The 57,671-nt window shown below is 48.6% G+C and carries 42 protein-coding genes (2 of these 42 only partly in view); 13 read left to right on the top strand and 29 right to left on the bottom strand.

Features of this window, described 5'->3' with window-relative positions; translation table 11 throughout:
- From MKY73_RS01195 to MKY73_RS01170, 6 genes are all read right to left on the bottom strand, one after another.
- Positions 1-1,144, bottom strand: the 5' portion of a protein-coding gene (locus MKY73_RS01195) for a M20 family metallo-hydrolase (RefSeq protein ID WP_339305273.1). Its footprint begins 146 nt before the window's first position; the window shows 1,144 of its 1,290 coding nt (coding positions 1-1,144); the start codon lies at positions 1,142-1,144; its stop codon lies off the left edge, out of view.
- A 125-nt stretch (positions 1,145-1,269) separates the two neighbouring features.
- Positions 1,270-2,643, bottom strand: a complete 1,374-nt coding sequence (locus MKY73_RS01190) for an aspartate aminotransferase family protein (protein ID WP_339305272.1) — start codon at positions 2,641-2,643, stop codon at positions 1,270-1,272.
- Positions 2,644-2,664: 21 nt separating this feature from the next.
- The gene (locus tag MKY73_RS01185; RefSeq protein ID WP_339305271.1) at positions 2,665-3,729 is read right to left on the bottom strand and encodes an ABC transporter substrate-binding protein; all 1,065 of its coding nucleotides are present in this window, start codon (positions 3,727-3,729) and stop codon (positions 2,665-2,667) included.
- A 100-nt stretch (positions 3,730-3,829) separates the two neighbouring features.
- Positions 3,830-4,768 (bottom strand): ABC transporter permease, encoded by a 939-nt coding sequence (locus tag MKY73_RS01180; protein ID WP_339305269.1) that lies wholly within the window; start codon positions 4,766-4,768, stop codon positions 3,830-3,832.
- Entirely contained in the window at positions 4,765-5,577 is an 813-nt protein-coding gene (locus MKY73_RS01175) for an ABC transporter permease subunit (RefSeq protein WP_339305268.1), read from the bottom strand. The genes MKY73_RS01180 and MKY73_RS01175 overlap by 4 nt, the downstream gene beginning before the upstream one ends.
- Complete coding sequence (locus tag MKY73_RS01170; RefSeq protein ID WP_339305267.1) at positions 5,558-6,382, bottom strand: ABC transporter ATP-binding protein; 825 nt, start codon at positions 6,380-6,382, stop codon at positions 5,558-5,560. Before MKY73_RS01170 ends, MKY73_RS01175 begins: the two co-directional genes overlap by 20 nt.
- Positions 6,383-6,904: 522 nt before the next feature.
- Here MKY73_RS01170 and MKY73_RS01165 point away from each other — a divergent pair.
- The 3 genes from MKY73_RS01165 to MKY73_RS01155 all read left to right on the top strand — a co-directional run bounded on the left by MKY73_RS01165 (position 6,905) and on the right by MKY73_RS01155 (position 11,484).
- Positions 6,905-9,130 (top strand): methyl-accepting chemotaxis protein, encoded by a 2,226-nt coding sequence (locus tag MKY73_RS01165; protein ID WP_339305266.1) that lies wholly within the window; start codon positions 6,905-6,907, stop codon positions 9,128-9,130.
- A gap of 303 nt (positions 9,131-9,433) precedes the next feature.
- Positions 9,434-10,435 (top strand): GTP 3',8-cyclase MoaA, encoded by a 1,002-nt coding sequence (moaA, locus tag MKY73_RS01160; protein ID WP_192134940.1) that lies wholly within the window; start codon positions 9,434-9,436, stop codon positions 10,433-10,435.
- A gap of 212 nt (positions 10,436-10,647) precedes the next feature.
- Positions 10,648-11,484, top strand: a complete 837-nt coding sequence (locus tag MKY73_RS01155) for a methyl-accepting chemotaxis protein (RefSeq protein WP_301290204.1) — start codon at positions 10,648-10,650, stop codon at positions 11,482-11,484.
- Between the two features lie 207 nt (positions 11,485-11,691).
- Here the strand turns inward: MKY73_RS01155 and MKY73_RS01150 are convergent, their stop codons facing one another.
- Positions 11,692-12,300 carry a LysE/ArgO family amino acid transporter gene (locus MKY73_RS01150; RefSeq protein WP_339305265.1) on the bottom strand — a complete coding sequence of 203 codons (609 nt, stop codon included), beginning with the start codon at positions 12,298-12,300 and terminating at the stop codon, positions 11,692-11,694.
- Positions 12,301-12,435: 135 nt separating this feature from the next.
- On the opposite strand from MKY73_RS01150, the gene MKY73_RS01145 reads away from it, so the two are divergent.
- The gene (locus tag MKY73_RS01145; protein WP_339305263.1) at positions 12,436-13,929 is read left to right on the top strand and encodes a PLP-dependent aminotransferase family protein; all 1,494 of its coding nucleotides are present in this window, start codon (positions 12,436-12,438) and stop codon (positions 13,927-13,929) included.
- A gap of 168 nt (positions 13,930-14,097) precedes the next feature.
- Here the strand turns inward: MKY73_RS01145 and MKY73_RS01140 are convergent, their stop codons facing one another.
- The 6 genes from MKY73_RS01140 to MKY73_RS01115 form a co-directional block, all read right to left on the bottom strand.
- Positions 14,098-14,925 (bottom strand): carbohydrate ABC transporter permease, encoded by an 828-nt coding sequence (locus MKY73_RS01140; protein WP_062836914.1) that lies wholly within the window; start codon positions 14,923-14,925, stop codon positions 14,098-14,100.
- A complete protein-coding gene (locus tag MKY73_RS01135) occupies positions 14,922-15,806 on the bottom strand; it encodes a sugar ABC transporter permease (RefSeq protein ID WP_124116573.1) in 885 nt (294 codons plus the stop codon). The genes MKY73_RS01140 and MKY73_RS01135 overlap by 4 nt, the downstream gene beginning before the upstream one ends.
- A 98-nt stretch (positions 15,807-15,904) precedes the next feature.
- Positions 15,905-17,185, bottom strand: coding sequence for an extracellular solute-binding protein (locus MKY73_RS01130; RefSeq protein WP_339305261.1), 1,281 nt, complete (start codon positions 17,183-17,185; stop codon positions 15,905-15,907).
- A gap of 147 nt (positions 17,186-17,332) precedes the next feature.
- On the bottom strand, positions 17,333-18,442 hold the full coding sequence (locus tag MKY73_RS01125; RefSeq protein ID WP_339305260.1) for a response regulator: 1,110 nt from the start codon (positions 18,440-18,442) through the stop codon (positions 17,333-17,335).
- Positions 18,439-20,229, bottom strand: a complete 1,791-nt coding sequence (locus MKY73_RS01120) for a sensor histidine kinase (RefSeq protein ID WP_339305259.1) — start codon at positions 20,227-20,229, stop codon at positions 18,439-18,441. The genes MKY73_RS01125 and MKY73_RS01120 overlap by 4 nt, the downstream gene beginning before the upstream one ends.
- Positions 20,230-20,519: 290 nt before the next feature.
- Positions 20,520-22,523 carry a beta-galactosidase gene (locus MKY73_RS01115; RefSeq protein WP_339305257.1) on the bottom strand — a complete coding sequence of 668 codons (2,004 nt, stop codon included), beginning with the start codon at positions 22,521-22,523 and terminating at the stop codon, positions 20,520-20,522.
- A 248-nt stretch (positions 22,524-22,771) separates the two neighbouring features.
- Here MKY73_RS01115 and MKY73_RS01110 point away from each other — a divergent pair, with 248 nt between their 5' ends.
- Complete coding sequence (locus tag MKY73_RS01110; protein WP_339305256.1) at positions 22,772-23,743, top strand: AraC family transcriptional regulator; 972 nt, start codon at positions 22,772-22,774, stop codon at positions 23,741-23,743.
- On the opposite strand, the gene MKY73_RS01105 is transcribed toward MKY73_RS01110, so the two are convergent.
- Positions 23,713-24,342, bottom strand: coding sequence for a molybdenum cofactor guanylyltransferase (locus MKY73_RS01105; RefSeq protein ID WP_339305254.1), 630 nt, complete (start codon positions 24,340-24,342; stop codon positions 23,713-23,715). The two genes, MKY73_RS01110 and MKY73_RS01105, sit on opposite strands and share 31 nt — an antisense overlap.
- A 125-nt stretch (positions 24,343-24,467) precedes the next feature.
- Here MKY73_RS01105 and MKY73_RS01100 point away from each other — a divergent pair, with 125 nt between their 5' ends.
- Positions 24,468-25,697 (top strand): MFS transporter, encoded by a 1,230-nt coding sequence (locus tag MKY73_RS01100; protein ID WP_339305252.1) that lies wholly within the window; start codon positions 24,468-24,470, stop codon positions 25,695-25,697.
- Positions 25,698-26,357: 660 nt separating this feature from the next.
- Here MKY73_RS01100 and MKY73_RS01095 read toward each other — a convergent pair.
- Entirely contained in the window at positions 26,358-28,091 is a 1,734-nt protein-coding gene (locus tag MKY73_RS01095; RefSeq protein ID WP_339308455.1) for a glutamine--tRNA ligase/YqeY domain fusion protein, read from the bottom strand.
- Between the two features lie 413 nt (positions 28,092-28,504).
- Between MKY73_RS01095 and MKY73_RS01090 the strand changes: the two genes are divergently transcribed.
- The 3 genes from MKY73_RS01090 (at position 28,505) to MKY73_RS01080 (ending at position 30,468) form a co-directional block, all read left to right on the top strand.
- Complete coding sequence (locus tag MKY73_RS01090; protein WP_339305250.1) at positions 28,505-28,762, top strand: DUF2164 domain-containing protein; 258 nt, start codon at positions 28,505-28,507, stop codon at positions 28,760-28,762.
- A 33-nt stretch (positions 28,763-28,795) separates the two neighbouring features.
- Positions 28,796-29,344, top strand: a complete 549-nt coding sequence (locus MKY73_RS01085) for a GNAT family protein (protein ID WP_253441402.1) — start codon at positions 28,796-28,798, stop codon at positions 29,342-29,344.
- Between the two features lie 215 nt (positions 29,345-29,559).
- A complete protein-coding gene (locus MKY73_RS01080) occupies positions 29,560-30,468 on the top strand; it encodes a hypothetical protein (RefSeq protein ID WP_339305248.1) in 909 nt (302 codons plus the stop codon).
- A 177-nt stretch (positions 30,469-30,645) separates the two neighbouring features.
- On the opposite strand, the gene MKY73_RS01075 is transcribed toward MKY73_RS01080, so the two are convergent.
- On the bottom strand, positions 30,646-31,434 hold the full coding sequence (locus MKY73_RS01075; RefSeq protein ID WP_339305246.1) for an SDR family oxidoreductase: 789 nt from the start codon (positions 31,432-31,434) through the stop codon (positions 30,646-30,648).
- A 27-nt stretch (positions 31,435-31,461) separates the two neighbouring features.
- Entirely contained in the window at positions 31,462-31,962 is a 501-nt protein-coding gene (locus tag MKY73_RS01070; RefSeq protein ID WP_339305244.1) for a GNAT family N-acetyltransferase, read from the bottom strand.
- 267 nt (positions 31,963-32,229) lie between these two features.
- Between MKY73_RS01070 and MKY73_RS01065 the strand changes: the two genes are divergently transcribed.
- Entirely contained in the window at positions 32,230-33,435 is a 1,206-nt protein-coding gene (locus MKY73_RS01065) for a methyltransferase domain-containing protein (protein WP_339305243.1), read from the top strand.
- A 79-nt stretch (positions 33,436-33,514) separates the two neighbouring features.
- Here MKY73_RS01065 and MKY73_RS01060 read toward each other — a convergent pair whose 3' ends face one another.
- Positions 33,515-36,907, bottom strand: coding sequence for a cellobiose phosphorylase (locus tag MKY73_RS01060; protein WP_339305241.1), 3,393 nt, complete (start codon positions 36,905-36,907; stop codon positions 33,515-33,517).
- Between the two features lie 162 nt (positions 36,908-37,069).
- On the bottom strand, positions 37,070-38,059 hold the full coding sequence (locus MKY73_RS01055; protein ID WP_339305238.1) for a LacI family DNA-binding transcriptional regulator: 990 nt from the start codon (positions 38,057-38,059) through the stop codon (positions 37,070-37,072).
- Positions 38,060-38,588: 529 nt separating this feature from the next.
- Between MKY73_RS01055 and MKY73_RS01050 the strand changes: the two genes are divergently transcribed.
- The 3 genes from MKY73_RS01050 to MKY73_RS01040 all read left to right on the top strand — a co-directional run bounded on the left by MKY73_RS01050 (position 38,589) and on the right by MKY73_RS01040 (position 43,333).
- Positions 38,589-40,235, top strand: a complete 1,647-nt coding sequence (locus MKY73_RS01050; protein ID WP_339305236.1) for an AraC family transcriptional regulator — start codon at positions 38,589-38,591, stop codon at positions 40,233-40,235.
- A 110-nt stretch (positions 40,236-40,345) separates the two neighbouring features.
- A complete protein-coding gene (locus tag MKY73_RS01045; RefSeq protein ID WP_339305235.1) occupies positions 40,346-41,374 on the top strand; it encodes an ABC transporter substrate-binding protein in 1,029 nt (342 codons plus the stop codon).
- A 246-nt stretch (positions 41,375-41,620) separates the two neighbouring features.
- Positions 41,621-43,333, top strand: coding sequence for an ABC transporter ATP-binding protein (locus MKY73_RS01040; protein ID WP_339305233.1), 1,713 nt, complete (start codon positions 41,621-41,623; stop codon positions 43,331-43,333).
- A 52-nt stretch (positions 43,334-43,385) separates the two neighbouring features.
- On the opposite strand, the gene MKY73_RS01035 is transcribed toward MKY73_RS01040, so the two are convergent.
- The 10 genes from MKY73_RS01035 to MKY73_RS00990 form a co-directional block, all read right to left on the bottom strand.
- The gene (locus MKY73_RS01035; RefSeq protein WP_339305232.1) at positions 43,386-44,966 is read right to left on the bottom strand and encodes a hypothetical protein; all 1,581 of its coding nucleotides are present in this window, start codon (positions 44,964-44,966) and stop codon (positions 43,386-43,388) included.
- Between the two features lie 199 nt (positions 44,967-45,165).
- Positions 45,166-46,455: an ABC transporter substrate-binding protein gene (locus MKY73_RS01030; RefSeq protein ID WP_339305230.1), complete on the bottom strand. Its 1,290-nt coding sequence runs from the start codon at positions 46,453-46,455 to the stop codon at positions 45,166-45,168.
- The gene (locus tag MKY73_RS01025) at positions 46,452-48,209 is read right to left on the bottom strand and encodes a sensor histidine kinase (RefSeq protein WP_339305228.1); all 1,758 of its coding nucleotides are present in this window, start codon (positions 48,207-48,209) and stop codon (positions 46,452-46,454) included. The genes MKY73_RS01030 and MKY73_RS01025 overlap by 4 nt, the downstream gene beginning before the upstream one ends.
- Positions 48,210-48,301: 92 nt before the next feature.
- Positions 48,302-49,951 (bottom strand): ABC transporter substrate-binding protein, encoded by a 1,650-nt coding sequence (locus tag MKY73_RS01020; protein WP_339305226.1) that lies wholly within the window; start codon positions 49,949-49,951, stop codon positions 48,302-48,304.
- A gap of 27 nt (positions 49,952-49,978) precedes the next feature.
- Positions 49,979-50,848: a carbohydrate ABC transporter permease gene (locus MKY73_RS01015; protein WP_105600198.1), complete on the bottom strand. Its 870-nt coding sequence runs from the start codon at positions 50,846-50,848 to the stop codon at positions 49,979-49,981.
- A gap of 15 nt (positions 50,849-50,863) precedes the next feature.
- A complete protein-coding gene (locus tag MKY73_RS01010; protein WP_339238325.1) occupies positions 50,864-51,829 on the bottom strand; it encodes an ABC transporter permease subunit in 966 nt (321 codons plus the stop codon).
- Positions 51,830-52,066: 237 nt separating this feature from the next.
- Positions 52,067-53,614 (bottom strand): response regulator, encoded by a 1,548-nt coding sequence (locus MKY73_RS01005; protein WP_339305225.1) that lies wholly within the window; start codon positions 53,612-53,614, stop codon positions 52,067-52,069.
- 272 nt (positions 53,615-53,886) lie between these two features.
- A complete protein-coding gene (locus MKY73_RS01000) occupies positions 53,887-54,801 on the bottom strand; it encodes a class I SAM-dependent methyltransferase (protein WP_339305224.1) in 915 nt (304 codons plus the stop codon).
- A gap of 202 nt (positions 54,802-55,003) precedes the next feature.
- Positions 55,004-56,227, bottom strand: coding sequence for an MFS transporter (locus MKY73_RS00995; protein ID WP_339308453.1), 1,224 nt, complete (start codon positions 56,225-56,227; stop codon positions 55,004-55,006).
- Positions 56,228-56,411: 184 nt separating this feature from the next.
- Positions 56,412-57,671, bottom strand: the 3' portion of a protein-coding gene (locus tag MKY73_RS00990) for a molybdopterin oxidoreductase family protein (RefSeq protein ID WP_339305223.1). The gene runs 804 nt beyond the window's last position; only the last 1,260 of its 2,064 coding nucleotides appear in the window; its start codon lies beyond the right edge, outside the window; it ends in the stop codon at positions 56,412-56,414.

Below are 57,671 nucleotides of genomic sequence, written 5' to 3'. Positions count from 1 at the left end.
GGACAAAGATCATGCCATAATCACACACACGCGAAAGGGCCAACGCATCATGGAACGGACCACTCATCAGTTCTGGCAAAGTAACCCCGACCTCTTCCGCAGATGAACGAATCACCGATTGGATTGACTCTGCACAATACCTTGGCTCACTGTTCGTATCCTCGGTCAGCGAGTACGTTAGACCATATCGGGAACTCACGTCATCCAAAATGTTCATCAATCGGGCTTCAAGCCGGTTCCTGCGCTCCATCTCCATGTCTCGCAAATCCACTGTGAAGCTGACTTCCTCCGGGATGATATTCCGCGAATCTGGAAAAACCCTCAGACTTCCCACCGTACCTACAGTTGGAGCTTCCGGGTCTTCTCTCACCATATCGTCAAAAGCAGAAATGACTTTGGCGCTGCCTGCCAAAGCATCATGCCGCATTGCCATCGGAACGGAGCCGGCATGACCCGCCATCCCTTTCATCGTAACCGTAAGCCACAGCGGACCCGAGATGCCGGTCACCAGACCTATCGGAGCATTCAGCGATGCCAGCACTGGCCCCTGCTCAATGTGCAGCTCCAGATAACTGCCAATGGAACCTGGCGGATAGATCGCTTCTTCAAAATCCGAAGGAGAACAGCCGAAGGCTTCTAGCGCCTCCCGGCGGGTCACACCGTTTTTATCCTGCCTCTCCAGTTCGCCTTCTTCCAACTGACCGGTTATACCTCGTGAGCCGAACAGGCCTTTGTTAAAACGGGAACCCTCTTCATCGCAAAAAGCAATCATCTCAATCGGCATACGGGGCTGAATGCCATTTTCGATCAGGCATTGCACCGCTTCGAGTGCACCGAGCACACCAATCGCTCCATCATATCGACCACCATATGGCTGTGAGTCGATGTGGGAACCAATCATGAGAATCGGCAGTGCCTGATCCACACCTTCCAGACGACCAATCAGATTGCCGAAGGGGTCAAGTCGCGTCGTCAGACCGGCCTTTTCCATCCACAGGCGAACCTGTATGATGCCGTCCATATCTTCCGGGGTTAGGGCAAGTCGACAGACGCCCGTGTCCGCTATTCGGCCAATACGTGACAACTGCTCAATTCGCTCATTCAACCGAAGCTGATTGATGAGTTTGCCTGTTGTGGTCTGCATCGTCCCTCACCTCCTTGCGCATTGTTATCACGTCATGTGTTGAAACACTTTATTTTGCTTAATTTTGCTTGCCAACACTTCTGTCGTACTTGTCGTCCATGTGTGTTCTCATCCATATCCAGTTACTAACTCGCATCCAGACTTCGCAACGCAGCGAGCAAACTTCCTGCAATCAGGTCCAGTTCTTCCTCCGTGGTGACAAACGGCGGGGAGATCGTCAAAATATTCGCAAACCCTGGCACGGTATCTCCGTTCTTGCCGATCAGAATGCCATCCCGCTTACAACTGGCGAGCACCTTCATTACTTTATCCGCTTCCGCAGGAGACCCGTCTGCTTCAATCAATTCCACCCCACAGGCGAATCCGAATGAACGGATATCCCCCACAATGGACAGCTCCAGCAATGGTTCCAGTTTCTCACGAAGCAGGTATCCCATTTCCTCCGCCCGGCTGACCAGATTCTCTCGTTCCAGAATTTCCAGATTCGCCAGCGCTACCCGACAGGACACCGGATTCCCACCAAATGTATTTACATGACGAAAATGCGCATCTGTTCCGGTTTCCCGGAACGTGTCATACAGATCGGCTCGCACCGCCGTTGCGGATAGCGGTGAATACGCACTGGTCATGCCTTTGGCCATTGTCACCATATCTGGCTGTATACCATAGTTCTGATGACCAAACTTCTGCCCCGAGCGGCCAAAACCACAGATGACCTCATCGACAATGAGTAGCACGCCATAGCGCTGACAGATCTCTTGCACGGTGCGCATATAATCCGGCGGAGGAACAATCATGCCACCTCCAGTGATCACCGGCTCCATAATCACTGCGGCAACCGTCTCAGGACCTTCCCAACGAATCACCTCTTCATAGATGGATGCACACTCGAGTCCGCATCCATCCTTGTTTCGCCCAAACGGGCAGCGGTAACAATACGGTGGTGGAACATGAGAGAAACCTACGCCGAGCGGTTCATATTTGATCTTGCGGGCGGCTTGCCCGGTCGCACCCAGTGCGCCCATGGAGTTGCCGTGATAGGCACGGTGACGGGAGATGAATTTGTGCCGAGTAGGCTCACCATTCTGATGGTGGTACTGGCGGGCTATTTTGAAAGCCACCTCATTCGCATCTGAACCCGAGTTGGAGAAGAAGATTCGATACTCCCCCTCCAACCAGTCATTCAGCTTCTCTGCCAGTAAAATCGCCGGTTCGTGACTCTGCGTCATCGGTACATAAGCGAGGGCTTTCATCTGTTCGTAGGCACTCCTCGCAATCTCCTCACGGCCATGCCCCACATTCACACACCAAAGTCCAGACATCGCATCCAGATAACGTGTACCATCCTGATCGGTGATCCAGCTGCCCTCCCCACTTACCGCAATCATCGGATGATCGTTATGAGGTGAGATGTGATGCCATACGTATTTGCGATCCTTCTCCAGCCATTCTTCCTTCGTACCGCCAAGCGGCTGAGGCTGCTGATCCACAGAACTCATTCGTCATCCTCCTCCACACGTTTATTTCACCGCTTCTTCATAGATGCTCTTCTCCAGTGCTTCATCCAGGTTGGCGGCTTTTTTGATTAAGCCATAATTCAGCGCAATATCCGCAGTTCGGGTAAATGATTCATCTACAAAACTGCCGACTTGCTGCTCCGTAAATCCTTCTGGCCGAATCAGCTTTGCAATCTCTTCAAGCATCGTGACCTGATGTTCACGGGTGGTGCTGCCCTCCGTCACATTACTCATCACGATATCCACCGTCTCCTCCTGATTGTCGATGGCATAATTCCAGCCTTTCAGAATGGCACGAGTCACTTTAACCGCCAGCTCACGATTACTGTCTACCCAATCTTTCTTGGCAATCAGCGTATCCTCCAGCATGCCAACACCGGCATCTTCAATGTTGAACACATCCAGATCCGACTCTTTCGTTCCACTTTCCAGCACCACGTGGTATTCGTTATAGATCGTTGCCGTCGCCACATCTACCTGATCGTTGAAAAACTGATCCATCGTGAACCCCTGCTTCACCAGTTCAATGTCTTTCTTTGGATCCAGGCCGTTCTTCTCCATAAACGCGAGAACCTGAAACTGCTGACTGCCGAACCAGGTACTGACCTTCTTGCCTTTCATCTGAGCGGGATCGGTGATACCCAGGGACTTCTTGGCAATCAAGCGATAACTGCTCTTCTGTGAGATCTGGGCGAGCGAGACGAGCGGCAGACCGTTATCCCGGCTGACCAGCAGACTGTCTACCCCCGTGATCCCCACATCGGCCGCGCCATTGACCACCTGCTGCTCAATCACGATATCCGGCCCACCTGGAATAATCTCGGCATCAATGCCTTCATCTGCGAAAAAACCTTTTTCCTTCGCTGCATAGATCCCGGCAAATTGTGCCTGCGGTACCCACTTCAGTTGAATTTTCACTTTGGTTAAGGGTTGGTCTGCTTCGCCCGCCCCTCCTGAACTTGCAGCAACAGGCTCAGTAGCCGGCTCGGACTTCGTAGAACATGCGCTCAGCAACGTAACCACCAACATAACCATGACCAACAGACCCAACTTCAACGTTTTGTACATGGACAGAACAACCCCCTGTTTATATACGATTTTTCAATTAGGTAGTGTGAAGCTCTACTTCACCAGCTCTATCAATCTATGGTTGCTATCCTGATGTACGTTATGGATCTGTGCGTGCACGATTCCACGGAATGAGTCGCTTTTCTGCCAGGACAACCGCTTCATACAACACAATACCGAGCGCGGCAGCGATGACAATGCAGGACCAGGCCAAGGGCATGTTCGCCAATCGAATCTGATCCGAGAGCAAGTACCCCAGCCCCTGGGAGGCGATGAAAAATTCACCCACAATGGCCCCGATAATACTCGTCGACATGTTAATCTTCAGACCCGCAAAGAGGGAAGGTATGGCATGAGGCAGTCTCAGCTTCCAAAAAAACTGCATCCTGCTTGCGGCGAGGCCACTCAGCAGATCACTATACTGCGGCTGAATGGAGGTCAGTCCCTTAAACAGGCTGACCGCCATAGCCGCCATCGTAATGACGGTGATGACTGCAATACGCGACCAGATCCCGTCACCGAACCAATTGTTCATAATCGGGGCAAGAGCCACGATCGGAACAGCGTTCAGTGCCGACAGAACCGTAACCGCCGCCTTGCCGCTTGTTGGAAAGAACGATGCACCTGCTGCTGCCAGAGCGCCGAGCAGTGAGCCGAGCAAGAAACCTCCCAGCATTTCGGTTCCGCTGTACATCGCATAACGAAAGAGCATATTGGCATTTTCCTGAATGGATGTCGCAATCGCGGAAGGTACAGGAAGTTGGTAGCTTTCCAGCGAGAATATCCAGTGAAACAACCTGAGCTGCCAGAGAGCGAGAAACATCACACCTGCACCCCAAGGAAGCATGCTCAGTACAATCGAGTGCCCGCGAACGCCAGTGCCCGAGCTGGCCTTTTCGGCTTGTCCCTGTTGTCCATGAATTTCCGATCCCGGAGCAGATGTCATCTGTGAACCTGCGAGGGGCGTAGCAGTTCCGGTTGCAGCAGCAATTGCCACACCTTCATCACGTTTCCGCTGCATTACCCTACCTTCACTCATGTGGCATCGCCTCCTTTGGTCCTGAATTCAGGCTGCCAGGGGGTTAGCCAACGTTCGGCCAGACTGATGACCAGATACGAGATCAACCCAATGCCAATGCTAAGCATGATGGTGGCCCAGAACATGCCCACTTGGGCATGGCCGTAATATAACGAACTAACCATCAGGACACCGAGTCCGTCAGGGGCACCCATCAATTCCACAACGATAGAGGAGGTCACCGCCAGCGGAGCGGCTATTTTCATACCTGAAAATAATCCCGGCAGTGCTGAGGGCAGCAGACATTTGATATATCGTGCAGTCAATGAAGCTCCACAGGAACGCATCAGTTCCAGATGCTCTGGCGCTGCACTTTTTAATCCTTTCAACGTATGGATGATGATCGGGAAGAAAGTTACGTACGCCGCCATAACCATTCGGGCCCATTCCGCGTTGTGAATGATGCCGTACACAATTGGTGCGAGACCAATAACCGGAACCATCTGTGAGGAGACTACATATGGCGATAACGTGCGCTCCAGCCATACAGCCCCGCTCATGAGTAGAGCCAGACCCAGGCCCAGCAGCGTTCCCCCTGCAAAACCAATGGCCGCATTGCCAAACGTGACCGCCCCCTGCTCTGCCAGCGTACCTGAGTAACGAAACAAGGCTGCAAGCACATCATGCAGATAAGGAAGGCGAGACGCCGCCTGCTGGGGTGACAGTAATAGTTGGAGCATCCAGGCGATTCCCTCCCACAGCACCAATACGGCCATAATCCAGATGACGACCCAGGATCGATATCCTGGTTTAAAGAACCGCAGGGACATGAGATTCATCACGCTCCTCGTAGAAGCAATTGCGAATGGTTGTGATCATGTGGTAGAAAGCATCCGTTTCTCTCAGTTCGCTATGGCGTTCAGAAGGCAGATTAACCGAATGAATGGAATGCACTTGCCCTGGATGTGCCGAGAGTACAATGATTCGGTCGGACAGAAATACGGCTTCAGGGATGCTGTGTGTGACAAAGAGGAAGGTCTTGCCTGTTGAGCGCTTGATCTCAAGCAGCTCCAATTGAAGCTTTTCTTTCGTGAATTCATCCAAGGCGGAGAATGGTTCATCCATCAGCAGCAGTGGCGGATCAAGCGCAAGGGCACGTGCAATGGATACACGTTGCTGCATGCCTCCACTGAGCTGCCACGGATAATGGTCGGCGAAGCGGGTTAGTCCTACCATTTCAAGCAGTTCACTGCTAATGCGGCGACACTCCTTCCGGCGGGTGCCGAGCAGTTCCAAAGGCAATTCCACATTGTGACGAACGGTGCGCCAATCGAACAAGGCGGGTGTCTGGAAGACGATACCGAACTGTCTCTGTAGTCGAGCCCGCTCAGGCTCCTGACCTGCAATGCGAACGGTGCCTGAGGTGGGCTGAAGCAGATCACCCACTAACCGGAGCAAGGTAGACTTGCCACAGCCGGAAGGGCCAAGCAGCGAGACAAACTCATTGGACTGGATCCGGAATGTAACATCCGACAAAGCAGTGACTTGTTGTGTACCTGTGCCAAAAACAACGGACACATGATCTACATCAATATGGCAGGCTTCAGGGACTGTAGCTGAGGGTGCGGAGGACATGGGCATTCTCCTTTGTGGAAGTTATTTTCATTGCACACAAGGCTGAATGGGAGGTTTATATACACGAACGTAACAGGTTTGCTTGTTAGATAATACTATATCGCTTCGGGCGGGGATTACATTATACAGTGTGTATTGAGTATGGGCCTGTTCATGTTACACAATGTAAAATGAGATGTATTCTCAGATATATCCATGTGAGTTTTCTTTGTATACTGCTAACATACATTTCACTTAACAACAAACGCACGATCATTTGTATTTATTGAATAAATATTCGGAAAATATGACATATGCCCTCGTATTCTTGGTCATTTTCTTGTATAAAGATTGAATAGACGTACAAGGACTTCCACCTCCACGTGAGTCAAAGCTCCTGAATAATGAAGGCGGTATCACTATTCCGGATCAATCCCCACGCAGGCTGGCTTCCTTTGTCATATATCACTTTGAAAACCACATATATAGGTCTATCCAAAGATCAGTAGAACGAAGCTTTCAAATCCAGAAATCGGGGTGGTCATGATGTTTGATTGGCTGGGATGGAGAAAAGGATTGCCGCTGTGGCGATCGTATCGGTTGAACGCACATATGAAGGAAGATGTGGAACAGATTTTTGAGGGAATTGCCGAAACGAGACGGCAGCTTATGATGGACTGGGCAGATGAACAATGGAACCACCTGGATCGATTGCTCCAACAGTTACAGTCGGTCCAATTACAGGATGTATTACAAGGTTCACAGCAACGAAGCAAACTAGATGCATGGTTTCAATCCAGTTATAATCGAGCCGTTGACAGTACGGAGCTATTCATGCTGAACGAACAGAATCAGGTGGTATTCTCTACATATAAGAAACACGTTGGACAGAAGTATGAAGATCACGAAGCATTGATTGGACCAGGATTGAAATACTCCAGGGCAGATCGTCATGGCAGAAAATGCTTGTATGGGCCTTATTCCGATCCACTGACGCTGGATATTGGTCCACGCTCGTCCGCTTTTCACGATGATGTTACCTTGCTGTTTATCAACCCCATTCTACAGGAAGGTCGATATGTTGGTTCATTATGCAGCCGTGTTCCCGGGGATGTCCTCGGTGACCTGATTCAACGGGAATCAGGCCACATCTATCCCGATTCGGGTGACAACTATCTCTTTATGGCTGAGTCGATATTACGGCCCCATCTGCAACCCGGCACCGCCTTATCCCGAAGTCGCTTCGAAGACCGTACGTTTACGCATGGGGAAAATCTGAAAGATGGTGTCACCACCGATTGGGGTATTGTTTCCGTTAAGGAACATACCGAGCTGGAACTCATGTTCACTGATCCGTCGACCGGAGAACTGCACCCCGGTGTAGCTAACACCATTCAGAATGGTTCCAATCTGTTTGTTGCCTTTCCCGGCTATTCGGATTATCGCCATATTTCTGTGATCGGTAAAGGGATCACCTTCCAGCTACCTCACTGTCCCGATCGCTGGGGCATGATGTGTGAAGGGGATCTGGAGGAAGTGTATCGGATACGAAGCATCGGCTGGCGCCAGTTCAAACAGCACAGTTTCTTCACAATCTTGTCAGGTGTTGCAGGAGCCGCGCTCGTCTATGCCCTCACTGGTAGTGGGTGGAGTGCAGCAGCAATGGCGGCTTTTAATATTTTATTCGGATTTTTCACTGCATTACAGCTGCATCGCAGCCAATATCGACGGGTTCATGAAGACTTGCGGCGCATCAGCCGTTTTATTCGAATTAATGCGGAAGGCAGGGGGGATCTGACCCAGCGCCTGGACACGTCTTCTTTTGCCCAAGACGAATCGGGTGAACTGGCGAAGTGGATCAACAACATGATTGACTCTCTGGAAGGCATTATGCTGAAGGTACAACTTGCCACCGTAGACGTTATGGACAACCAGTATCAGATGCGAACTTCAACAGAGACAACCCAGGGCACGACTGAGCGTGTGAACCACAAGCTTGGTTCGATGATTCAGGCCATTCGCACCCAACTGGAAGATCTGGATCAGGCCAGAATTGCTGCCGATCACATGCGCATAACGCTGCAACAACTGGAGACCTCTGCAACCGAACAGATCGGCGTGGCCCAGCAGGAAGTGGAACGAATCGGTGATAAAATGACACAAATCTCGGGAGCGGTATCCGATACCAACCGTACGATCTTGTCCTTTATGGATACGATGAAAGAGATTTACCGCGCACTGGCTGTCATTGACGAAATTTCAGCTCAGACCAATCTGCTGGCTCTGAATGCTACCATTGAAGCTGCACGCGTGGGCGAACATGGCCAGGGCTTCTCGGTCGTGGCAGGGGAAATTCGTAAGCTGGCTGATTTATCCCGTTCTTCTACTGAAAATATTCATCAGATTCTGGACCGAATCTCAACAGCAGCAGGAGCTGCGTCCCAATTAATCACTGAGGGTGATCAGGTACTTGCTGAAGGAACGACACTTGTTCAGGCCGCTTCGCAACTTCTGAAAAATGCTACCGCTGAAGAACCTGAGCGCACACAAGTCGTAGATCAAGTGGTCATGCTGATGGAAAATATCGCTGCAATCAGCCATCAAAATCGGGCGACTTCCGCTGAGGTAGAAGCCGAGATGATGGAGCTGATTCGTGATATGTTACAGGTTCAGCATTCTTCGCATAATGTGGAAGCTATTACCGTCTTCCTGCAACAACTCGTGGGGCAATTCCATCTGAATCACCCCGCCAAAAATGCTGTCATCTGACGTTATCGTTGACGCGGATTGGAGAAATAGCTAGAATTTGATGCAACTGTTCCTTTTGAAATTGTCGTATCATTTATAATAGAAGTGCGTGTTCAAAAAGACCGGTTTTCAGTACCAAGAAGATGGGATGAAGCTAGAAATGGAGTAGCGGAGCGTAGATGGAGCTACGTGAGCAACGGAGATTTCGGCTGAATTCCATATTCGATGCTGATGATGCCTGTAGGCATCCTCCGTAATCAAAAGCGGGCTTTTTGAACAACCTCTAGAAGATTTCCAATCTGAACCGATGAAAGGGTGGTCTGCATGGAATTGCTTCAGGATTCATTTGGCCGAATACATGACTACATCCGTATTTCTGTTACGGACCGCTGTAATTTACGCTGTGTGTATTGCATGCCTGCGGAGGGCATGGAGTTTGCTCCACATGATGAGATTATGAGCTACGAAGAGATCGCACAGGTACTGAAGGTGCTCGCTCCGATGGGCATGCGTAAAGTTCGGCTCACCGGGGGCGAACCGCTGGTGCGCAAGGATCTGCATAAGCTCGTCGGCATGATCTCAGCGATTGACGGTATTGACGATATTGCACTGACGACCAACGCTCTTCTACTGGATAAGCAAGCTCAAGCATTGAAGGACGCTGGATTGAACCGGATTAACATCAGTCTGGATTCCCTACGCGCTGATCGTTTCTCCATGATTACCCGGGGCGGGGATGTGAACAAGGTACTGAAAGGTATTGAAGCTGCAACTGCCGCTGGCCTTGCTCCGATTAAGCTAAATGTCGTGCTGATGAAGGGTATCAACGATGATGAGATCAAGGATTTCATTGCAATGACGATGGATCAACCTCTTCATGTGCGTTTTATTGAATATATGCCGATTGGACACGCTTCGGATTCATGGCGCAAATCTTATTTGCCGCTGGAAGCCGTGACAGATGTATGCGCTGAAGCAGGCTGGACGGTAGAAAATACAACAGGCCCTGCGGGCAATGGCCCATCACGCAATATGAAAATTGTGGGCTCCGAAGGCACATTCGGATTGATTCATCCCGTGAGCGATCACTTCTGTGATAATTGCAACCGACTTCGGTTGACCGCTGACGGACATATCAAAGCCTGTCTGTACTGGTCGGATGAGTATAATGTTCGCCGTTTCGTGGATGATCCGGATGCCATGGCGGCACTCTTCCTCAAAGCGCTGGGTACGAAACCGAAGAATCATGAAATGGCTCTGGCTTTGGAACAAAAAATGCAATCTCATACGCCGACTGTACGACGCATGTCCCAGATTGGCGGATAATAAAGCAGAGGAGAACTTGATTGTTCTCGCCTGCTTTTTTGTCATGTTTTCATAAATTTCTGAAAATGATCCATTCTCCTGTTTCATTTATTAAAAATTTAATTAATATATGTTATTGCCCTTGTTGGGTCTTCAAGATTGCGATAATTCTGACGATGTATATAAATACATCTAGATAATATGCACACATACACTATAGGAGCTGAACCTTATTGAACATTGTTGAAGCACTCGTTGCAGCGAGTCCGTATTTTAAAATTATGCTCAAAGAACACGATATCATGATTGCAGTAACTGATACGGAGAAGTTCTGGTATTATGTTCCCAGCAACGAACTCGATCTGGGCATCAAGGCCGGAGACCCCGTTTCTCTCGATGACCCTACACTCCGCCGGGCACTTATACATGGGGAAACTTCAGCGAACCGAATTGATGCAAAATTCTATGGCACATCAATCAACTCGGCGGCCACCCCACTTCGGGATGAACAAGGAAATATTGTGGGCACACTTGCCATTGGTTTCTCTCTTCAGAATGAGGAGAAACTGGAGTATTTCACTGAATTAATCGGCGGGATCAGCGGCAGACTGACGGATATGGTACAGACGGTAGCCGCTCAATCCGAACAATTGACGGCCTCATCTACACAGATTTTGGACAATACGCGTATGGCAGTGCAGAACTCAGGCGAGGTTAACAAAGTCGCCGCATTCATTCGTGAAATCTCAGAGCAGACCAATCTACTCGGTCTGAACGCGGCTATCGAAGCAGCCCGAGCAGGCGAAGCCGGTGCCGGATTCAGCGTCGTTGCATCTGAAGTGCGCAAACTTTCTACAGGTACCAAAGAAGCCACGGTAAATATCGAACGTTCCTTGAAGGATGTCCAGCATTCCATCCAGCAAATGGAGCAGGAGATCACTTCCATCTCACAGTCTAGCAACCAACAGGCTGTGATGGTAACCGAGTTCAGCGAGGTCATTGATCAGTTGAATAGCGTAAGCCGTGACCTGAAAGTGTTTATTGAATCCATGCTGCTGAAGGCAGAATAAATTCGAAACGATGACCCTTACTTAAATGATTAACCATATATAAAAGACGCAACACCGAAGCGTTATCAAGCACTGCATGTTTCATATCAATAACCAGGTCAGCAGGCATCTATTGATAACCAAACTCAGCACCTACATAAAACTCCCCATGTGATTAACGTCACGGGGAGTTTTCTAATTCCAAACAAAATAAGCCACATCATCCTTCTATGCATAGATGAGTTTCCACAGCATCATAACGGCCAGCCCGACCATGACCACAGCGGACAATCGATTAAACATCAGACTGATGCGTCCAGTACGATCCGTTCTCCCAATCACCCTACCCGCACCTGCAAGTCCCAGAAACCATATCCAAGATACAACTGCGGCTGTCAGGGCAAAATAAATGCGCTCCACGCCCTCATACTGAAGTGAACTGGTGCCAATCACGGCAACTGTATCCAGCAGCGCATGGGGATTGAGTAGAGATACGGATGTAGCGAACACAATCTGTCGTCCCGCTGACATGACCGTCTGCGAACCTTGCACAGATTCGGATGACCTCCAGATACTCCATGCCATATACAGCAAAAACAAACTTCCTGCTGCATATAACACATTCGCCAGCACTGGCCATTGCAACAGAATAAGCGACACTCCTCCAACGGCTGCCCCGATCAACAACGTATCACTGACCCCTGCGGTTATTACAGCAGGCAGCGCATGTATATAACGTCTCTGGCTCATGCCCTGGTTAAAAATAAATACATTCTGCACACCCAGTGGCAAAATCAGCCCAAACGCCAGAATCACTGCGTGAATAACAACCTCCATCGTTCTTCCCCCTTATCTCTGTATTCCATCGTAGGGCAGATAATGACTGACGTAACCAACCACTTGGATGGCATCAGACCCAACCAAATGTTATAGTGTTGGTTAAAAAGACAAACAGAGGTGATTCTGCCTGTCATGGAACGTTCTGATTCTCGACTAAACATGGGATGGAAGCCGAATCCTTCTCTAGACTTGCCCTTATATCGCCAGATTGAAGGCTATATCCGCCAGAAAATCACAACAGGTGAATGGTCCGCAGGATACCGTCTCCCCTCACAGCGAATATGGGCTGAGTCCATGGGGGTAAACCGCAGTACATTGGTCACTGCCCTTGATAATCTGGCCGCCGCGGGTCTGCTTGAAGGCAGACATGGCGGGGGAACTTATATTTCCGGCTCCGGTTGGCATGGCATGGCTCACAGAGCGATGCCCAACTGGAATGAAGCCATTGAGGAGGGATGGTACTATCCCAACCTGCCTGAGATCCAGCAGATTAATCAGGCAGAATTTCGGCCTGGCATCATACGTCTTGGTACAGGAGAGCTTGCCCCGGAGCTGATGCCTCAGGATGCTTTTAACGACATCCTGTATGACCTGTCCCAACGTTCTCGCACACTGAACTACCTGGAACCTCAGGGAAGCCTGGAGCTTCGTAAAGCCATATCCGTCCATTTGCAGACAACGGGCATTCAGGCCTCTCCAGATTCCATACTGATCGTATCCGGGTCTCTTCAGGCACTGCACTTGATCTCGGTTGGACTGCTCCCTCGCGGATCAGCGGTGCTGCTGGAAAAACCGTCGTACCTCTATTCCATTCATGCCTTTCAATCGGCAGGATTGAAGATGAGCGGGATCCCGATGGACGATGAAGGACTGCACATTGCACGCCTGGAGGATGCCTCGCAGCATGTCAAAGATCAAGACCACATCTCGCTTCTCTATACGATCCCGAGCTTTCACAATCCCACGGGCTCTGTGATGAGTGATCCCCGCCGGGATGAACTGATGGCCACCGCTCGAACATTAGGCATCTCCATTCTGGAGGATGCGGCCTACAGTGATCTGTGGCTGGACAACCCACCTCCGCCATCACTGAAGGCACGTGACCAGGAAGGACGGGTGCTGCATATGGGCACCTTGTCGAAGGCAGTCAGTCCCGGCTTGCGCCTCGGATGGCTGGTTGGGCCAGAGCCGGTCATACGCCGGCTCGCGGATATCAAGATGCAGACCGACTACGGTACCAGTTCACTCGCGCAGGAAGCCGCTGCCCTGTGGTTTGCCGAAGGGCACCATGCAGAACACATGGAGTGCCTTCGCCCTGAGCTACGCAGACGCAGAGACTTCATGCTGGATCTGTTGCAACGTCACTTTCACGGCATGGCGAAATGGAACATACCCGCTGGCGGCTTTTATATCTGGCTGCAATTCACTGTGTCCCCTCTATCCATCCGCCAATTATTCCATACCTGTCTGGAGCAGGATGTGCTTATCCACCCGGGCTACCTATATGACCGGCTGGATCCGAGTCACATTCGGCTGTCTTACGCTTATGCTTCCCCTGATGAGATGGAGCGTGGACTACAATGCCTCGTAGAAGCTGTCCACAAGCTCGTGAATTCTGGCTCATGACTTCAAATACGGATTCCATACTTCACAACCAAAAAATAGCCTTGACCTGAAAGGAGCATGTCCTTTAGGTCAAGGCTATTCGCGTAGGTTTCATAAATTTGGTCGAATACCAAAAGCGGGTCGATACCAGCGGCGCTCCGGGATTCCATCGTATCATTCTGCTATCGCTTACCCTTTTACAGCACCCTCTGCAATGCCCTCCATGATGAACTTCTGGAAGAAAGCATAGATCAGAATAACCGGAATCGCAGTCAGAACCAAGGATGACAGAATCAAAGGCCATTCCTTGTTATATTCGCCAAACAACATGTTCGTGGACAGAATCAGCGTATACCGATTCACATCAGTCAACATGAGCAGTGGCAACAAGAAGTCATTCCAGATCCACAGGAAGTCCAGAATCGCGATGGTGACTGTGATGGGAAGCAAGAGCGGGAAGATAATCTGGAAGAATGTCTGGAACTCGTTACATCCATCAATCTGAGCCGATTCCTCCAATTCCCGCGGAATGGACTTCACAAACCCGTGATAGAGGAAGATGGCCATGTTCACACCAAGCCCGATATAGATTAAGGCCAATCCGTACGTGCTTCCCTGTACACCCATGCCTTTGGCTACCCGTGTCAGCGGAATCATGATCGAATGGAACGGCACCAGCATGGATGCCACAAACAGGAAGAAGATCAGATTGCTCAGTCGACCAGAGGTACGTGACAGCTTGTATCCAGCCAATGAGGCACAGAAGACGATACCACCGATCCCCAGAAAGGATACAATCGCCGAGTTCATCGAACTGCCCAACAGATTGATTTTGTTAAATGCGTCCGAATAATTCTCCCAGTGCAGCGTCGTCGGCAGTGCGATAAAGGATTGGAACATCTCTCCTTGTGTTTTAAAAGAGTTCACTACCGCCATGTAGATCGGCAGCATGGCCACGAGAGATCCCAAGATCAGCAGCAGGCGAATCAGATAACTGTTCAGTCGTTGCATCCTCATGCTTCCACCTCTTTCTTCTTCATGACGGTGATCTGGATGAGTGTGAAGATGAGTACGATGATGAACAGCACAACCGATTTGGCACTCGCATAGCCGTACCTGAAGTTATTGGAGAACGCTTCTTCATAGATGTTCATCGTGATAACCTGCGTCGCCCGGCCCGGTCCACCACCCGTCAGTCCATAGACCACTTCGAACACTTTAAATGCTCCGTTCAGCGTCAGGAAGAAACAGATGGTCACGGCATGAGTAATCATTGGCAACACTACATTGCGCAGTACCTGGAATGCATTGGCTCCATCAATAACCGCCGCTTCCTTGAGACTTTTTGGCACACCTTGAAGTGCGGCCAGATAGATGATCATCATATACCCCACACCGTTCCAGAGCGATACGATCAGAATGGAGTAAAATGAAAACTTCGGATCTCCCAGCCATTGCTGGTCCAGGAACGAAATGGCCAGTTTCTGTGCGAGCTGTGGCAGCACCTGAGAGAAGATGAATGTCCACATGAAGGCACTAATGATCGTACTGATCATGTTAGGCATGAAGAACAAGGTCCGGAACAGCCCTTTGCTGCGCGTCCGTGATTCGATCAACACGGCGAGCAGCAAGGCAATTCCATTTTGCAGAATGAGCATAAATATTACATATTTCATCGTGAACCACAGGGAGTTCAGAAAGTCCGGATCTTCTTTGAACAATTCCACGAAGTTGCCCAGACCGATAAAGCTGTAATCCCGATTAAGTCCGTTCCAATCCGTCAGACTATAGAACATGCCACTAAACGTGGGATACAGCAGGAAAATCGCATAGATGACAAAGGCAGGCGCAGTGAACGCGAGCAGTGACAGATACTTCTTGAACACATTCGTAGCCATAGGTTCTCCCCTTTTCACTCGAAGCGGATAATCGATTGTAAACGGGGGAACGAAGAACGTTCTGCCAGCCGTTTCATCTGCTTGGGCCTCGCAGCTCCTTACTTGTTGACTTTGTTGTAGGATTTCCACGCTTTGTCGAGCGCATCGATAACCTGCTGTTGATTTAATTGCCCGGAGTAGTAGCCTTGTAACGCTTTGCCTGATTCATCTTTAACTGCTTGAGGGATAGAAGGGTCCTGATAGGCTTTGCCTTCATTCACATATTTCAGGGCATCGTCTACCCATGGGAAGCTCTTGAAGTCATGGATCTTGGCAACCGGATTAAACTTGAGTGCTTCATAGAAGGCACTTGAATCCTTGTCATCGAGAATGTAGTTCACGAAATCGAGTGCCACTTCTTTATTCTTGCTGGATGACGATACTGCCAGTGAAGTGGACGTGCTCAGATTGATTTTAGTATCATCCGGGTTATCATTGATCGGCATCGGTGCCACACCAAAGTTCAGGTCCGGGTTGGATTTCAGAATTGTCTCGGCAAACCATGGTCCCTGAATCCACATCGCTGCGCTTCCTGAAGCGAAGGCTGCTGAACCATCATCTCCGCCGACTTCCAGCGCTTTGTCCGTTCCATTCGCATTGACCAGATCGAAGACATCGAACAATGCTTTCATATCCGAGAAGGAGCCTTGATCCTGATTCATATTGTCGATGAAGTCTTTGTGCTCCGACTGTGTTAAAGCCCCCACAGTGAGTGGCAGGAATAATTGCGGAATCCAGGATTCTTTGTAGGACAGTTCAAACGGTGTGATGTTGGCTGCTTTCAGTTTCTCCACGACCGCCTTCATTTCTGTTAACGTTGTTGGTACTTCCAGCCCTTGCTCTTCGAAGATATCCTTGTTGTACAGATAGCCCCATGATAACGTTTCCAATGGTACAGCTACGACTTTGCCCTCCGCATTGGTTACGGAAGGTTTCACCGAATCCAGTAATTTGTCGACAAAAGGTTGATCCGACAGATCTTCCAGATAACCAGCTTTGCTGAACGGTGGAATCTCATTGACTGCATGCAGGGCGAACACATCCGGTGCATCATTGGAGGCAAGACGTGTCTTCAGAATCTGAGGTGCATTGTCTGCTGGCGGCATCTCCAGTTGCACGTTCACCTCAATGTTTTTCTCTGCTTTCTCCTTGACTTTGAACTGTTCTATATATTTATCGTAGTGTTCTTTCAGCCGAGGTTGTGCAACGAATACTTTGAGGGACACCGTGCTGCCTGATGCCGATTCTTCCTGCCCATTGTCCGTTCCTGCATTGGAACCGCAACCTGCGAGCAGAACACTGACCAGTACCGCACTTGCTACGCTTTTCCATACTTTCATCTCTTATGACCTCCCGGTGTGTGACTGGTTTGTCTTTCATAGGCTCATTATATATCAGAAAATGAAAGCGCTTCATTGGACAAAATTAGACTTGTGTATTGGATTATTTTAAACCTTAATCCAGCCCAAAGGACTTTCTTGAACGGCTCATTGCGTGCCACTGCCTGAATTGCCTGACATACGCGATAGTCCCTTGCGCATCTCCCCCGGTGAAACTCCAAAATGTTTCTTGAATACCCGATAGAAGTAGGACACATCCTCATACCCCGCCATCTCGGCAATATGTTTGAACGGAATCTGATCATCCATCACCCATTCCTTCGCTCGTGTCATGCGTAACTGGACGACATAATCGGTCACATTCACCTCATACTCTTTCTTGAATACCTTGCTAAGGTATTCCTTGCTGACAAAAAAGATCTGGGCGAGCTGCTCCAGTGTAATCATCTCCATACAGTGCTGCTCCATGTATTGCTTCACTTCCTCCAGGTTCAGCTTGTTCTTGAATTTGCGCTGCGCAATGAGTTGCTCCAGAGCCTGGTAGTATGGGGCGGATATCCAGGCAATTGTGGATTCTATGGAAGCCAGCGCTGTTGAAGGAGGTAACACCGTTGCTTCACCCCGCTCGTACAATCCATTGGAGACACAGAGTTCATCCAGCAAAGCCTGTAGTTCATAGGCTACTCGTCCAAGCTGCCGGGGTCTGTTAATCTCGCTTCGTTCCAGCTTCTGCTGCAGTTGCTGGAACCATTCCCGCAGACTTTGAATGTTCAGGTCATTAAACCGCAAACGAGCCTGCTGTTGAAACAAAGAAAAATCACCAGCAAAGGAAGGCGGATACGCTTCCCATGATTCCGGCGCAGATTGAACCTTTTCCAATTCTTTGGCACATTTGGCTAGTACACCATTCAGTTCATCCGGATTCACCGGTTTGAGCAGATAATCCGCAGCCCGATGGCGGATCGCATGTTTGGCATAATTGAAGTCATCATACCCGCTCACCACGATCACCTTGATCTGTGGGTACTGTCCGCTCAGCGTCTGTAGCAGCTCCACACCGTCTGTGCCGGGCATGCGCATGTCCGTAATGATAATGTGAGGCTGATGTTGCTTGACCAGTTGTATGGCCTGCTCACCGTCTTCTGCCTCACCTGCAACGGTCATGCCGAGTTCATTCCAATCTCCCAGGTTGCGTAAAATATCCCGGTTCCACGGTTCATCGTCCACCAGCAGCACTCTGTACAGTTCCTCGTTCACAAGGCTTCGCCTCCTGTATTGCAGGGGATTCGTACCGTAACGCTCGTCCCCTGTCCGTATTCACTTTCCACGCTCATCCCATATTCAGGTCCAAAATGCATTATAATTCGTGAGGCCGCATTGACCAGTCCAATACTTGTACCTGAACTCCACACCCGATCTGCCTGCCGGGTAAGCCGCTCCAGTCTGGACTGCATCTCCGTTAGTTTCTCAGCATCCATCCCCACACCGTTATCACGAATTCGAATCGTTACCTCTTTAGGTTCACAGACGACCTCAATGCACAGCTTCCACTCCCCCGGTTTCTTCTCCAGACCATGCAAAAATGCATTCTCCACAATGGGTTGCAAAGACAACTTGGGAATATAACACTCCCGAAGTTCTCCGGTAATCTCCAGTGTATATTCAAGCTTGCCGCCAAAACGCTGCTTCTGAATGAGCATATAATGTTCCAACTGATCGAGTTCAGACTGTAAAGGGACAAGTCCATCCGGCGCTCGCACAATATAACGAAACATCTCGCTCAAGGCTCGAATGACTTTATAACTGTCTGCCGGTTTTTGCGAGTAGACCATGCCGCCAATCATCTGCAACGTATTTTGCAGGAAATGCGGATGGATCTGGGATTGCAGTGCTTTGAGCTCCGCCGTCTGCTTCTCCAGATTCATCAGGTAGTTGTCCCGAATGTGTTCCCGGATACGGTTTGACATGCCATGCAGATTTTTCTCTAACAGACCAATTTCATCCACCCGGCCGCTTCGTACCACTTCTCTGTCCTTGATTAACTGGATACCCTTCATGGAATTCGCCAGTCTGACAATGGGCTTCGATGTACGCCAGGCCACGAGCGCAGCTATTCCCACAGAAATGACGGTTGCCAGGCCACCTACAACCAGTCCGTATTTCATCGTTTCCAAGGCACTCTCGTTAATCACATGGGCAGGTACAATTTTGATCACACGCAGTCCTGACGGGTCGATGGAATGATAGAATACGTATTCCTTGGCTGTACGGATGAAACCGGAACTTTCTTTGGCGCCTGCCAATTGTTCCAATGCTTCAGCGGACGGCTGGATGTCTTGATTCGGCTGATAGACCGGGCTGCCCGCACTATCGGCGATGTATACTGCATAATCCCCCCTGCTATCCAGCAGCTCCAGGGTCTGATTGAACTCAGCCCACTTGACCTCCAGACTGATCGCGCCGATCTGTGCCTGATCCTCGAAGCGATTCATGCTGCGAGTCATGTGAAACTTTTGCGGATCGTCCGGATCATTGATAATTGTAAAATCTTTATGTTGTGCAAAAAGCTCATGATACCCTTCCGGTATTTCCGATACCGATTTGATGCGAGAATCCATGGAGTTGAAGGTGAACAGGGTGTCCAGTTCCTTCAGATACAGCTCAACGCCAAACACATAATTGCCAGCGGAATAATATACACTGTTCAGCATATTGAACATGGCCTTCTGTTCGTCGAATCGGCTGGCTGCCGGCGCTTCCTGATTCAACGCCAGATACTGATGCAATTCGTCACTGATCTGAATCGAATAGATAATATTGTTCATGCGAGCGAACTGTTCACCCAGATAGATGGAGGCCCAATTCATATTGGCCCGGTTGGTCTCCATAATCTCCTCTTCCATGGAAGAGCGGGTATTCTCAGCTGCCATAGCGGTCATGGCAATGACGGGTAGAACAGCCAGCAGCGTCATGGTAAGAATCAATTTATTACGAATGCTGCGTTTGAAAGGATCTGTCAGCTTCCGATAACATTCAGTAAACACAGCGCATCCACTCCTGAGCTAAAATAGACAAACGCCCCAGCATGGAAGCCGAGGGCGCTTTGGTCTTGATATTCGTTTGGCAATGTTACAACTAATGCTATTTACACGAACACTTCAATGACAGAACAACCTTCGATCGCTGTTATCCCCAGATTTTTTCTGATTCCCTTTTTGAAAAGGGAAAATCCGGGGATAAAGGCGCACGCTTCGCTTCGTTAGGTTATTTCTGTCATCTCCGTTTTTGTGCAAATTTATAGTTCAACATCCCTTGCCTACTCTATTATTTCCTATTATTGTTCGATAATCCGTATGCCCCATGGTTCAAGTTCGATCTTCTCTCCCGCAGCAATCGGAATTCCTTCCAGAAGTTCGGTTCCTTCCCCATAGGCATTCATGAAGGATGTTGCCTCATCCGCATAATTGAAATAGTAGCGAATCGTACTTCCCTGATCGTTCACACCTGTCTTCACAATGATTGGAAAAGCCAGTTCCTGCTCAGCTCTCCATACACCCGCTTCCTTCATGACACGCTCCAGTACCTTACGGATCACAGCAGAACTGGTGTAACAGCCGACATAGGTTGCTTTGCCTTTTCCATAGGCATTCTGGGTAATTGCCGCATATTCACCCCAATGTGGATGATCATACCAAGCGAGTACTTCAGCCGTTGTCGGTGTAATTAATTCCATCCAGGTGTGGATCTGATTCTGCTCTTCACCAACCCCAAATGGATCATCCCGCAGCGAAACATGTTTTGGCTCTACAAAAAGGTTATAGCTGATTCCGCATGCATCACTGATTAGGCCAGGCTGGCGGCTAGAGCGTACCTTGATATGCTCATTTGCAAAGCCGCTCTTGAACGAGTAGACGATATGTCCGCCATCCTCTACGAATTGATTCAATTTTTCCAGCAACGCATCCGATGCAGCATACAGAGCAGGTACAACGAGCACATCATATCCCGCATAATTCTCAACAGACGGGTCGATCAGGTCACAGCCAATATTCATTTTATATAATTCATCGTACATCCAGCGCACCACATCATTATAATTCTTGTCACTGGTGAAGTTAAACCCAAACCACTTGATTGATGTCAGCGCCTCATTGCTGAACAGCACAGCCACCCGATTCTTTTTCTTCAAATTCACGAGCTTTGGACTCAGACGGGCAAAATCCCTGCCAATGGTCTTCGCTTCGTTGTACACCGGATTCGGTTCAAAGTCATGACTGAGCAATCCTTTCCAATACGTCTCGAACGAATTATGCAACGAATGCCAGTGCCAGTAGGCGACCATGTTCGCTCCGGATGCCAGATGACTGAATGCCTGCAACCGAAGTTGTCCCGGATAGGGAACCCAATGCCAGAATGCCTGCGCTTCGGTCTCCAGTACCAGATAATTGGATTGTTTGGTGGAACGAGCCACATCCCCGCCGAATGAAATCTCAATGCCTGTCAGATCATCCTGGGAAGGATGGTAGATATCCACACTGGTGATGTCAAAAGGTTGCGATGCGGCAAAATGATCCACATCCCCTTGAATGCCGTAGGAATATCCACGCCAATCGAAGTCAAAGTTCTGGGTAACAAACTGTCCTTCCTGTTTGTATTCATTCACGATCCCCACTTGCCAAGCCAAAAAGTTGGTTACCAGCTGCCGCTGGAACTTGGCAAATTCAGCGCCCAGACTGCCATTAATCGTTCCTACCACGGACGGGAAGTCCTCCCAGCTATTGATCCGATTGCTCCAGTAATCGAGACCAAATTCCTTGTTAAGCTCATTCAGAGAGCTGAACTTGTTCCGCATATATTTGACGAATTGCAATTGTACATTATCTCCGGCCGTATTGTAATGTTTCGTCTCGTTATCCGTCTGATAACCGATGACTGCTGGATGTGTGCTTACCCTTGATATCAACTTACGGATGATCCGCTCGGCATAGAATAGATAGGTTGGGTGTGTAATATCCATGATCTGTCTTGCACCATATTTACCAGGTCCCTGTGCGGTGGTAGCCAGCACGTCCGGATGTTCCTTGACCATCCACGTTGGAACAGCATATGTTGGTGTTCCAACGATGACCTGAATCCCCGCTTCATGCATGGCGTCCAGCACACGGTCTACGGAAGAGAAGTCAAATACGCCATTCTGCGGTTCATGGGTGCTCCAGGTTGATTCTGCAATGCGGACCACGTTGATCCCTGCATCCTTCATCATCTGAATGTCCTTGTCCAATCTTTCGTAAGGCATATATTCATCATAGTAGGCCACACCATATAATAATTTGTCCATGATTTAATCTCCTTTTTAAGTGGGAAATATAATGATCTTGACGTGTGCAAGAGTTGACATATTCCAAGCCATAATGGTAGCGTTTACATTATTATCGGTTGAAGAACTTGGATTGTTCAGTAACCTCTTCAAACGCTGATATGTTCCATGGATTATCCATGCTCGCGTTAAACTGATTATAATGAAGTATACTAAGGGTGCCGATTGTATAAGGCGAGTTATTTTTACCCTTTTCCGAGGTGAATGTTATGGATATCCGATCACAGCTCCGAGAAATGCCTCACCATACGCTGGCCCACTGGCTGCCTATTATCGACTCCAACATCAAATTCTATGGTGCGCACAGCCAACAAGTACCCCATGGATGGGCGATGCCGGAGGAATCACATCCGGGTTTTGAAATTATGTTGATCATCCAAGGTACTCAGGAGAGTGTGATTCATGGTTATACCTATACCGTGGAGGAAGGTTCCATTCTTCTCATTCCTCCCGGGTTCAAACATACGAATCAATGTGTATCAACGGAAGGCATGACTTATTTTAGCGCTCACTTTAATGTGGATGATCCGGTCTTTACCCTGAAGCTAATGTCACAGCATAGCCAAATCTATGCAGCAGGTACGGCCGTTAATCGGAAAATGCGCGTTGTGCTGGAGAGTTGGATGGGCATGATTAACGTATCCGAAGCCTACACGTCCACGGACAAAATGATCATGCAGGCCCGCATGTTTGAACTGTTCGCCCTGTTGTCCCAAGCCGCTGACAATGAAACGGAATCCACAACTTCCGTTGCTGCTTCACATGCACCAGCTCCAACAGCCATGCATTATGCGGGAGCTATAGCGGAGGCAATCAAGCAGGCATTCCATGCCCAGCTTCGAACCAAGGAAAGCAGTGTATCCACGGTCAAAGTAGAGCAGATTATATCCTCGTTTGGCATCAGCCCGGGATATGGTCTACAGGTCTTTCGCAAGGTGTACGGGCGATCACCCAGGGCTTACCTGTCCAGCTTGAAGTTGCAGGAGGCCAAGGTACTGATCGAGCAGCCTGAGCTGTCGCTCGGGGAAATTGCGTGGAAGCTCGGCTATACCCATCTGTCCCATTTCAGCAGACAATTCAAACGTTGGACAGGCCAGAGCCCGCTTCAATACCGCAACCATCATGCAGATGAATCAGCTGATCCTGTATCCTATAGATCTGATTCATGTCCGGAATCTTGATTGCGTATACGCTCATACTCTTCCGGCGTATTCATATTACTCATTTGCATCGCTACTTGATGGACACCTGCGCTCTCAAGCTCTTCCAATTCCACATAGCGGCAACCGATCTCTTCAAGCCATCGCATAACTCGAAGATGATCCTGGTTCAGACGCTGCTCCAGAGCAGGGAGCACTCGCTTGTGGTAAGCCCCTGCAAGAGGGTGGACATGTCCATCCACGCGTGGAACGATAGCAGAATAAGAGTTATGCGATTCGACCAGTTTTTTTAGTCCATCAAAAAAAGACGTTTTCAGAAGCGGCATGTCACAGGCGCATACCAGATTCCAGTCTGTATCGGAAGCCTCCAAGGCCGCGTGAAGACCCGAGAGTGGTCCCTTCCCCGGATAGTGATCCTGGACGCAGTCGTAGCCCATTGCACCGTAGGTTGTCACATTGGGTCCGGCAGCCACGATGATACGGGATACTGCGGGTCTCATGGCATTTGTGACATGTTGCAGTACAACGGAACCGTTCAGTTCCAGCATGGCCTTGTTGGTCCCCATGCGGCTGGATAAACCTCCTGCCAATATGATGCCTGTCCATTCCCTTGTGTTCATGATGTCTTGCTCCCTCCTGTAACGATGTGAGCTTGTTCTATCAATGGATCAACATTTTCTATAGATTGAATCCCCTTTCAACAAATGATACATTGAACAATATGCATTTGAAAGGAATGGCTTAATTGGACAGACCTGTACCTTCAAGAGGCAATCCCTCATTGGTTTCTCTGAAACTATATAACTTTTTCATATATGGAGCCATCTCCATCTTCGCGGGATTCCTGCAGCTGTATCTGCAAGAGATTGGCATGACCAAACTGGAGATTGGCAGTCTGATGGCGATTGGACCCTTTGTATCCTTGTTCGCCAACCCGTTCTGGGGATTCTGGAGCGATAAATCTCGCAACATTCGTATCATTCTGATGATTATGATGGGAGGCACATTTGTGCTCGCCCAAGGTGTATTCTATGCGCCAAGTTATACATGGATCTATGTAGCCATGATCTTTTTTTATTTTTTTCAAAGCCCATTATTTGCTCAAACCAATAGCCTGATTCTCGGATATATCGATGGCACAACCCAGAAGTTTGGATCATTCCGGCTCTGGGGTTCACTCGGTTGGGCACTGACTGCCGTTGCAGCCGGCCCGCTCATTGACCGTTTTGGTATCGGCAGTGTATCGATTATCTTTGCGTGCATGATTACTGTCGCCTTCGTGTTATCCGTGTTCCTGCCCAGACAGCCTATTGCTTCCGATACACCCGTGGTGACTTTTCGGCGGTTTGGCAAAGTCATGTTCAATCCGTATTTTATGACATTTATCGGTCTTGGTGTACTGGTCTCGGTACCCAATGCCATGAACAGTACATTTATGTCCTTATATATTGTAGAGATGGGTGGCGACAAACAGATGGTCGGCTGGGCCATCTTCACCTCATCCATTCTCGAAGTCGGTGTATTCCTGCTGCTCGACCGCTTGCTCAAACGCAAAATGAGCATGCTCCTGGCCTCTCTCATCCTGATCAGTCTGCTGTTTGCACTGCGCTGGCAGCTCATGGCACTGGCTAACAACCCGATGGAGATTGTATTCATTCAGCTGATGCACTCCATTACGTTCGGTGGGTACTTCTATGTGGGCACACAGCTGACCATGCTGTTCATTCCAAGACCTTATCGTTCCTCCGGTCAAGCGGTGTATACGATGGCCTGGGGCGGTCTCTCGGGCGTTATTGCGGGTCTGTTCGGTGGCTGGTTGTTCCAAAGCTTCGGTGCGGAAATCATGTATAGCATTGGTGTATTCTTCTCGCTCATTGGCGCTGTTGGATTTAGCATCATGTGGTTATCGAATCGACGTAACGGCTATCAGCCGGTTGTGTTGACGGAGATGGGCAATATGGATGAGGAGAGATAATCTTTTGTTAGAAAAAGTTGAGAGATAGAGTTACACTAGAGCACTACGATGACAGAAGAATCTTTCGATCACTGTTATCCCCGGATTTTTTTGATTCCCTTTTCAAAGGGTAAAATCCGGGGATAAAGGCGACCGCTCCGCTTCTCCAGCTTTCTTCTGTCCTCTCCGTTATCGTGTAAATTAACGTTCCAACATTCAAACAAAAGATTATGGATAGTAGTAGTAAGAGAAAGGAGTCTAAGGTTTGTTGCACCTAACGAACCTTAGACTCCTTATTTGCAGCAATTCTAGGTAATTCAAAAGCTAAGGAATCTCAGCCACCTTATATCGCATAAAAGACACTAAAAATCTCGAAAAGTCAGGATAAACGAGGAAATAAGGTGTCTACGATTCGTTACGTTGCTGGAATGCCGAAATACACTTAAATAGCATGTCCTCGGTTCGTTAGATTTTTTTCACATGCGCACATGTATGCTTCAGCTCATGTTCATGTTCATGCAAAATTTTATTACTACGTCTAAAACTGGACCTGGCTAGATCCAGAAAAACAATAAAGGGCATCCTTCGCCATGACCATGACGAAGGATGCCCTTGCTTTAACATATCATTTGTCTGCTTGCCAGCACTCCGATGAACAGAGCTTAAGCTGATTCATCGGCCTTATGCCTTCGGCAGTTGGAATGAGCTTTTCAGAGATACGACCCGGTTAAATACCGGACGTCCTGGCTCGGAATGTTTCGGATCTACGCTGAAATAACCGTGACGGAAGAATTGGAACTTGTCCTGAGCGTTCGCTTCCTTCATCTCTTGTTCCACATACCCGTGAACAACCTCAAGAGAGTTCGGGTTCAGTTGATCCAGGAACGTTTTCTCCGGTTGCTCTTCCACAACCTCCGTTTCAGCCCCAGCTACAGCTACTTCAACCTCAGCTTCTGGTGCTTCATCCAGGATCAAAGGCTCATACAGACGGAATTCAGCAGGTACCGCTTGAGTCGCTTCTACCCAGTGGATTGTACCTTTAACTTTACGGCCAGTAAAGCCACTACCGCTCTTCGTCTCTACATCATAGGTACAATGAATCTCAGTCACATTGCCTTCTGCATCCTTGATTACATCGTTACATTTGATAAAGTATGCATGTTTCAGACGAACTTCGTTGCCAGGGAACAAACGGAAGTATTTATTCGGCGGATTTTCCATGAAATCGTCTTGTTCGATATAAATCTCACGAGAGAACGGAATTTGGCGATTACCCATCTCCGGGTTCTCCACATTGTTCTCTGCCTCAAGCCATTCCACTTGCCCTTCCGGGTAGTTGGTGATAACCACTTTGAGCGGGTGCAGGACAGCCATCGTGCGTGGAGCTTTCAGTTTCAGGTCTTCACGTACAAAGTGCTCCAGCGTCTGCAGGTCGATGACCCCTTGGCTCTTGGAAATGCCTGTTTCGAATACAAAATCACGAATGGCTTCCGGCGTATATCCCCGGCGGCGCAGACCCGAAATTGTCGGCATACGAGGATCATCCCAACCATCCACATGGCCTTCGTCCACGAGCAGCTTCAGCTTACGCTTGCTGGTCACCATCTGGGACAGGTTCAGGCGACCAAATTCATATTGACGCGGTTGGCTCTCCATCTCACATTCTGCAATAACCCAATCGTAGAATGGGCGTTGGTCCTCGAACTCCAGGGAGCAGAGGGAGTGTGTTACACCTTCAATGGCATCTTCGAGCGGGTGAGCGAAAGCGTACATCGGATAGATGCACCATTTGTCGCCCGTGTTATGATGATGTGCATGTGAAATCCGGTAGATCACCGGATCGCGCAGGTTGATATTCGGTGCAGACATATCGATCTTGGCACGCAGCACTTTCTCCCCGTTCTGGAATTCGCCTGCACGCATACGAGTGAACAGGTCGAGATTCTCTTCCACCGAACGATCACGGTACGGGCTGTTCTTGCCCGGCTCCGTCAGCGTTCCGCGCATTTGACGAATTTCGTCGGCGCTTTGGTCGTCGATGTAGGCTTTACCTTTTTTAATTAACAAGACCGCACGGTTGTACATCTCATCAAAATAATCCGAGGCAAAACGTTTCTCGTTCCACTCGTATCCGAGCCATTTCACATCTTCCTGAATCGATTGAACGTACTCTACATCTTCCTTGACCGGGTTCGTGTCATCAAAGCGCAAGTTCGTTTTGCCGCCAAATTCGCCGCCCAGCGTAAAGTTAATCCAGATCGCCTTGGCATGGCCGATATGCAGATAACCGTTCGGTTCCGGAGGAAAACGGGTAATAACTTCCTGGACTTTCCCTGACCGGAGATCTTCGGTAATAATATTTTTGATAAAGTTAGGTGGGGTTGTACGATTGTCCACAGGTATCAAACCTTTCATGAATTGATTGGAACTTTCAGTAATTGCAACGCGTTTCATTTAAATATACCTTTAACGGGGGAGGAGTTCAATAAAGAAGGCACCAAAGTCAGGTACAGCTGTGCATAAATAGGCCCAAAACCATTTTGACGGGTTCGCTCGAATCATGTAGCATGATAGTAAAAGTTCGTGTTCAAAAAGTCTGGTTTTCAGTACCGAGAAGGTGGAATGAAGCTAGAAATGGAGTAGCGGAGCGTAGGAAAACTACGTGAGCAACTACAATGTTTCCGAAGGAAACATACTTCGTAAGCTTATGCTTATTCGGCTGAATTTCAACTTCGATGCTGATGATGCCGCTAGGCATGAATCGTAATCAAAAGCGGACTTTTTGAACAACCTCTAAAAACAAATTAAAGGGAGGGTTTCCCATTCCATTGAATTCGCTTAAACTGACCAAAGAACAGCAGGATGAAGCCATTCGCACCATCCAGTCGTATTTCGAAGAGGAACGTGGCGAAGAACTGGGTGATCTGGCCGCTTGGGGTGTCCTCGACCTGTTCATGACACAGCTCGCTCCCTACATATATAATCAGGCAATCGGTGACGCACGTACAACCGTTAATCAGCGCATGGCCTCGATGGAAGAAGACCTGTTTGCACTGGAGCAAAAGTTGCCCAAGACCTCCCGTTAATTCACTAATTTATAAAGAAAGAAGGTTGCATTCATGTTTACCTATTCATTGGATGAATATACCGAACTCCGGCCGCTGGCCATGGAACACACCAAACCGCTGTTCGAACTCACGGATCGTTCACGGGATCAACTGAGACATTGGTTACCGTGGGTAGATCATGTGACGGAAGTGGAACACACCTCAAACTTCATTACTAACGCATTAAAACAAGGTGCTGAAAATGGTGGATTTACTGCCGGCGTGTGGTTAAAAGGTGATCTTGCCGGTATCATCGGATTCCACGAAATTAACTGGACCAACCGCTCGGTGAGCATCGGATATTGGCTTGGCAAAGGCTTTGAGGGTCAGGGCTTGATGACAAGCGCTTGTCGCGTTCTGGTTGATTATGCATTGGTCACACTGGATCTGAATCGCGTCGAGATTCGCTCGGCAACGAACAACAAACGGAGCCGCGCCATCCCGGAAAGACTCGGATTCGTTCTCGAAGGTGTCATTCGTCAGGCAGAGAAGCTGCCTAAAGGTTACGTGAACCATGCAGTATACGGCATGCTTCAACATGAATGGGAACTTTTGCGTTAATTTCGTTTACATAATTGAATTAAGATCTAAATAAGATTAACCGTATGCCCCTTTCCTGTGAGAATTTCAAACACGGGTGAGGGGCATTCTTGGTTATTGAACCATTTTTTACTGACAATTAAGGTTCCTCTCAGCCTCCCTTCATTCTTGCTCTCTAATATAAGTTGTGGGTGAATACCCATACCAACCTACAGAAGAAAGAAGGATGATCCAGGATGAAGAGAGCCAAAACATCAAGAACAGTAGTGGTTACCAGCGCAATGGCTATGACGATTGCACTCGGTGGAGGCATGTTTGCACATTCAGTAGCTAATGCAGATCCGGCAGCAAACCCTTCAGGCCAGACGGACAACGCTCCTACAATAAATTCACATAAAATAAAACCAGAAGACGGGGTTAGAGGTTTGGGGCCCGGGCTGGAGCGCTATTCGGACGAACTTACCTCCGTGCTTGGCGTGTCTGCCGATGAGCTGAAAGAAGCGCACAGGTCAGGCAGCACCATTGCCCAGATTGCAACAACCCAAAATGTAGATGTGCAGACCGTCATTGATCAACTGGTCACAGCGGAGAAAACAGAACTCCAGCAGCAGTTGACCGATGGCAAAATCACACAAACCCAATACGATGAGCGTGCAGCTACAATTACACAACGTGTGACTGACCTGGTAAACGGTAATAAGAAGGAAGTTGGGGCAGGTGGGCGTGGTCGGGGTGGATTTGGTGGACCCGGAGCAGAACGTTATGCCAAGGAACTCACCTCCATCCTCGGGGTTACAACGGAAGAACTGAAGGAAGCCCGTGAAGCAGGCAGCACGATTGCCGAGATTGCCGCCACCAAGAACGTGGACGTGCAGACGGTTATTGATACACTTGTTACTGCCCAGAAAGCAGAACTGCAACAACAGTTAACCGACGGCAAGATCACACAAAGCCAATTCGATGAGCGCGAGGCAGACATTACTCAACGAGTTACTGACCTCGTCAATGGTAAACAGCCAGAAGGTCCAGCAGGTCACATCCATGATCATGGAGCAAGACCAGACGGCGAGGCCAAGACAGTGCCGAATCCGAATTCCAGCAAAGTCGACAAGTCACCTAATGACAGCATCAAAGACTTATCTTAACAAAGGATTAGGCCCAGAACGTTAGACAAGCACAGGCTTGTTTATACGCCCGGTTTAATGCATGAATCAAGATAAAGCCCCTCCTTCTCCACAACAAGTGGACATTACGGAGGGGCTTTGTTTGGATATCGCAATCCATTTCCACATCACTTTGAATCTGTTGATCAAACTTCTCCCTTAGAGGGCTCGGACCATACCACCATCCACGATCAATGAGGTTCCGGTGATGTACGTATTGGCCCCGGATAACAGGAACACCACCGCTTTGGCAAACTCCTCTGGTTGACCATAACGGCCGAGTGGAATCTCCTTTTGGAACTGTTCCGAGACTTCATCCTCACTGACTCCGTTCTGCTCTGCCCGTGCAGCGTCCAGCTCACGAATGCGGTCTGTGGCAATACGTCCTGGCGCCACCGTGTTGATCAAAATTCCGTATGGAGCCAGCTCTTGGGATAACGTCTTCGCCAATCCAAAAACGCCGGTACGGAACGTGTTGGACAGCACCAGCCCCGGAATGGGTTGCTTCACGGAAGTTGAAGCGATATTCACAATGTGTCCTCCGCGTTCTTTCATATAAGGAAGTGCACCACGAATCAGCCTTACATAACTGAGTACATTTAATTCAAATGCACGTTCCCAATCCTCATCGGTCAGTGACTCGAATGAACCCGACGGTGGGCCACCCGAATTGTTCACCAGAATATCAATCTGCCCAAACAACTCCGCTGTCTTGTTAATCAGAGCCTCAACATCTTCCTTGCGTGTCACATCCGTTGCACAATATTCCACACGTCCGCCGCCACCAAGCGCCAGAAGCTCCTGCTTCACAGCTGCGAGCTTTTCTTCACTCCGGCTGGCAAGCATGACGTCAGCACCTTCTGCCGCCAATTGAGCGGCTACCGCTTTGCCCAGCCCGCGGCTGGAAGCCAGCACCAATGCTTTTTTACCTTGAAGTCCCATGTCCATCGTTGTTCCTCCTCCTCATCTACATTTCTATTTTGTCTGGATAAAATAACCCATTAGAATATCATCCACATACTTGCCGCCGATATAAAACTCGGACACCAACCTGCCTTCCGTCACAAATCCACACTGGGTATAAAACGTAATCGCTCCCGGATTGCTGGAGAGTACACGCAGCCTGAGCTTACGAACGCCTTGTTGGGCCGCATGCTGCTTGATGGCATCCATCAAAGCTGTAGCAATGCCACAACGCCGATCATGGGGATGAACTGCAATATGAATCTCGTAGACATGACGATTGACCGGCATACCTGTGGCTGGCTGAAAGCCCACATAACCACATACCCGCTCTCCCTGCACCGCAATCAATTGGCTGCCTGGCGGACAATGCTGAAGGTAATGCTGTCTGGAGCGCCATTGCATCGGTGCAGGAGAGGTGTATTTGTCCCATACCAGGGTGTCCAATTCCATTAGCTGGGCTGCATCTTTAATCTCGGATGGACGAATCGTAAATGTATGGCTGGTAAGCATAATGATTCAACCTTTCGTGCTATAGTCGACAACGCTGTACGTTACAACGTCGGGGAAGTTAATACTGATAAGAAACGTAGGAATACGTTGTTCGTTTGCTTCACTATTTACATATATTCGCTCTATATATTGTAGCATAGCCTCAGCTTTGACTAAAATTCCACTCCATGATGAACGAAATCTGATCTTTACCATTCAAAAAATGAAATAAACACTTAACCTTGCCGTAACGTCATAGTTTATACTGATTCGATAAGGAGGGGATGCATGATGAACATCAAAGAAGCAGCAAGCAGGCTTGGTATATCTTCGAGAGCTATTCGCTTTTATGAAGAAAAAGGATTAATTCTACCCGCCAAACAGTCCAGTAACAGGTATCGCACATACACTGAGAATGATATCTGGCGGCTTCAAACCATTGCTGCGCTGCGTGAGATTGGCATGTCGTTACAGGATATTACACACGCGCTCGGAGAGATCGATCAAGGGAACCAGCAGCGGCTGGAAGAATATTTGGAGCTGCAACAGGCTGTCATGTATGCCCAGTGGATTGAGCTCAAACGTATGATGGATACCACCCAGCGCATGATTGACCTGAATCGTCAGGAAGGACCGCTGGATGTCAGCCATCTGCACGACCTAGCGGACAGTGCCCGTCGTCTGCGCGAAGCACGGCAGAACTGGCATGATCGGTGGAATTATGACACACAGGCAGCCCTCCATGATCAGCGAGTGCAGGCAGAAAGCAGAGTCACTGCTGGACAACAACTAAAAAGCTCAAAGGCCAAGCATCATTCGGACAACGCCTCGCCTATAAGCGATGAGCATGAAGTTCCACATCTACACTATCATGCAGATCATTCCACGCCGAGCGATTCCAATGATAAGGTACAGTCTTCCTTTTATCTGTATCACAACTATGACGAAGCGCTCGAACAGACAGCTCATTGGATCTCTCCCGCCCTTGGTGAGAAAGGACTCGATATTGGTACAGGTACGGGTAATTTGGCTGGGATACTGCTACAAAACGGCGCTGACATGACTGCAATCGACCAGTCCCGGGAGATGCTTCGCAGATGTCGTACCAAATATCCGGAGATGCATGTGAAACTTGGTAATTTTCTGGCCTTGCCGTTTGTGGATCAATCCTTTGACTTTGTCGTATCCAGCTTCGCCTTCCATCATCTGAGTCCAGATCAGCAACTACTGGCCTTACAGGAGATGCAGCGAGTTCTAACCCCGCGCGGACGTATCGGTCTAACGGATCTGATGTTTGTTGATGCTGCTCACCGCGAAGCGTATGTCCGTGAAGCTGAGTTATCAGGACATGAAGAACAGCTGCGTGCCTTGCGCGAGCGTCACTTCCCTCTGCTGGGTGAGCTATGCGGCTGGCTGGAGCAACAGGGGTACGTAACGAAGCATGTGCGGCATAATGAGCTGTTGCACACGTTGTTGGCCGTTCCGCTGCGGTGACCGATCATGAGTATATGCCAAAAAGGCCATCCCGCCTTGAAGAAAGGAGGATGACCTTGATGTACATCATGCTATGAAATTACATATAAATATCAACAACCGTGCGCTCAGTTGCACTACGTGCCTGTCTAAACTCATCCAGTGAGATGCTAACCCCGCCCTGACGGTAACGGTTCGCTGTACGCTCAGTGCGAATGTCCTTGCCATTCACCGTTACACGGCTCACCGCACCTTCATTCAAGTGATAGATGAACGTCACTGGCTCACCCGCATACTCGAATTCGAATTGCATGCCGTTCAGCTCAGCTGGCAATACCGGGTCAATGACCAGATCGCCGCCCTCTTGACGAATGCCAAGCGCGTTGGAGATCAGTTGGTTCATGTAGATTCCAGGGCCGCTGGAGTAGATTCTCCATCCGCCTTTCACCTGTACAGTCCCTTTACGAAGCTGGTCAAAATGTTCCTGTGCCTCGTAACGTGTATTGAACTTGCCGTCTGAACTACTGAAGTACGAGTTCGCCTGGCGAATCTCCGCGTTAGGCACAACCTCGCCGATACCCACCGGGTTGATCATCGCGAGACCATTCCACACCTGATCTGTCTTGCCGAGCTTCGCCATCGCTTCCACGTAACGGATATGGGCGTGCACATATTGCAAACCAATCTCACGTCCGAAGTTGGATGCTTGCTCTGCACGTTTGAAGTGTGTGCTTACGCCGCCAGCATATTGAGCCGGACGATTCATTAGACGCACGCCATCCGGGCACAGGAACTGTTCACGGATCAATGCATAATGCGATTCTGCTTGCTCTGCATTCAGCAATTCACCGATCATGCTGCGCGTCATTGGCAACAGGCGATATTGAATGCCTGTCTCTGTGTCCGTTGGATGAAGCATCAGCTTCGCTTGGTCGGCTTCTTCCATGTACACAAAGCCTGGAATCACATCTGTGCCCAGCATGTAACGGTTAAAGTCCTCACGAATGCCTTGTGCGAGTACGTCAAGCTCCTTCGCAAAGTCTGCATCCTTGAATTTCAGCGCTTGCGAGAGCACATTCACGGACTGATACGTCAATGCCACCGTCCAACTGCTCACCATGTATTGCTTCAGCTGTGCATTGGCTGGTTGGAGCGTATCATCCCAGTCTCCATCTCCGTAGGAAGACAGGAACGTATCGTGCAGGAAGTGTGAACGGATATATTCGATCTCTTTTTTCGCGTGATCCAGTACCGTTGCCGTCTCTTCCGTGAAGCCGAAGCTATGTTTAACGGTATAAGGTACTTTCTCATCCAGAATTGCATAATCGCGAGTCGCTGTCAGGTAATCCGCCAGCACTTTCAGCGGCCATACGATGATGTCGCCATGGCTCTCTTCCTGTTGAATGGCAAAGTATTTATCAAACATGAACCATTGCGGCCAGTTGCCATCATCTTCGTATTGGTGAGTATAAACCATTTTGATGATATCGCGAACTTGCTCATATTTTTGCGTTGCCATAAAGTACTCTACCGGACCTTGGCACACATCCCGTGTACCCCAAGCCGCGCCGCCATATTGTTCCAAACCGTGAGGCACGGAGTAATGAACCAGCATGTTGTGGGTGTACCACCAAGCCAGCGCGTTTACTTTGAACAGATCCTCTGCACGCTGACCTTCTCCACGGGACAAACGGAACCCGTTCATCACACCTGCGAAGAACTCGCGATATGCCTGCACTTCCTCTTCAAACGTCAGACTTGAACCTGCTGCCGCTCCGCTATCCGCTTGACCTTCCAATACCCCTTGTACCTTCAGCGTCCATTCAGCACTCGCTTCCAGACTAAGTGTAACGAGCGATGCGGAACCACTGCGGATACCACTTGCCAGCAGCGTTTCGTCACCCACATTTACAGTCGCACCATCCACCAACATACGGTATTGCAGATCCGGATACGTTCCCGCACTAATCGCTTGTGGGTCCGCTTTGAAGACCAAAGTATCGCCATCCTGCGTCATATGCAGCGGATACTCGTATTCATTGACATTCATCGTAATCTGGTTCGTTACGAGGTAACGGTAGGCCTTGCCACTTGTGGAGCGCACGTTCATGCTTACTTCTGTCGTATGTGCCCCTGTGTAATTGGTCACGATGATCGTGTCGGATTCGGTTTTGTAGATCCAGCGTGCATAGTTGAAGCCAATCTCGAACAGGGATGGCATTGTCAGCAGGCGATATTGTCCGTCCATTTCCACATAGATGCGTTGTCCAGCCGTCTTCGGCACGTTCAAGGCATTGCGGGCATTACTGATCATTTTATTAAAATTGGTGTTCCCAATAACGAGCTGTGAGTTGAAAATACCGTACATATACGATGTTGTTGTAATAACCTGTGCCCCAAGTTGCACGTTGCCACCACTCATCAGAATGTGACCGTGTGGACGCTCCACAAGCAATTCTTTTGCTTTCAGTACGATATGCTCATAGCTGCCTGTGAAGAAAGATAACAATTCCTCACCGCTACGCTCTTCCTGATGACGATCAGGGAACAGATCATGAATCTCATCTTGCGTCAGATCAAGCGTTACCAGAGGTTCACCCAGGAAGGAGGACAGTTTCACCTGTTCCAACACGTCGCCATTTTCCACAGTGAGAGCCTGTACTTCATTCCAAGCTGCTGTAACTTCATCCCCGAATTCCAGTGCAGAGATTCCTTCGGCATGATTAGGCTTCGCCAGTCCATAGAAGACCACCTGAGCCTCTCCGTTCAGATTCAGCAGTTCCGATTGCAATGCGGTATAGGCAAATTCATACTGATACGTCTCATTCGCCAAGGTTGGGCGATTCAAGCTCTCTGGTTGATTCGTTTCCTTGTACGACAGACCGAAGAATTGGAATCCATCTGTGGAATAACCGACTGCTTTCGTCAGGGAACCTTGTTGCATATACGGAAATGCACCGCCCTGAGGCTGGTTTTGACGGGAACATACCACATAACCTTTCGCTTCATCTTGGAACACCGTATGGTCAATGTATTGTGACAGATAAGCTTCATTGCTGCGTACCGCCCCTGGATCAGCAAGACCCACATCCTGTCCATATACCACGTCTACGTTGTGTTGTTGTCCTGTGAGCTTCACATCCCAGAACCAAACACCTTGTGGTGTAGCCGTAAATACGACCTGATAGCCGATACCCTGTTCACTGCCTTTCGGCTGGACTGTGCCCTCCCAGATCAACTGGTTGTTGGACTGTGCTTTGCTTGTAATTACTTTGCTATTCGAACGTACACCGAGCAACGGGAACGAGCTGATGTTCTCTCCATCGTGTACACGCAGGTACAGGTTGTTCAGAGATCCATCAATCTGGTTGCTGAGCAACTGGTTTAACATTGTTGTACCAGATGTAGCCTGGTATAGGTCGCCACTGTTCAAAAAGGTAAAGGATAACTCCCCGGCATTCAACCGGATCGGTTCATTAATCATCGTTGTCATAGGGTTCACTCCTTGAATTAGTATAGAATCGAAACGTTTCGATAAATCTGAAAAAGAATAGGGGCCTCTTCAAACCGGCCTTTTACAGCCCGTCCGGACGATAACCCCATCATTGAACTTTCACTTCAGCATGCAGGCATTTCCTTGGTTGTCAGACTCGGCCTAAATCGAACGTACAGAGCTGCGCTCGATCAGATTAATCGTTAACGTATATGAAGGGTCAACCGCTTCGCCATTGAGCATCTGGAATAACAGATGTCCGGCGAGCGACCCGGCTTCATGCTTCGGCTGGCGTATCGTTGTCAGCGGTGGACGAACATATTCCGACAACTGAATATCATCAAAACCGATCACGGAAATGTCATCCGGCACCGATATACCACGCTCTTCCAAGGCTTTCAGGCCGCCAATGGCCATCTCATCGTTACCGTAAAATACCGCTGAGGGAAGGTCGCCCTGCATCATCATCATCTTGGTTGCACTGTATCCACCCTCACGCACAAAGTTGCCGTTCAGACGCCATTTGGACTTTTCTTCAAGTCCCGCTTCCCGCATCGCTCGCAGATACCCTTGGTAACGGAGCGCGTTGTCATACGAGTTGGATGGGCCACTGATATAAGCAATCTTCTGATGTCCAGCCTGGATCAGATGGTGCGTGGCAAGATAACCGCCTTGCTCTCCATCCACCAGTACGTTGACCAAATGGTCACTCGACAGTTGACGATCCATCACAATGATCGGAAAGCGCTGTCCGGCAGATTCCACCAGAATATCATCATGGATGTTATGCGCCAGGATGATGGCTCCGTCTACTCTTTTTTCACGCAAAAATCTCACTGCCGTTGAATCCCGTCCACCCATGGAACTGCACGCAATCAGGTCATACCCGTTCGTGAGAGCTACATCCTGTACACTACGGATCAACTCCGAGTAATACGGGCCCGACAGATCGGTCAGGATCAAAGCGATCGTGTTCGTCCGGCTCCGCTTCAGGTCCATGGCAAAGCCGTTCTTGCGGTAATTCAGTTCTCGTGCTGCCTCAAGCACCTTAGCCTTGGTCTTGGCACTAACCTTGCTATCCCCGCTCAGCGCATAGGAAGCAGTCGAGAGTGCTACACCTGCCAGCTTTGCCACATCCTTAATCGTTGCCATTCCACGTTCGCTCCTTCTAAACTAAAACAAATTCAAGGTTATCTACATTTTATACGATACATGGTCAGAACAACCACTAAATCCTGTATTATCGTTTATTAATCTTTATACATATCATAGCTATGGATGTCAATCGAAACGTTTCGAGGTGTTCTCAAAAAAAATCCTTGTCTCCAACCTTACGGCACCACGGTTGAATGTGTCTCGTTCCAGTTCGTGCCATTAGTGATGGTCATGACACGTCTTTCAATCTGGCGCCCTATGAACAGTTTGTGCCTAACACAATGAAACTGGCAGTAAACGCCAGATTGAAACGTTTCGACATTTTCATTATAGTCGGTGTTGATAGCGATTTCAACCACTTTATCTATTTTTCACAGAAAAAGTTGAATTGTCCAATCTGTCCATCCACGTCACTTCATTTATAGTATATACTGCATAATAGTCGAGATCCGAGAATTACGCCAGTATACAAAGGGCATGAGACGAATAATGCCCCTGCTGACTTATGTAAGGAGACAGTTATCTAATGAATATTTCCAAGCCCACGTATCATAAAAAATCGCTGTCCCGCCCCATTTCCTTGCAGAAGATTCAGTCCGTTCCCGTTGCCCTGTTCAAGCTGTGCCATCTGGTGCAGCTTCACGACCGCGAGGCATTCTCCCGTATAGACGAAATGTGGAACACACTTCATGTACTATACGTCATTACTGCGGGTCAGGCCAGGATAATTAGTGCAGAGGGAAAACTGACATTAAATGCAGGCTGTGCAGTTGTTCGGCAAGCCGGAAACCTGCTTCAGCACGAGAACAAGCGCGGCTCTCTGTCGCCAATACAGGGCATTGCTATTGCTTTTGATTTCACTGAAAATGAACAACTGTTCTGGCCTTTTGGGTTACCAGTACCCATTGTGGGTCGCAATCTCACTGACAAGGCAGTGGAGCTGGTTCAAGCCTGTTCGAAAGGAGATGATTCCAGTCCCTTCAGGCCACATATGCTTTTCTATGAGTTACTGGACATCTTGCAAGATCATGTCGCCCATTCTGCGCATGCAGATCACTTCTGGCTCGATAACGTGCTCAGACATATCCATCAGATGTATACACAACCGCTGACCCGCGAACAATTGGCACGAGATGCAAATGTGAGTCCCGAGCATTTCTCACGAGAGTTCAAGAATCATACAGGTCTTACTTTTGTTGAATATGTCACTCGTCTCAGAATCAGGATGGCTCAGGAGCATCTGTTGTTCGCGAATCCTACGCTGCAGGAAATTGCACAATTAACAGGCTACAGGGACACGTTCTATCTGAGCCGCAAATTCAAACAGATGGTTGGCTCGGCACCAACTCACTACCGGAAAATGCCCAAGAAAATTGTATCTTTGACTTACAACTATACGGCCTCACTTCTGGCACTGGGCCACACTCCCCACATGGGTGCCGTAGCCAGCTGGATGGAAGAAAAACGGGGTGAACAGGGGCATGATGGTCATGAACAATTTGAACAGCATTCCGAATATGAGCTGATTAAACATCCGGAGCTGATTGCGAATGCTCATCCTGATGTCATTATCGGCTATGCACCACATCCCGCTTCTGATGAACTACGTCTGATCGCACCGACCATTCTGATGCCCTTTGAGGAACTTGATTGGCAGGAGCAGCTTCTTCATTTGGGCAGAATCACCGGGCTTGAGTCCAATGCCCAGACGTTGTTAGATCGATATCATCAACTTGAGCAAGAGGCCAATCATGTGTTGGATCAAAGGATGGAAGGAACACGTGGATCAGCCGTTTGCATATTTTTGATTGGAGAGGATGGCGCATATATCTATGGTCATGGCTGGGGCAGAGCTTCCCATGTGCTGTATCACTCACTTGGTTTCACCCCACCCTCACGAATGGAGCAGGATGGGCAGTTACTCACGGGGTACGTTCATGTTCCGTTGTCGGAAATTCACTTGTATGCAGCAGATCACATGTTTGTCGCCTATCCTGAGGAAACGAGCGAACGAGAAATGCTGGATAATCTGCTGAATCAGGAATCTTGGGGTACCCTCTCCGCCGTTCGTGAAGGACATGTATACGAGATTGATGCCGACATGTTCTACGGATTTGATCCCTTGTCCGTTATGGAGCAGTTGCAGCATATCATGCGTCACTTCACATCATAATTGTCCATGCGATAGTGATCATAGTTGTCCATGTACAAATATCACATCTTCCTCTATGTTATTAATGAGAATAATAATCATTATTGATTATACATAGGGGGAACAAGAATATGTTTGCTGCAAAAAAACGCTTTTCCGGCTTGCTGTTTATGCTCGCCATCATTATGGTTCTGGCTGCTTGCAGCAGCGGAACAGGTTCGACTGCCACTGAACAGACATCGGCAGCAGGAACAGAATCGACGACAGCCTCTTCCGAGACGAACACGGACACGTCGTCCGGCTCGGATAATTCAAATGCTACACGCATCTACAAGTCATTAAGCGGGGATGTTGAGATCCCGGCTGAACCGAAACGGATCGTTACGGATATGTACGTAAGTGATCTGCTTGCACTGGGTGTGAAACCCGTTGGTGCTGTTCAATATTATTTGGAAAACCCGTTCTATGCGGATCAAGTGGCGGGCATAGAGAGTATTGGTGATCGGGCGGCGGTATCCATGGAGAAGGTTATTGCCTTGAACCCGGATCTGATCATTACCTACTCTGACCAGGCCAGTGAAATTGAGAGTTATCAAAAAATCGCACCTACCGTGGTCATTCCGTATGGTACATTCACCAATGTACATGACGAAATCCGGGGATTCGGAGAGCTGATGAACAAATCCGAAGCAGCCGAAGCTTGGCTGAAAACGTACGATGAACGGATTGAAGCCGCTCGCGCTAAAGTGAAAACAGTCATTAAACCGGAGGAAACCTTCTCCATCCTTGAAGTATCCGACAAGAGTTATTATGGATATGGAGACAATTTTGGTCGAGGAGGACAAGCGGTCTACCGCGCTTTGCAACTTGCCCCACTCGAGATCACCAAAAAAGAACTGATGGGTGACACCCAATGGAAAGAGATTTCGCGTGAAGTTGTTGGTGATTATGCAGGGGATCATATCTTCTTGACCGTCGGAGAGAACAATAAAAATTACCAAGGCGACTCCATCTGGAAATCCCTGCCGGCTGTGAAAAACAATCAGGTGTACGAATTGCTGGAAGACCGTTATTGGTACTTCGACCCGATTGCAAGTCAAGGTCAGGCTGAAGAATTCGCCGATATGATCGTAGAACGTGCGGAGCAAAATCGCAAATAACATAAGCATGAATACAGGTGTCCGGATAGGCTAGGGCGCGTCTGAAAACTCCGAAGGAAGCAGATTTTGCCGAATTTTCGTTCCAAGCAAGAAAGTTTTCCGCAGGCGTGCCGGGGCACGTCAAGGGAAAGTGACGCAGCAGGGGGCGAAAAGGCGGTAAAAGATGCACTTTAGCGAGTTTTGAGACACGCCCTAATCAGCCTGCTCGGGCATTTATGTCATATTGAGAATGAGGAGGACTTACATATGCTTCGCCGTTTCATGTCTTATTATCGTCCTTACAAAAGGCTCTTTATATTAGACTTCTCCTGTGCCATCGCCGCCGCGCTGCTCGAGCTGGCCTTTCCACTTGCCGTTAACCGGGTAGTTGATCAACTGCTTCCGGCTGGCAATTGGTCCATGATCTTGGCGGCATGTGTCGGGTTGCTCGGCATCTACCTGCTCAGTTCCTTTTTCCATTATGCCGTCACCTATTGGGGCCATAAGCTCGGTATTAACATCGAATCCGATATGCGTAGAGAACTGTTCACACGTGTACAGAAGCAGTCCTTCCGCTTCTTCGACAACAATAAGACCGGGCATCTGGTCTCCCGTATGACCAACGATCTGATGGATATTGGTGAGATCGCGCATCACGGACCTGAGGACTTATTCATTGCCTTCATGACACTCGCAGGGGCTTTCGGTATTATGCTGGGGATCAACTGGCAGCTCGCTGTGATGACGTTTATCATTGTGCCGCTGATGATCTACCTGTCACTGTATTTCAGTCGCAAAATGTCCAAAGCGTTCAAGCGCATGTTTGCAGATATCGCCGATTATAATGCACGGGTAGAGAACAATGTGAGCGGCATCCGTGTGGTACAGGCTTTTGCCAATGAAAAGCATGAAGTAGGCCGTTTCGTTGAGAACAACGAACGTTTCAGACTCACCAAGCTAATTACCTACCGCATTATGGCCTGGAACTCTTCACTTAGCTTCATTCTGATGAAATTTGTATCCCTGTTTGTACTGGTATGTGGAACCTGGTTTGTCATCCAAGGAAGTATGACTTACGGGGAGTTCATCGCTTTTGTAATGTTATCCAATGTATTCCTCGGACCAATCGAGAAGATTAACTCCGTCATTGAGACGTATCCCAAAGGCATCGCCGGTTTCAGACGTTATCTGGAGCTGCTTGAAGCTGTACCGGATGTAGAAGATACACCTCAGGCAAAAACAATTTCGGATGTGAAAGGCGATATTACCTTTCATAACGTCACCTTTTCTTATGGAGAACATAAACCCACGTTGTCTGAGGTCAACCTTAATGTTCAGGCAGGTCAGACAGTGGCTCTGGTTGGACCTTCGGGCGGGGGCAAAACGACGTTATGTAGTCTAATCCCGCGTTTCTACGATGTAGATGAGGGGCATATCTCTATCGATGGCATTCCCGTGAAGGACATGACGCTGGAATCACTGCGTTCCCATATCGGGATTGTGCAGCAGGATATTTTCCTGTTTGACGGAACCATTCGTGAAAATATTGCATACGGCAAACTGAATGCTTCCGATGAAGAAATCTGGCAAGCCATTCGCCGGGCCCAATTGGAAGAGCTGGTACAATCGCAGCCAGATGGACTGGATACCATGATCGGTGAACGTGGCGTAAAACTTTCCGGCGGACAGAAACAACGGTTGTCCATCGCAAGAATGATCCTGAAGAACCCGCCAATCCTCATTCTGGATGAAGCCACTTCCGCACTCGATACTGAAACGGAAGCTGCCATTCAACTGGCCTTGTCCGAACTGGCTCAGGGACGTACGACTTTGGTCATTGCGCATCGACTGGCGACCATTAGACACGCCGACCGCATCGTGGTGGTGGAGAACGGCAGCGTAGCCGAACAAGGCAGTCATGAAGAACTACTCGCACGTAAAGGCTCGTACAGTCGACTGCATCAAGCCCAGTTTGGCTAAATGCAACGACAAAACAACCTCCCCTCAGAACTAGAGGTGAAGGTTGTTTTATTTATTTCAGGTATCCTTTGGATTTCCAGAATCGCTTCGCAAATGATTCAGCAGCGTACGGTGGCTCCCCATTCAGTAGATCCTCATTCGCTTGAATGAGCACTTTGCGTCCCCGTTCCAGCAATTGAACGGCATGCAGTAACTGAGAGCCGCCAATATAATGAATTTCAAGCAACAACGGTTCTTCTTCCTCATCCTCGTTATTCTGAGCCGAGTATTCGATCAACACACTTTCCGAGCCGTCTGCATGTTGGTGCAGGGTATAATAGTATTTCTCCACCTGCGTCTCCCCTTGAGCATCCACATACTCTCTTCCAATACGTAGCATGGCTGGCTGGGGAACACCATTAGACATCTGACCTGCTTGTCGAAATGCAAAATATAACTCTCCAATCCACAGTCCGTGCCGATCATCATCATAATAATCGTCATATGGCTCCACGACAGGCAGTGCTAATAAATCATGGATCAGTTGTTGCGAAATTAAGGAACGGGCATACTGAACATTCGATACAGACTGCAACAAGGTGCTCCATCCTTGCTCGCTTAACTGCTGAATATCAGCAGGTGAGTTCTCCGAGAATACGTTCCATTCCGAATTCTCATTGTGCAGATAACGATATGCCCCTGAGATCATCCAGACAGGTTTACCCTGCTGTACGATATGTTTATCAGGAGAGTTGGAACCTTGATCTGATGGCTCCATCTTAAGCAACAATGCACAATTGTGGTCATCCTGAAAATACAGACTGCGGAAATACCCCTCCGTATGCTCATCTCCATAGACCGATACTCGGCAAAATTGCTCGTCCAACCAAAATTCATAGCTGTTCAGTAACTCATCCTCCTCTCTTACAGGCAACAAAGATGGATGAGTAAGACGCTCTATGTTCTCAGCGGTAACCCGATGATCTTCGAACCAATCCGGCACATCTGGCTCTGATTGTTCAGCATGAATGTACTTTCGGTTGATTACAGGTTGTCCTTGCTGCAGCCTCCTTAACATTTCTTCTCGCCAAGGAAACGGCTCTGTATCTTCATCAATCACACATTCAGGAACCAGTAACGTCAACATGTCAGAGCCCCGCCATGGTCCGAGATCCTCCCATTCTTCTAGTTGACGCTTCACATTACGCTGTCCTTGAACCTGAATCTTATATTGCTCGGTACTTACCAGCAATCCACCTTCTACATTCCCTCTCACTGTCAATTCTCCATGATTATAATCCCCCCAGAACATATCCTCCACATAGAGATTACCTGTAATATATATTTCCTGCCCACCCACGATCATATAGGGCGTTATGAGATTCCCAAGTACAACCAGATTGGAACTGGCCGCGTCGGAACTTGTATTTCCAATATAACGATCCACTGTCAGATTTCCGTCAACCAAGATCAAAAAAGGTCCTTCATCCAACAACAGTTCACTGATATGAAGATCGCCAGAATGTAACCATACTTCCTCGGCTTCAAATTCACCGTTGTGCGCTTCATTCTGAGTGTACATCCAACTTTTCTGAGGCAATTTCGTATGTATATCTGCAAAAGACACCTTGTGACCTATCTGATGTATGGACATATCCTGACACTCCTCATCCATTAATATATGGATAGAATCTATCTAATCTACAGATAGGACACTACCCATTTTTATTATACTAGAGGAAATCTACACCATACCATAACAAAAACCCTCATCCGAGTAGAATGAAGGTTGAGCTTGTGAACGACAACAGCTCCAAGTCTATTAAATACATATATGATCTAATCCATTTTTATCACTTTCCACCCAGAATTGCGTTTGCCCGCTCACGGAAAATTTTCGCCGCCTGCTCAGGTGTAATTTTGCCAAACAACAGCAGATCATACAACTCCCGCAGCACCGCAGTGACCTCGGGTGCACCTACAGGATCAGGCGGGTCCATCTGGCTGCTGTGATCGGCAACCCAATCAATATAATCAAACACCTGCGCCAGCTCTGGTTCAACCACCAGCTTCATCCGCTCTTTAACACGGGATGAGACAGGCACACCCCGCTCTCCTTTCAGCAACAGATTGGCATCCAAATCATTCACAAAGAAGCTGATGAACTTGGCCGCCTCCTCCTTATGTCTGGAATTGCCCGCGATGGAGAAAAACATGCCAGGCTTCAAAAACAACCCATCCTGGCTGTTTGGCCCAGGCATCGGGGATATCGTTAAGGGTTTGCCATAACGCTGAGTGGTGCTGATAAATTGGTTGGAATACCCCCAGCTAAACAAAGCCTCTCCCAGATAAAACGGGTCGTTGTCGGGTTGGCCAATGTCGGATGTCCAGATATCCGGTGCAAAAATAAGTTTCTTCTCCGCGAGCTGCTGCATCCTGCCAAAGTAATCAATAAACAATCCATCATCCTCATAACCCAACCTTCTGCCATCCTCGGCGTACAGCTTGGAACCATACTGTCTCAAGTAATACGCAAAAAACTGTTCCGGCGTGAAATAAGTTCCCAAATAAATGCCTTTCCCCAGCAATTGCTCGCCCATACGGTCAAAATCCGCCCATGTCCACGTATCCGTTGGCAATTCAATATCATTGGCCTTCAACACTTCCGGATCATAGATGCTGAGCATGGCGTTAACCCCCAAACTGAGACCATAGGTTTTGCCATTCAGACTACCACTCTCCAGCTGTTCCTTCTCAATATCTGTCGTGTCAATCAGCCCGCTCTGCATGTACGGCGTCATATCCTCCAACAGTTGCAACGAGCTGTACTGGGACAGATAGGAGATGTCCATCTGGATAATGTCGGGCAACGCATTGCCTGCTGCATGTGGGGCAAGTTTTCTCCAGTATTCGTTGAAACTGCTATAATCGTATTCAATGTTTACATGTGGGTTCAACTTCTCATACAGATCGATAACGGCGATCGTTGCATTGTTGCGAAACTCCCCACCCCACCAAGCGATTCGCAGCGTTATCGGCTCTTCGTCAACGATCATGCCTGGCCTTTGATCCAGTTGGCTCACACAGCCAGGAAGAGTCAGCAGAAGACAGATCATGCCTATGGATCGCAATAATCTTCTCATGGCCTATCCTCCTTACCTGGTGATGGGGGTGGCAGCAGCACCGTTACTCTCGTTCCAAGCCCCGGCCTGCTCTCCAGCAGAACATCATATTCTTCGCCAAAAGCCAGACGTACCCGCTCCCTGATATTCAGCAAACCAATACCTGTTCCTCTGGTCTTCACTTCGCCACGCAGCACTTGTTCCACATATTCGGGTTCCATACCGGGACCGTGATCCTCCACGATCAGGGCCAGCTTGCCACCTGAAATCTCGGCACACACTCGAATCAGACATGATCCAACCTGTGGTTCCAATCCGTATTGAATGGCATTCTCCAGTAATGGCTGTAGGGTTAACTTGGGAATGGCACATTCCAGATAAGGAGCGGGCACATCCAAGCGAAAATCCAGCCGCTGCCGAAAACGGTAGGTCTGAATGGTGATATAATGGCTGACGATCTCCAGCTCTTCGGCAAGGGTGATGATATTTTGCCTGAAGCTGATGGAGGAGCGCAGTAAATACCCGAGTGACAGCACCATACTGGAGATTTGCTCCTGCCTATTCTTTTTGGCGAGCCAATGGATTGAATCCAGCGCATTATACAGAAAGTGTGGATTGATCTGCGCCTGAAGCGCCTTAAACTCCGTTTCTTTAATGACCAGCTGGCTTGCATAATTTTCTTTGATCAATGTATTGATATGTGTAATCATCATTCGATACGTACGCTGTAATAACCCCAGTTCATCCATGTGCTGGTGTGTTGGAATGGACAGATTGGCATCCATATTCTCCAGATCCCCATACTGAACCTCCTTCATCTGACTGATGAGCTGCCTGATCGGCCTTGTCAGACTGCGTGCGAACACCATACCAAGCGCGAGGACAACCAGAATGGCGATAATATATACGACAATGAGACTATTTTTCAACCATATGATACGTTCAAAAATCTCATCATAAGAGGCCATATTATAATAAACCCAGCCGGTATAGGCGGATTTTTTCTGGGAAAGGAATATCTCCCTCCCATCCAGATTTTTGACCTCATATCCTCCACTGCCTGGAAGAGGATTCAGTCCTGCGGACACCGCATCTGGAAGCTGGCGATAAGGATAGACCACCTCACTGCCTGCTTTTAAAATAATGTCACTGTCCCGGCTATCCATGCCCGCATACTCCTCAACGAGTCGCTCAATATTAATACGCAGAAACAGTATGCCTACCGGTTCCAGGGTCATCGGTTCGTAGGCTCGCACCTGACGCACCATAACCAGCATCGGGTCATCGTCATCCGGGTACAGCCAGCGTACTGCACCATTAGCCTGCTCCGCCGCCTCAATCATCCGATCATATTTTTCAGGAGATACGGTTAGTGTTTCGCCATATTTATTCACTCTTCCCCTGGAATCAATCAGATGAACGGACTGCACATATCGTGCAGCCCCACTAATATGCTCCCATAGCCGATCTGTGATCTTCTTCCGTTCAATAAAGCTTGAATATGCGCTATCATCATCCAGCAAAGACTTCAAGGCCCTCTGAATCTGTGTATCAGAGATCATGTTTAATGATAACGCTTCCAACTTTTGAAGTTCAACATCCACTGTAGACGAGGAAAGGTTCAGAAGACGAGACGACTTATCAAACAGCTGTTTGTCATACACCGAATACGTATAGCACAAGGAACCAAACGCCAGGATGATGATAAACGCCATCATGACCATGATCATCAGAAACATTTTCATTTTGATGCTGAGTTTGCGGTAGGCTGTCATGACCAAAGCGCTCCTTTGAACCACGTGATACTACTAGGTATATCACATACAGGAAGGTTTTCCCAAAGTTTTAGCGCTCGATGTCTCACGATTTATTTGGACTGATATCGGTCATAGGCCGCCTGATGAACCTCAATCGCCCGCTCAATGTCCATGCTCTTGATGGTTTCGGTCATCTTGTCAAATTCAGTGATTGGTTTCTGTCCGCTAATGATGGCTGTCATCGTCTCATTCAAATACGTATTCACCTGGCTCATGATGGACGTACTTGTGGTTACCTCTTCTGTGGACAAGCGAATTGGTGGGAGTGTTAAGGCCGAGCTTGCTTTCATCCATTCCGCATTCGCTGCACGCTGTCCGTCGTCAAATAATAAGGCATCCAGGTAACGGCTATCCTGATTGATTGGACCGTCCATAATGGATAAGGCATAGGAAGCCAATGCCTGATCATACGTCAGACCGTTTGCATTATCAATGATGGTATCTGTGAATTTCACACCTTCTCCTTCCCGAACATAACTGTCATTTTCGATACCAAAGTTGAACAGATCACTACCCTCTTCGCTATAGTTGTAGTCCATCCACTGCACAATATATTTCAATTTATCTTCGTCTGCAGAAGCCGTAATAGCCTCACCATAACTTAGGACCTTATTCTCCAGATTAAAGGTAGCATACGAAGTTCCATCCGCAGATACGGGCCACGGTACACCGGTTAGGTTAAAGTTCGGATCGGTATCTCTCATCAGATTGAAGTATTTCCCCATACCACTGAATACACCGCCCTGATATGCGCCTGCCAGATTGCTGGTGACCTTATAGTCGAACGCTTTGCCGTCATTGGTCATGATCTCGGGATCAATCAGCCCTTCCTTGTACCACTTGGCCATGGTCTCCAGGAAATCACGGTAGCCCGGCTGAATTGGTCCGAACTCCACCTTGTCTCCATTCAACTGGAAGCCACCAATGACACCAAAGGCCGCCGCAAAATCATGGAGCTTGGTCAGATTGCCCGGTCCCCAGTTTCCGGTGAATGGCAGCTCATCTGGCTTGCCATTGCCGTTAGGGTCCTGTTCCTTGAATGCCTTGAGTACCGTATACCACTCATCGATGTTGGTAGGTACCTTGAGATTCAGTTTATCGAGCCAGTCCTGGCGCATAATCAAACCGGAAGTGGCATTCAGTTTCAACGCATCCAGCTTCAGCAGTGGGAACATATAGATCGTTCCATCGTCGAGTGCAATCTGCTTCTTCACATCCGGATCGGATTCAATGATCCGCTTCAAGTTCGGTGCATAACTGTCGATCAATTCATTCAATCGGATGATCCGGCCGTCCTTGATCATTTTTTCCGGTCCGCCAACCGCATCGGCCCAGTTATAATAAATAACGTCCGGCAGCTCTTTTGTGGAGATCAACAGATTGAATTGGTCACGTTGTTGTCCAAGCGGAGGATGTGTGAACTTCACTTGGATGCCCGTCAACTTCTCTTTTTCCTTGTAAGCGGCCATATCGCCAAAGTTGTTCAAGGAAGCCGTTAGTTTGGCGTCATTGGCGCGCCAGTAGTCAATGGTAAATGGCTCACTTGTAATCGGCAGCGGTATCTCGGTCAACGCCTGAACCGCAGGTTCTGTTCCTTCTGCTGGCTCTGCTTTACCTGGTTCATTATCCCCCGTACAGCCCGCCAGCAAAGACATGGTAAGTAATGATGACAACAGGATGGACCCCATTCTTTTTTTCACACAATTCGCCTCCATAGGATACATTTTTTATTGTTTCACAGCACCGATTAGAGCGCCCTGAACAAAATAACGTTGGATGAACGGATATACCAGCATAATCGGCAGCGTGGAGATAATAATGGTCGCATATTTGATGTTCTCTCCAATGGCGAAGCCGGTATCGGCGCCAGCACCCATGGCCTCCGTACTGCTGCTGATCAGAATATCACGCATAATAATCTGAATCGGATATAACTCCTGACTGCGTAGATAGAGCATTGGCCCGACATAATCATTCCAATGGTCAACTGCATAATACAGCATCATGACCGCCAGGATTGGCTTTGACAAAGGCAGTACGATTCGGAACAAAATCAGAAAGTCATTGGCACCATCAAGCTTCGCAGATTCGATCAGACTGATCGGAATGCCCTCAAAGTTTGTTTTCATAATGAGAAAATAGAATGTACTGATGGCACCCGGAATAATAAGCGCAAAACGGGTATCCACCATGCCCAGATTCTGAATCAGCAGAAAAGTCGGGATCATACCCCCGCCAAAAAACATCGTGAACGTAATTAATTTCATCAACGTTTTTCTGCCCATCAGATCACTGCGTGATAACCCGTAGGCTGCCAGCGAAGTCATGAGCAGATTGATGGCTGTACCCACCACAACATAGAACAAGGTGTTCATATATCCCGTATAGATGCGAGTATCCTGAAATACCGACTTGTACGCTCCCAGCTGGAAACCTTCAGGAATGAGCATCAGTGACCGGGAACGCAGCATCTGATCCGGATCACTGATGGAAGAATTGAACACGTACAGCATCGGGTAGAAGCATAAAATCATGATGACCAAGAGCAGCAGTGTATTGAATACATCAAAAACTCGTTCCCCTATAGACTGTTTCATCGCTTCACCTTCCAATTACCAGAGACTGGTTGAGTTAAGCTTTCTGCTGATCGCATTTGCGATGATGAGCAGCGCGAAATTAATGACACCGTTGAATAGCCCGATGGCTGTTGAATACGTATAGTTCCCCTCCAAAATTCCGGATCGATAAACAAAGGTGGAGATGACATCGGATGTCTCATAGGTCGGTGCCGTTTGCATCAGCAATATTTTCTGAAAATCCGCATTCATGACTGCCCCCATGCGCAGAATTAACATGATCACAATCGTTGGCATGATGCCCGGCAGTGTAATATGTAACAGCTGTCTCCAGCGGCCTGCACCGTCAATTTTGGAAGCCTCATACAACTGTGGATCAATGCCACTAAGTGCTGCCAAAAAGATAATTGAGGCCCACCCTGCCCCCTGCCATATGTTGGACAAAATGTACATCGGACGGAACATATCCTTCTCCGCCAGGAACATGATTGGCTGCAGATCGAAAAAGTCACGAATGACATTGAACAGTCCGCCATCCAGAGATGAGAACGTTTTCAACATTCCAACCACAACGACAACCGAGATGAAGTGCGGCATGTAACTGATCGTCTGCACCGTGCTTCTGAACCACTTTTTACGAACTTCGTTCAGTAACAGGGCCAGGATAATCGGAGCTGGAAAACCAAACACAATGCTGTAAAAACTCAAAATCAGCGTGTTCTTAATCAGTCGCCAGAAATAATAACTTTCGAAAAACATCGTGAAATTGTCAAATCCGACCCATTCGCCTGCCAAGATTCCTTTGATCGGGCTGTAGGATTCCTGAAATGCCATCAGCAGCCCGTACATCGGTCCATAGCTGAAAATCAGATAATAGGCTACAACAGGAACGAGCATCAGATATACGTATCTGTTGCGTACAAGCTCCTTTTTCACCGAACTCCATTTGCCAGCTGGCTTCAAACGCCCAGGTTCAATCCCCCGGCTTCGATTCAGCTCCATCCACTCAACCTCCACTCTCGATGTTCATTCATTCACTTGACACTTCTAATGATAGAATCGAGCGGCTTTTCTTCCCATGCTCATTTCCGTTAAATGCATGTTCAAAACCGAGTTCCGTCCGACAAAAAAAGACCCTGCTGCCGTTGACTGGCACACAGGGCGTAATCATAAATCAGATGTGAGTCGCATGTGGATTCGGATATACAGGACGTTATGTAGAAGCGACAGCATCGCTGTCTAGGGTACTTTTTTATACTCGGAAGGGGAGAAGCCCGTGTATTTCTTGAACATTTTGCTAAAATAAGGCCAGTTGGCACCAAAGCCCGTCTGTTCGGCAAGCGAGGATACCGTGCAGGTCCCGTCCTGCTCCAGAAGCTCCAACGCTTTGCGAATGCGGTAGCCTAACACATAGTTCGTAAATTTCTCACCGGTTTCTTTTTTGAACATTTTGCCAATGTAGTCTGGATTCATGTATATTTCTCCGGCGATGGATTGGAGCGTCAGAGTTTCGTCCCTGTAACGCTTCTCCACGATCTGCTTCACACTGCCCACCATCTGCGACTGTCTGGAGCGGTGCTGTTCGTAGCGGCGCAGCGTGATTTCCTTGGCAACGGCAAGCAGAAACTGTTGAAAAGAGTGCAGGGTGCTGGATTCAATCATACCTGGCAGCTGATCCATATACCTTTTCATCTCGGCAGAGCCGCTGAGTCGAATCATTTCCATAAATATTTGAATAAGATAGGACTTCGTTTGAGAAATATCGTATCGCAAGCTGGCAAGCATCTGAAACATCCGGTTTAGCTCTGTTCCGACTTCCTGCCAGTGTCCAGCCTTCATCGCAGTAGCCATCCGCTCTGGATCATATTCGAATTCGGGAAGAGTACGCTCCCCGGGGGAGTAGACATCCCGCTCCATAATAAGACTGCCCTCACCAAGGTAAAAACGGTAATTGAGGTAAACCAGCGTCTGCATGTACAATTGCCGCGCCTGTGGAAGATCTCCTGGTTCGCTCAGGGCAATCGTAAGATCATCATGATAATATCGGGTAAATGTGGTGCGAATCTCATCGATATTACGGAACAACTGTGTTTCAGACAACTTGTCCTCCATCATCAATAACACATGACCTCCAACCGTGGTACTTAAGATCGGATTGTGAAAAATATCCTCGGCAATGTTCTTGACCGCGAACAAATGCAAGTACTCATGATCCCCCTCAATCTCTACCAACAGCAATCGCACACGCTGATCCTGAAACTGTACATCGAATAATTCCTCGAAATACTTCCATTCCTTGACCCCATAGGTTCTGTTGGTCACCAGTTCTTTCAGGAAATATTCCTTGGCATGCGGCAGTACACGCTCCAGATTATATTGGATAGACTGCACAAAACACTCCTGATCGGTCAACTCCTGCTTCTCACTGACCAATTCACTAATAGCATCGACGAGATGTTCTTCACTACAGGGCTTGAGCAAATAATGCTTCACCCCATACTGCATGGCGGTCTTCGCATATTCAAACTCCGTAAAACCCGTGAGCATGATAAATGAAATATGCTGATACTTCTCTGCCACAGCTTCAACCAGCTGTAACCCATCCATTCCCGGCATGCGAATGTCCGAGATGATGATATCCGGGCGCTGCCGATCGATTATAGCAAGCGCTTCCAATCCATCTTGAGCAATGCCGATCAGCTCTGTTCCTAATCGCGACCAGTTCACAACACTAGCGATCCCGTCCGAGATCATAAATTCATCATCGACCAACAAAACCTTGTACATCGTATGCAGCCTCCTGCCTTTAGCCAGATCCATTCTATTATATGAGCATTATGCACAAATAGAGGGGAGCGCATGGAATGACATGGAATTGAACGATAACAAGTCTGATTTCTGAACAGTCCTGTCTCATCTCATCGTGAAAATTATTCACTAGCCGGCTATTGGAGCTGGTCCCTGTAAAGACAAAACAACCCTCACCCCGCTATAGGGTGAAGGTTAGCATCTACTATGCAAATACGGGCTATATTGGTGACCATACTTGCCGGATCGATTTATTTTTTTACTGCGTGAATGAAATGTATTGTTTCAAATGCACTTAGATGATCAATTCGATCTTGGAAAAACTGTTCCTGAATCGCCTCCGGAGTGAGATGCTCATAAATAAGCAGCCCTGCTTCATCAAGCATGGCCTCCATCTCCACATATGCATAGCCGGATTGCATGAGCTCACCACCCATTGCAGCCAATTTAACCATATTTTCAACCCGATTAAATCTCCCTTTTTCCTCAAAAAGGCGTTCATCTGCATAATCCAGAACTATAGAGCTTCCAGATGACAGGTTCGCAAACACATGACGAAACACGTTAAATAGATCATTTTTGGGCAAATAATACGAAACCCCCAAGAGACTGGCCAACGTCTTTCGTTTCTCCAAACCTTCAAGAGTCAAGCTGTCATCTGAAAGCTCTCGCGTAAAATCCATGGGTACGAAGTGAAGATTATCCGGAATAGTCAGCTTCGCCTGCTTCAGCCGCTCCTTCTTGAATTGCTGTGTAGCCGGATAATCCACTTCAATGATATCCAGCGTGTCCTCCAATTCCGGATGCCTCCAAGCAAACGTATCCATTCCGGCGCCAAGAATGACTACCTGCTTCAATCCCAACGTCACTTCATGCAAAAGTACATGCTCACAGTAAGCGGCTCGAGCCAGAGTTATTGGAGATAATTGTATCTGGGTTATCCATTTTAGAACCTTTTCCGGGTCGTCTTTGAGCTGGTGAGCCATATCCGGGTTGAAAAAATGAATGCCTTTAACCATGTTATTGCTAATATCTGAAAACTCTTGAGGAGTGATAAGGGCACTAGCGATAAAATCATTGAAAATAAGAGGTGTATCATGTTGGCAATGATAGGCTCGGCCAAAGGTCGAAATCAATGATGTGATACTGGATTCATTTTGCTTCATACTTATTCCTCCCGTACAAACAAAAATAAGATTCTCCCTGGCCAGGAGAATCTTATTATATACGGTATAATTTAATATGTAAATTATACCGTATATACATTTTTTTGTCAACCGTAGTTTACGGATGAGCAGACAGATTAAAGTGGATTTACCGTCCACTTCAACCCGTTCTTCCGCATCCTGTTCAACCCGATTGGATCTGTTACGTATCCATCCCATACTCCTTCACTTCACGATTACGGTTCAACACCGCATGCAGCACAAAACCCATTACCGCAATTGCCGCTGTGCCCGTTGCCAGCCACGCGACAGGAATAAGTCCTTGCTTGTCATACATGACCCCCATCGCATATGGGCCGATAACCCGGCCAACCGCGCCGATTCCACCCGATATCCCGATGTAAAAAGGGGCCGCCCTGCCCGCGTGCTCCGAGATAAACGCAGGGGTTGCGGGAGAAATCAGCATCTCTCCAAATGTGGCAAGTACCATGGCGAGCACCATGCCCGGATAGCTGTACATGGTAATCATGACAATGTAGGCCATGCCATAGAACACCGCACTTGCGGTCATCTGGGCCGTTGAGGTACGGGCCATGGTCCGTTTCACCCAACTGGTGAAAGGTTGGCCTACAAAGATCAGCACCCCGTTCAGGGTCCAGAGCAGACCGTACATTCTTTTTTCCATCCCCTCAGAGATGATGTACGGTGACACACCTGTGTTCCAGATGGAATTGCCGAATAACAGGAACAGCACGCCCAAGCTCATAAACAGATATAACCGGGTATTGCCCAGCAATGCCCAGACGCCCGGCCCATCGGGGACGGTTTTGCGTTTCGTCAGATGTACTTCCCCCTGATCCGGTTCAACCCGCGACAGATAATACCAGAAGAACAGCGCAAATCCGGCTGAAGTCACTCCGTTCAGTACAAAGCTGAGGTGATAGGAAAAGTCAGCCAGAAAACCACTCAGCGCCGTACCAATCGCCACCCCGATATTGTTCGCTACATAGATAATATTGAATAATTCACCGCGTCGCTCCGCAAACCGGAAGCCGATAAAAGCCTGAATTGCTGGCAGCGACAATGAACTGAACAGACCGATCCAGCCCATGGCACATATAAATATAACCCAGTACGCGCTAATCCAGGGCAACGCAAACAAACCTAACGCATTCAGCGCCAGTGATCCAATAATCAGCTTCTTCACGCCCACCCGATGGTACAGTGATCCTCCAAGCAATTGTCCGAAGATGCCACCTAGGGATTGAATAAGGATTACAAAACCCGCGTTAGCCATCGTTCGTCCTAGCTCATCAAACACATACATGGTGGTGAGCGGCCACATCAAGGCACTACCGGTTGCGTTAACCAGACTTGCCAGCAAAAAAACTCTCACTTCTTTTGGATAGGTATCCAGCCATCTCATCATCTCTAGTTCATTCTCCTTAATACGCTACAAAACGTGTTCCCATACCAAAAAAACCTTTGCCCTGACGGCATAACCAGCCAGAGCGAAGGCCTTTGGAAGTGTTACATGTATTGCTCTTTATATCCTGCTACATCCTGTCCTTTTTTCATCTTACCTCAAAAAAATCGCGCTGCAAGCACACTCATTGACGCTTCACTTCGACAGTGGCCGAGAAGAATGTAGCCCCGTTACCCATGTCCGACAACCGATTGGACGTCAGCGAATTTGCCCGTTGCTTCTTGCCTTCACCATCCCACCATAAGCCTTGGCTGATGACGGTTCCCGGCAGCATGGCTTCACTTACTTTGGCGGTAAGTTCGATACGCCCACGATCATTCCATACGATCACTGCATCTCCATCCTCCACGTTTCTGCGGTTAGCATCCTCAGGGTGCATTTGCAATAGAGGCATCTTTTCCAAACGCTGATGTTTGGCTGAATTGCCAAAGGTAGAGTTCAGAAAATTATGGTTCGGCGGTGATAGGAACATCAGCGGATACGTATCGGCAGGTCCAGCCGGATTCTCCCCATCATATCCTTCAATCAGAGCGCTATAGGTAGGGAGCGGCGGAAGCCCTCGCTGTTCCATTGTCTCCGAATACAACTCGATTTTGCCTGAAGGCGTAGGCAGCTGATCCAGAAATGCAGCATGTGGTGTCATATCCAGCTTCACGAATCGGTGTTCCTTCAGTCCTTCTAACGTAACTCCATTCATGTAAGGATTACCTGTATCCTGGAGTGCGTCCTTGATCATCTGTTCCGGCGTTTCTCCGAAGATGGCTGGATCGTACCCCATGGCCTGCCCAAGCAGGGAAAATAACTCCACATTGCTCTTGCTCTCCCCAATCGGTGCAATCACCGGCTCTTGCAGATGAACATACTGATGCCAATAGGAGGCATACAGATCCGTCGCTTCAAATGAAGAGGTGGCCGGCAACAAGATATCTGCATATTTTGCCGTATCCGTCATGAACAGATCATGCACAACCGTGAACAGATCTTCCCTTGCAAAACCTCGCTCCACTCGTTCGGTATCCGGTGCCACCACCAGTGGGTTGCTGCAGTAGACCATCATGGCCCGGATCGGCTGCTCCGCTTCCAGCAGCGCTTCACCAATCCGGTTCATGTTCACCACTCGCGGCTCCGGATTCTGCCGCAGTTCCGGACGTTCCAGCGCGTCGCTATTCGTGCTCGCGTAGCTGTTGGTACGCACGGCACCGCCGCCTTGCTTCAGCCATTGCCCTGTAATGGCAGGCAGACAAGCTACGCTGCGCACGTTCATGCCCCCATTATCATGGTGCTGGAGGCCATTGCCGATGTGAATATGGGCTGCCTTTGCGTTGCCATACCGTTCAGCCAGCTTCACAATGGTCTCCTCCGGTACACCAGTAATGCGCGCAAC

Source organism: Paenibacillus sp. FSL R5-0519, assembly GCF_037974275.1.
Classification (GTDB): Bacteria; Bacillota; Bacilli; order Paenibacillales; family Paenibacillaceae; genus Paenibacillus.
This window is presented reverse-complemented; position numbering and strand designations above follow the sequence as displayed.

Excerpts from the sequence above, each read along its gene's own strand:
- MKY73_RS01190 (WP_339305272.1), bottom strand. The coding sequence starts at position 2,643 with ATGAGTTCTGTGGATCAGCAGCCTCAGCCGCTTGGCGGTACGAAGGAA.
- MKY73_RS01185 (WP_339305271.1), bottom strand. The coding sequence starts at position 3,729 with ATGTACAAAACGTTGAAGTTGGGTCTGTTGGTCATGGTTATGTTGGTG.
- MKY73_RS01180 (WP_339305269.1), bottom strand. The coding sequence starts at position 4,768 with ATGAGTGAAGGTAGGGTAATGCAGCGGAAACGTGATGAAGGTGTGGCA.
- MKY73_RS01175 (WP_339305268.1), bottom strand. The coding sequence starts at position 5,577 with ATGTCCCTGCGGTTCTTTAAACCAGGATATCGATCCTGGGTCGTCATC.
- MKY73_RS01170 (WP_339305267.1), bottom strand. The coding sequence starts at position 6,382 with ATGTCCTCCGCACCCTCAGCTACAGTCCCTGAAGCCTGCCATATTGAT.
- MKY73_RS01165 (WP_339305266.1), top strand. The coding sequence starts at position 6,905 with ATGATGTTTGATTGGCTGGGATGGAGAAAAGGATTGCCGCTGTGGCGA.
- moaA (WP_192134940.1), top strand. The coding sequence starts at position 9,434 with ATGGAATTGCTTCAGGATTCATTTGGCCGAATACATGACTACATCCGT.
- MKY73_RS01150 (WP_339305265.1), bottom strand. The coding sequence starts at position 12,300 with ATGGAGGTTGTTATTCACGCAGTGATTCTGGCGTTTGGGCTGATTTTG.
- MKY73_RS01145 (WP_339305263.1), top strand. The coding sequence starts at position 12,436 with ATGGAACGTTCTGATTCTCGACTAAACATGGGATGGAAGCCGAATCCT.
- MKY73_RS01140 (WP_062836914.1), bottom strand. The coding sequence starts at position 14,925 with ATGAGGATGCAACGACTGAACAGTTATCTGATTCGCCTGCTGCTGATC.
- MKY73_RS01135 (WP_124116573.1), bottom strand. The coding sequence starts at position 15,806 with ATGGCTACGAATGTGTTCAAGAAGTATCTGTCACTGCTCGCGTTCACT.
- MKY73_RS01130 (WP_339305261.1), bottom strand. The coding sequence starts at position 17,185 with ATGAAAGTATGGAAAAGCGTAGCAAGTGCGGTACTGGTCAGTGTTCTG.
- MKY73_RS01115 (WP_339305257.1), bottom strand. The coding sequence starts at position 22,523 with ATGGACAAATTATTATATGGTGTGGCCTACTATGATGAATATATGCCT.
- MKY73_RS01110 (WP_339305256.1), top strand. The coding sequence starts at position 22,772 with ATGGATATCCGATCACAGCTCCGAGAAATGCCTCACCATACGCTGGCC.
- MKY73_RS01105 (WP_339305254.1), bottom strand. The coding sequence starts at position 24,342 with ATGAACACAAGGGAATGGACAGGCATCATATTGGCAGGAGGTTTATCC.
- MKY73_RS01095 (WP_339308455.1), bottom strand. The coding sequence starts at position 28,091 with ATGAAAGGTTTGATACCTGTGGACAATCGTACAACCCCACCTAACTTT.
- MKY73_RS01085 (WP_253441402.1), top strand. The coding sequence starts at position 28,796 with ATGTTTACCTATTCATTGGATGAATATACCGAACTCCGGCCGCTGGCC.
- MKY73_RS01080 (WP_339305248.1), top strand. The coding sequence starts at position 29,560 with ATGAAGAGAGCCAAAACATCAAGAACAGTAGTGGTTACCAGCGCAATG.
- MKY73_RS01075 (WP_339305246.1), bottom strand. The coding sequence starts at position 31,434 with ATGGACATGGGACTTCAAGGTAAAAAAGCATTGGTGCTGGCTTCCAGC.
- MKY73_RS01070 (WP_339305244.1), bottom strand. The coding sequence starts at position 31,962 with ATGCTTACCAGCCATACATTTACGATTCGTCCATCCGAGATTAAAGAT.
- MKY73_RS01065 (WP_339305243.1), top strand. The coding sequence starts at position 32,230 with ATGATGAACATCAAAGAAGCAGCAAGCAGGCTTGGTATATCTTCGAGA.
- MKY73_RS01060 (WP_339305241.1), bottom strand. The coding sequence starts at position 36,907 with ATGACAACGATGATTAATGAACCGATCCGGTTGAATGCCGGGGAGTTA.
- MKY73_RS01055 (WP_339305238.1), bottom strand. The coding sequence starts at position 38,059 with ATGGCAACGATTAAGGATGTGGCAAAGCTGGCAGGTGTAGCACTCTCG.
- MKY73_RS01050 (WP_339305236.1), top strand. The coding sequence starts at position 38,589 with ATGAATATTTCCAAGCCCACGTATCATAAAAAATCGCTGTCCCGCCCC.
- MKY73_RS01045 (WP_339305235.1), top strand. The coding sequence starts at position 40,346 with ATGTTTGCTGCAAAAAAACGCTTTTCCGGCTTGCTGTTTATGCTCGCC.
- MKY73_RS01040 (WP_339305233.1), top strand. The coding sequence starts at position 41,621 with ATGCTTCGCCGTTTCATGTCTTATTATCGTCCTTACAAAAGGCTCTTT.
- MKY73_RS01035 (WP_339305232.1), bottom strand. The coding sequence starts at position 44,966 with ATGTCCATACATCAGATAGGTCACAAGGTGTCTTTTGCAGATATACAT.
- MKY73_RS01030 (WP_339305230.1), bottom strand. The coding sequence starts at position 46,455 with ATGAGAAGATTATTGCGATCCATAGGCATGATCTGTCTTCTGCTGACT.
- MKY73_RS01025 (WP_339305228.1), bottom strand. The coding sequence starts at position 48,209 with ATGACAGCCTACCGCAAACTCAGCATCAAAATGAAAATGTTTCTGATG.
- MKY73_RS01015 (WP_105600198.1), bottom strand. The coding sequence starts at position 50,848 with ATGAAACAGTCTATAGGGGAACGAGTTTTTGATGTATTCAATACACTG.
- MKY73_RS01010 (WP_339238325.1), bottom strand. The coding sequence starts at position 51,829 with ATGGAGCTGAATCGAAGCCGGGGGATTGAACCTGGGCGTTTGAAGCCA.
- MKY73_RS01005 (WP_339305225.1), bottom strand. The coding sequence starts at position 53,614 with ATGTACAAGGTTTTGTTGGTCGATGATGAATTTATGATCTCGGACGGG.
- MKY73_RS01000 (WP_339305224.1), bottom strand. The coding sequence starts at position 54,801 with ATGAAGCAAAATGAATCCAGTATCACATCATTGATTTCGACCTTTGGC.
- MKY73_RS00995 (WP_339308453.1), bottom strand. The coding sequence starts at position 56,227 with ATGAGATGGCTGGATACCTATCCAAAAGAAGTGAGAGTTTTTTTGCTG.